The 57459-nt window shown below is 61.8% G+C and carries 47 protein-coding genes (1 of these 47 only partly in view); 32 read left to right on the forward strand and 15 right to left on the reverse strand.

Annotated features, from left to right (window positions below; all coding sequences use genetic code 11):
* The coding region (locus tag ABX75_RS10455) for a phosphopantetheine-binding protein (RefSeq protein ID WP_047881886.1) at positions 1-671 on the forward strand (671 nt) is incomplete at its 5' end.
* Entirely contained in the window at positions 671-4768 is a 4098-nt protein-coding gene (locus ABX75_RS10460) for an amino acid adenylation domain-containing protein (RefSeq protein ID WP_053060080.1), read from the forward strand. The genes ABX75_RS10455 and ABX75_RS10460, both read left to right, overlap by 1 nt.
* A gap of 64 nt (positions 4769-4832) precedes the next feature.
* On the opposite strand, the gene ABX75_RS10465 is transcribed toward ABX75_RS10460, so the two are convergent.
* The gene (locus ABX75_RS10465; RefSeq protein ID WP_034096973.1) at positions 4833-7250 is read right to left on the reverse strand and encodes a TonB-dependent siderophore receptor; all 2418 of its coding nucleotides are present in this window, start codon (positions 7248-7250) and stop codon (positions 4833-4835) included.
* Positions 7251-7354: 104 nt separating this feature from the next.
* Positions 7355-9007 carry a cyclic peptide export ABC transporter gene (locus ABX75_RS10470; protein WP_034096974.1) on the reverse strand — a complete coding sequence of 551 codons (1653 nt, stop codon included), beginning with the start codon at positions 9005-9007 and terminating at the stop codon, positions 7355-7357.
* 200 nt (positions 9008-9207) lie between these two features.
* On the opposite strand from ABX75_RS10470, the gene ABX75_RS10475 reads away from it, so the two are divergent.
* Complete coding sequence (locus tag ABX75_RS10475) at positions 9208-10041, forward strand: N(5)-hydroxyornithine transformylase PvdF (protein ID WP_034096975.1); 834 nt, start codon at positions 9208-9210, stop codon at positions 10039-10041.
* Positions 10042-11121: 1080 nt separating this feature from the next.
* Here the strand turns inward: ABX75_RS10475 and ABX75_RS10485 are convergent.
* The 3 genes from ABX75_RS10485 to pvdM are packed head-to-tail and all read right to left on the reverse strand — an operon-like array spanning position 11122 to position 14669.
* Positions 11122-11994, reverse strand: coding sequence for a formylglycine-generating enzyme family protein (locus ABX75_RS10485; RefSeq protein WP_047881889.1), 873 nt, complete (start codon positions 11992-11994; stop codon positions 11122-11124).
* Positions 11995-12028: 34 nt separating this feature from the next.
* Complete coding sequence (locus ABX75_RS10490; protein ID WP_047881890.1) at positions 12029-13300, reverse strand: aminotransferase class V-fold PLP-dependent enzyme; 1272 nt, start codon at positions 13298-13300, stop codon at positions 12029-12031.
* 19 nt (positions 13301-13319) lie between these two features.
* Positions 13320-14669 (reverse strand): pyoverdine-tailoring dipeptidase-like protein PvdM, encoded by a 1350-nt coding sequence (pvdM, locus tag ABX75_RS10495; RefSeq protein WP_047881891.1) that lies wholly within the window; start codon positions 14667-14669, stop codon positions 13320-13322.
* Between the two features lie 141 nt (positions 14670-14810).
* Here pvdM and ABX75_RS10500 point away from each other — a divergent pair, with 141 nt between their 5' ends.
* Both ABX75_RS10500 and ABX75_RS10505 read left to right on the forward strand, forming a co-directional pair.
* Positions 14811-16442, forward strand: a complete 1632-nt coding sequence (locus ABX75_RS10500; RefSeq protein ID WP_047881892.1) for a hypothetical protein — start codon at positions 14811-14813, stop codon at positions 16440-16442.
* A 110-nt stretch (positions 16443-16552) separates the two neighbouring features.
* Positions 16553-16990 (forward strand): carboxymuconolactone decarboxylase family protein, encoded by a 438-nt coding sequence (locus ABX75_RS10505; protein ID WP_034096981.1) that lies wholly within the window; start codon positions 16553-16555, stop codon positions 16988-16990.
* Positions 16991-16994: 4 nt separating this feature from the next.
* On the opposite strand, the gene ABX75_RS10510 is transcribed toward ABX75_RS10505, so the two are convergent.
* Positions 16995-19145: a TonB-dependent siderophore receptor gene (locus ABX75_RS10510; RefSeq protein WP_047881893.1), complete on the reverse strand. Its 2151-nt coding sequence runs from the start codon at positions 19143-19145 to the stop codon at positions 16995-16997.
* 169 nt (positions 19146-19314) lie between these two features.
* Between ABX75_RS10510 and ABX75_RS10515 the strand changes: the two genes are divergently transcribed.
* Positions 19315-20094, forward strand: coding sequence for an acetoin reductase (locus ABX75_RS10515; protein ID WP_047881894.1), 780 nt, complete (start codon positions 19315-19317; stop codon positions 20092-20094).
* 183 nt (positions 20095-20277) lie between these two features.
* On the opposite strand, the gene ABX75_RS10520 is transcribed toward ABX75_RS10515, so the two are convergent.
* On the reverse strand, positions 20278-22149 hold the full coding sequence (locus tag ABX75_RS10520) for a sigma-54-dependent Fis family transcriptional regulator (RefSeq protein WP_034096984.1): 1872 nt from the start codon (positions 22147-22149) through the stop codon (positions 20278-20280).
* Positions 22150-22458: 309 nt separating this feature from the next.
* Between ABX75_RS10520 and ABX75_RS10525 the strand changes: the two genes are divergently transcribed.
* The 4 genes from ABX75_RS10525 to ABX75_RS10540 all read left to right on the forward strand — a co-directional run bounded on the left by ABX75_RS10525 (position 22459) and on the right by ABX75_RS10540 (position 26189).
* Entirely contained in the window at positions 22459-23436 is a 978-nt protein-coding gene (locus ABX75_RS10525) for a thiamine pyrophosphate-dependent dehydrogenase E1 component subunit alpha (protein WP_047881895.1), read from the forward strand.
* 26 nt (positions 23437-23462) lie between these two features.
* Positions 23463-24482: an alpha-ketoacid dehydrogenase subunit beta gene (locus ABX75_RS10530; protein WP_034096986.1), complete on the forward strand. Its 1020-nt coding sequence runs from the start codon at positions 23463-23465 to the stop codon at positions 24480-24482.
* A complete protein-coding gene (locus ABX75_RS10535; protein ID WP_047881896.1) occupies positions 24479-25579 on the forward strand; it encodes an acetoin dehydrogenase dihydrolipoyllysine-residue acetyltransferase subunit in 1101 nt (366 codons plus the stop codon). Before ABX75_RS10530 ends, ABX75_RS10535 begins: the two co-directional genes overlap by 4 nt.
* A gap of 193 nt (positions 25580-25772) precedes the next feature.
* Positions 25773-26189, forward strand: coding sequence for an SRPBCC family protein (locus ABX75_RS10540; RefSeq protein WP_034096988.1), 417 nt, complete (start codon positions 25773-25775; stop codon positions 26187-26189).
* A gap of 54 nt (positions 26190-26243) precedes the next feature.
* On the opposite strand, the gene ABX75_RS10545 is transcribed toward ABX75_RS10540, so the two are convergent.
* Together ABX75_RS10545 and ABX75_RS10550 are read right to left on the reverse strand one after the other, a co-directional pair.
* Complete coding sequence (locus ABX75_RS10545) at positions 26244-27635, reverse strand: HAMP domain-containing sensor histidine kinase (protein ID WP_034096989.1); 1392 nt, start codon at positions 27633-27635, stop codon at positions 26244-26246.
* The gene (locus tag ABX75_RS10550) at positions 27613-28296 is read right to left on the reverse strand and encodes a response regulator transcription factor (RefSeq protein WP_034096990.1); all 684 of its coding nucleotides are present in this window, start codon (positions 28294-28296) and stop codon (positions 27613-27615) included. Before ABX75_RS10550 ends, ABX75_RS10545 begins: the two co-directional genes overlap by 23 nt.
* Positions 28297-28585: 289 nt before the next feature.
* Between ABX75_RS10550 and ABX75_RS10555 the strand changes: the two genes are divergently transcribed.
* Positions 28586-29479 (forward strand): hypothetical protein, encoded by an 894-nt coding sequence (locus ABX75_RS10555; RefSeq protein WP_034096991.1) that lies wholly within the window; start codon positions 28586-28588, stop codon positions 29477-29479.
* Between the two features lie 86 nt (positions 29480-29565).
* Here the strand turns inward: ABX75_RS10555 and ABX75_RS10560 are convergent, their stop codons facing one another.
* Positions 29566-30801: a multidrug effflux MFS transporter gene (locus tag ABX75_RS10560; RefSeq protein ID WP_034113115.1), complete on the reverse strand. Its 1236-nt coding sequence runs from the start codon at positions 30799-30801 to the stop codon at positions 29566-29568.
* Positions 30802-30893: 92 nt separating this feature from the next.
* Here ABX75_RS10560 and ABX75_RS10565 point away from each other — a divergent pair, with 92 nt between their 5' ends.
* The gene (locus tag ABX75_RS10565; protein ID WP_047881897.1) at positions 30894-32309 is read left to right on the forward strand and encodes a PLP-dependent aminotransferase family protein; all 1416 of its coding nucleotides are present in this window, start codon (positions 30894-30896) and stop codon (positions 32307-32309) included.
* A 19-nt stretch (positions 32310-32328) separates the two neighbouring features.
* Here ABX75_RS10565 and ABX75_RS10570 read toward each other — a convergent pair whose 3' ends face one another.
* Entirely contained in the window at positions 32329-33237 is a 909-nt protein-coding gene (locus tag ABX75_RS10570) for a MurR/RpiR family transcriptional regulator (protein ID WP_034096994.1), read from the reverse strand.
* A 284-nt stretch (positions 33238-33521) separates the two neighbouring features.
* Between ABX75_RS10570 and iolC the strand changes: the two genes are divergently transcribed.
* The 13 genes from iolC (at position 33522) to ABX75_RS10630 (ending at position 48684) form a co-directional block, all read left to right on the forward strand.
* Positions 33522-35459, forward strand: coding sequence for a 5-dehydro-2-deoxygluconokinase (gene iolC, locus ABX75_RS10575; protein ID WP_047881898.1), 1938 nt, complete (start codon positions 33522-33524; stop codon positions 35457-35459).
* Between the two features lie 103 nt (positions 35460-35562).
* Positions 35563-36450 carry a myo-inosose-2 dehydratase gene (iolE, locus tag ABX75_RS10580; RefSeq protein WP_034137880.1) on the forward strand — a complete coding sequence of 296 codons (888 nt, stop codon included), beginning with the start codon at positions 35563-35565 and terminating at the stop codon, positions 36448-36450.
* A 3-nt stretch (positions 36451-36453) separates the two neighbouring features.
* Positions 36454-37242, forward strand: coding sequence for a 5-deoxy-glucuronate isomerase (gene iolB / locus ABX75_RS10585; RefSeq protein ID WP_047881899.1), 789 nt, complete (start codon positions 36454-36456; stop codon positions 37240-37242).
* A 29-nt stretch (positions 37243-37271) separates the two neighbouring features.
* A complete protein-coding gene (locus tag ABX75_RS10590) occupies positions 37272-38087 on the forward strand; it encodes a TIM barrel protein (protein WP_034096998.1) in 816 nt (271 codons plus the stop codon).
* 10 nt (positions 38088-38097) lie between these two features.
* The gene (gene iolD / locus ABX75_RS10595; RefSeq protein ID WP_034113123.1) at positions 38098-40029 is read left to right on the forward strand and encodes a 3D-(3,5/4)-trihydroxycyclohexane-1,2-dione acylhydrolase (decyclizing); all 1932 of its coding nucleotides are present in this window, start codon (positions 38098-38100) and stop codon (positions 40027-40029) included.
* A gap of 19 nt (positions 40030-40048) precedes the next feature.
* Positions 40049-41059, forward strand: a complete 1011-nt coding sequence (locus ABX75_RS10600; protein WP_047881900.1) for a Gfo/Idh/MocA family protein — start codon at positions 40049-40051, stop codon at positions 41057-41059.
* Positions 41060-41133: 74 nt separating this feature from the next.
* Positions 41134-42162 carry a Gfo/Idh/MocA family oxidoreductase gene (locus ABX75_RS10605; protein WP_047881901.1) on the forward strand — a complete coding sequence of 343 codons (1029 nt, stop codon included), beginning with the start codon at positions 41134-41136 and terminating at the stop codon, positions 42160-42162.
* A 128-nt stretch (positions 42163-42290) separates the two neighbouring features.
* The gene (locus ABX75_RS29360; RefSeq protein ID WP_177329679.1) at positions 42291-42467 is read left to right on the forward strand and encodes a hypothetical protein; all 177 of its coding nucleotides are present in this window, start codon (positions 42291-42293) and stop codon (positions 42465-42467) included.
* Positions 42468-42516: 49 nt separating this feature from the next.
* Positions 42517-43452 carry a sugar ABC transporter substrate-binding protein gene (locus tag ABX75_RS10610; RefSeq protein WP_034097002.1) on the forward strand — a complete coding sequence of 312 codons (936 nt, stop codon included), beginning with the start codon at positions 42517-42519 and terminating at the stop codon, positions 43450-43452.
* A gap of 65 nt (positions 43453-43517) precedes the next feature.
* A complete protein-coding gene (locus tag ABX75_RS10615) occupies positions 43518-45071 on the forward strand; it encodes a sugar ABC transporter ATP-binding protein (RefSeq protein ID WP_034097003.1) in 1554 nt (517 codons plus the stop codon).
* Between the two features lie 59 nt (positions 45072-45130).
* Positions 45131-46153, forward strand: a complete 1023-nt coding sequence (locus ABX75_RS10620) for an ABC transporter permease (RefSeq protein ID WP_034097004.1) — start codon at positions 45131-45133, stop codon at positions 46151-46153.
* Positions 46154-46506: 353 nt separating this feature from the next.
* On the forward strand, positions 46507-46911 hold the full coding sequence (locus ABX75_RS10625; RefSeq protein WP_003191666.1) for a TraR/DksA C4-type zinc finger protein: 405 nt from the start codon (positions 46507-46509) through the stop codon (positions 46909-46911).
* 546 nt (positions 46912-47457) lie between these two features.
* On the forward strand, positions 47458-48684 hold the full coding sequence (locus ABX75_RS10630; protein WP_371263987.1) for a methyl-accepting chemotaxis protein: 1227 nt from the start codon (positions 47458-47460) through the stop codon (positions 48682-48684).
* 20 nt (positions 48685-48704) lie between these two features.
* On the opposite strand, the gene ABX75_RS10635 is transcribed toward ABX75_RS10630, so the two are convergent.
* Entirely contained in the window at positions 48705-48947 is a 243-nt protein-coding gene (locus ABX75_RS10635; RefSeq protein ID WP_034097006.1) for a DUF2789 domain-containing protein, read from the reverse strand.
* Between the two features lie 72 nt (positions 48948-49019).
* Complete coding sequence (locus tag ABX75_RS10640) at positions 49020-49250, reverse strand: hypothetical protein (RefSeq protein ID WP_034097007.1); 231 nt, start codon at positions 49248-49250, stop codon at positions 49020-49022.
* A gap of 788 nt (positions 49251-50038) precedes the next feature.
* Between ABX75_RS10640 and ABX75_RS10645 the strand changes: the two genes are divergently transcribed.
* The 6 genes from ABX75_RS10645 (at position 50039) to ABX75_RS10670 (ending at position 55620) form a co-directional block, all read left to right on the forward strand.
* The gene (locus tag ABX75_RS10645) at positions 50039-50488 is read left to right on the forward strand and encodes a hypothetical protein (protein ID WP_034113139.1); all 450 of its coding nucleotides are present in this window, start codon (positions 50039-50041) and stop codon (positions 50486-50488) included.
* Between the two features lie 128 nt (positions 50489-50616).
* The gene (locus ABX75_RS10650; RefSeq protein WP_047881903.1) at positions 50617-51633 is read left to right on the forward strand and encodes an ABC transporter substrate-binding protein; all 1017 of its coding nucleotides are present in this window, start codon (positions 50617-50619) and stop codon (positions 51631-51633) included.
* A gap of 84 nt (positions 51634-51717) precedes the next feature.
* Complete coding sequence (locus ABX75_RS10655) at positions 51718-52155, forward strand: DUF3995 domain-containing protein (protein ID WP_047881904.1); 438 nt, start codon at positions 51718-51720, stop codon at positions 52153-52155.
* A 147-nt stretch (positions 52156-52302) separates the two neighbouring features.
* Positions 52303-54792, forward strand: coding sequence for a TonB-dependent siderophore receptor (locus ABX75_RS10660; protein ID WP_047881905.1), 2490 nt, complete (start codon positions 52303-52305; stop codon positions 54790-54792).
* Between the two features lie 141 nt (positions 54793-54933).
* Positions 54934-55263 carry a hypothetical protein gene (locus ABX75_RS10665; protein ID WP_034097359.1) on the forward strand — a complete coding sequence of 110 codons (330 nt, stop codon included), beginning with the start codon at positions 54934-54936 and terminating at the stop codon, positions 55261-55263.
* A 96-nt stretch (positions 55264-55359) separates the two neighbouring features.
* Positions 55360-55620: a hypothetical protein gene (locus tag ABX75_RS10670; RefSeq protein WP_034097012.1), complete on the forward strand. Its 261-nt coding sequence runs from the start codon at positions 55360-55362 to the stop codon at positions 55618-55620.
* Between the two features lie 260 nt (positions 55621-55880).
* Here the strand turns inward: ABX75_RS10670 and ABX75_RS10675 are convergent, their stop codons facing one another.
* Positions 55881-56819, reverse strand: coding sequence for a sensor domain-containing diguanylate cyclase (locus ABX75_RS10675; RefSeq protein WP_034097013.1), 939 nt, complete (start codon positions 56817-56819; stop codon positions 55881-55883).
* Between the two features lie 227 nt (positions 56820-57046).
* On the opposite strand from ABX75_RS10675, the gene ABX75_RS29365 reads away from it, so the two are divergent.
* Entirely contained in the window at positions 57047-57223 is a 177-nt protein-coding gene (locus ABX75_RS29365) for a hypothetical protein (protein ID WP_158231154.1), read from the forward strand.
* 69 nt (positions 57224-57292) lie between these two features.
* On the opposite strand, the gene ABX75_RS10685 is transcribed toward ABX75_RS29365, so the two are convergent.
* Positions 57293-57459 carry the end of an NUDIX hydrolase gene (locus ABX75_RS10685; RefSeq protein WP_034097015.1) on the reverse strand. It continues 196 nt past the right edge of the window, so only the last 167 of its 363 coding nucleotides appear in the window; its start codon lies off the right edge, out of view; the stop codon is at positions 57293-57295.

The raw sequence follows: 57459 nt of genomic DNA on the forward strand, positions 1-57459 counted from the left end.
ACCGCACCGGCGACCTGGCGCGCTACCGCGAAGACGGAGTGATCGAATACGCCGGGCGTATCGACCATCAGGTCAAGCTGCGCGGCCTGCGCATCGAGCTGGGCGAGATCGAAGCGCGGTTGCTGGAACACGAGCAGGTCCGTGAAGCGGCGGTGCTGGCGGTGGACGGCAAGTACTTGGTGGGTTACCTGGTGCTGCACCATGCCAGAGACGACTGGCGCGAGGTGCTCGGTGCGCACCTGGCCGAACACCTGCCGGATTACATGGTGCCGGCGCAGTGGGTACTGCTGGAGCAGATGCCGTTGAGTCCCAACGGCAAGTTGGATCGCAAGGCGCTGCCCAAGGCCGATGCGGGCCAGCCGTCCAGTGTTTATGAAGCGCCGCAAAGCGAGCTGGAGCAGCAGATTGCGGCGATCTGGGCGCAGGTGCTGGAAGTCGAGCGCGTGGGCCTTAATGACAACTTCTTTGAACTGGGCGGGCATTCCTTGCTGGTGATCAACGTTATTTCGCGTATGCAGCTTGAACTGGGCCTGCGACCTTCACCGCAGGATATTTTCCAGCACCCGGATGTACGGCGCCTGGCGGCGCACCTTGAAGGGCAGGGCGGTGCGGTGACGCAAGACAAACTCAGCCGTCTCGATGCGCTGTTTGATGATATGGAGCCGTTTTGATGGACACTCAGGTTGCACAACGCATCGTCAAACGGTTTATCGGCTTGCCGCTGGAACAGCGTCGGGTCTACCTGCAAAAGATGCTCGCCGAGGATGTCTCGCCCGCCAACTTACCGATTCCAGTGACCCGCGATGAGGCGCCGCAGTTGCTGCTGTCCTACGCTCAGGAGCGGCAGTGGTTTATCTGGCAGTTGGAGCCCGACAGCGCCGCTTATCACCTGCCCACGGCGCTGCGCTTGCGTGGGCCATTGGACGTCGCGGCATTGCAGCGCAGCTTCGATAGCCTGGTTGCCCGCCACGAAACCCTGCGTACCTGCCTGCGCCAGGACGGCGAGCGTCGGGTGCAGGTGGTCGACCCACGGGCCACAGTGCGGATTCAATCGATGGAGATTGACCAGGCCCAGGTGACCGACCGGTTGGACGCGCTGATCGCCCAGCCCTTCGATTTGCAGAACGGTCCGTTGCTGCGCGTCGCCTTGATGCGTCTTGACGCGCAAGAGCATGTGCTGGTGTTGGTTCAGCACCATGTCGTGTCGGATGGGCACTCGATGCAGATCATGGTCGAGGAACTGGTGCAGTTATATGCCGCGTACGCCCAGGGGTATGAGGCGCAATTACCCGCCTTACCGATCCAGTATGCCGATTACGCCTTGTGGCAGCGGGCGTGGATGGAGGCCGGCGAACAGGATCGCCAACTGGATTACTGGCGCGGTCGCCTGGGGGGCGAGCAGCCGGTATTGGCGCTGCCGTTCGATCATGCCCGCCCGCTGCTGCAAAGTCACCGTGGCGCGAGCCTGGACATTGCGTTGCCGGCGGGCCTGGTGGCGGCGCTGCGCGACCTGGCGCAGCGCGAAGGCGTGACGATATTCATGCTGTTGCTGGCCTCGTTCCAAGTGCTGATGTATCGCTACAGCGGCCAGCCGGATATCCGCATCGGGGTGCCGACGGCCAACCGCAATCGTGTCGAAACCGAACGCTTGATCGGCTTTTTTGTGAACACCCAAGTGATCAGGGCGGATATCGACGGGCAGATGTCAGTGTCCACGTTATTGCAGCAAGTGCGGGCCCGTGCGCTGGAGGCTCAGGCGCATCAGGACCTGCCTTTCGAACAATTGGTGCTGGCCTTGCAGCCGGAGCGCAACCTCAGCCATAACCCCTTGTTCCAAGTGATGTTCAACCACCAGGCCGATACTCGCAAAGCCGGCAGCGCCCAGTCGCCGGGGCTGCTGCAGGTCGAAAGCCTGGAGTGGCAGAGCCGCACCGCGCAGTTCGACCTGAGTCTGGACACCCGCGAGTCCGCCGACGGTATCTGGGCCGCGCTGACCTACGCCACGGACCTGTTCGACGGGCCAACCGTGCAGCGCATGGCCATGCACTGGCAGCATCTATTGCAGGGCATGGCCCAAGATGCACGGCAACCGATTGGTGAATTGGAGATGCTCGACCGCGATGAGCGACACCGCATCGTCCACGGTTGGAACGCCACCGCCCAGGCTTACCCTCTGCACCGCTGCGTGCATCACTTGATCGAGACGCAGGTCGAGCGCACCCCCGAAGCGCCGGCGCTGTATTTTGCCGAGCAATCCTTGAGCTACGCCGAGCTTAATCGGCGTGCCAACCGCCTGGCACATCGCTTGATAGCGTTGGGAGTTGGCCCGGATGTGCTGGTGGGGCTGGCGGTAGAGCGCTGCGTCGAGATGGTGGTGGGACTGCTGGCCGTGCTCAAGGCCGGGGGCGCCTATGTGCCGCTGGACCCGGAGTACCCGCGCGAACGCCTGGCCTACATGCTGCACGACAGTGCGGTGAAGTTGCTGTTGACCCAGACGCAGGTGCTGCAAGCACTGCCGATACCCGCAGGTCTTGAGGTGCTGCTGCTGGATGAGGAAAGGCTCGATGTGCTCAGTGATGCCAATCCTAATGTCGCTTTGGACGGCGAGCACCTGGCCTATGTGATCTATACGTCCGGCTCTACCGGCAAACCCAAGGGGGCCGGCAACCGTCATGGCGCGCTGACCAATCGCTTGTGCTGGATGCAGGATACCTACTGCCTGGACGCCCGCGATGCGGTGTTGCAGAAGACGCCGTTCAGCTTCGACGTATCGGTGTGGGAGTTCTTCTGGCCATTGATGACCGGCGCACAGCTGGTGGTTGCCGCGCCAGGCGATCACCGCGATCCCGAGCGCTTGATCGGCCTGATCGATCGCCATCAGGTCACCACATTGCATTTTGTGCCGTCGATGCTGCAGGCGTTTGTACAAGACCCAGGCGTCATCCGCTGCCAGAGTCTGCGCCGCATCGTGTGCAGTGGCGAGGCGTTACCGGTGGATGTGCAGCAGCAGGTCTTCGCTAAACTGCCCTGGGCCGGGCTGTATAACCTGTATGGCCCGACCGAAGCGGCCATCGACGTGACCCACTGGACCTGTGTCGCCGAAGACTGCGACAGCGTGCCCATCGGCCGGCCGATAGCCAACCTGGCCACGTATGTGCTCGATGCGCAATTGATGCCGGTGCCGGCGGGCGTGTCGGGTGAGTTGTACCTGGGCGGCGTCGGACTGGCGCGCAGCTACCATCAACGACCGGCACTGACTGCCGAACGGTTTGTGCCGTGCCCGTTTCATGCCGGTGCGCGGCTGTACCGCAGTGGTGATCGGGTACGCCAGCGCTCTGACGGGGTGATTGAATACCTGGGGCGCCTGGATCACCAGGTCAAGCTGCGTGGCTTGCGCATCGAACTGGGCGAAATCGAGGCGCGTGTGCTGGAGCACCAATGGGTGCGTGCGGCGAGTGTGCAAGTCTTGGAAGGTAAGCACCTGGTGGCCTACGTGGTGCTGCACGACGCGGTCGAGGGCTGGCGCGATGCGCTCAGTGCGCATCTGGCGCGGCATCTGCCGGACTTCATGGTGCCTGGGCAATGGGTGGTGCTCGACCGCATGCCGTTAAGCCCCAATGGCAAGTTGGACCGCAAGGCCCTGCCCACGCCCGATGCCCCACAACAGGCCGCCTACTTGGCGCCGCAGAGCGTGCACGAGCAACAACTGGCGGCTATCTGGTCCGATCTCTTGGGCGTGCCACGGGTGGGCCTGCGCGATAATTTCTTCGAACTGGGCGGTCACTCCCTGCTGGTGTTGTTGCTCAAGGAGCGCATCCGTGCCGCAACCGGGGTCAGCGTATCGGTGGCCCAGTTGATGCTCAACCCCACGGTGCAGGGGCAAGTCGACAGCCTGCACGGCAGCACCCGCAGCGATTTGCTCGTGCCACTTAACAGCGGCGCGCCGGGCACGCCATTGTTTGTGTTCCACCCCAGTTACGGTTCGGTGCATTGCTACAAAGCGATTGCCCTGGCACTGCGTGACCAGCGACCGGTGATCGGGGTGATCTGCCGCGCGCTGGCGCAAGAGGGCGGCGAAGTCCCGTCCTGGACAAGCATGGTTGAGGATTACACCGCTCAACTGTTGGGGGCACAACCTCAGGGCGCTTTCCGTCTGGCAGGTTGGTCGCTGGGGGGGAATCTGGCGATGGAGGTGGCTTATCGTCTGGAACAGGCCGGTCGTGAAGTGGCTTGCGTGGGTTGGATCGATGCGCCGCCGCCGTACCGCGTCGCCGGGTTCTGGGATGCACAAACCGCCGCCGAAGAGCGCGTGGTGTCCGTCAGCGAGCAACGCGCCGAGATGCTCGGTGTGCTATTTCCGCACCATGCCGAACAGCTCCACGCCGTGTGGCTGGGCAGCAGAGACGAGGGTGACGATACGCAGCGGTGGGCGAGGGTGGATAGCTGGGCGCAACGCACCTTGGGCACTGCCTACGAAAGCTTGCGGCATGAGTTGCTGGAGGGCAGTGAAGCGCAGGTGTCCTGGGAGGTGAAACGCTTGCTGGACCTCAGGTTGCAGGACGCCGACTATGCGCCGATCAAAGCCCCCATCGCTTGCTGGTGGGCATCGCGCAGCAAGGGCGGGCAGCATCGTGAGCTGATTGAGTCCAGTATGCGGGCCGTCATCGGCGCGGCGGGGATCACCCAGTCGACGCTGATCGACACGACTCACGACCGGATTGTCGATAACCCTCAGTTTGTCGGCAGTTTTGCATCAGTCATGGGCTAATGCCCCAGGCAAACAAAAGCCCCTGGCCACATAAATGGCCAGGGGCTTTTTTATTACGGCCGAGTTAGAAGCTCCAGCGCGTGGTCAGCATGACGTTGCGTGGGTCACCGTAGTACGAGGAGTTATAGAAGCCGATGTTGGTGTAGTACTTCTTATCGAACAGGTTGTTGACGTTGAGGGTGGCGGACACATTGTCGGTCACTTGGTAGCGTGCCATTACGTCCACCAGCCAGTACGGGTCCTGCGAGAATTTGTCGGTGGTCCTTTTCGGGCGGTTGTTCAGGTACTGCCAACCCTCACCCTGCCAGCGCGCGCCACCGCCCAGGGTGAGTTTGTCCCAGGGGCCGGTAAGCTTGTAGGTGGTGTAGAAGTTGACCTGATCTTCCGGTTCCCACGTGGACACCTTCGTACCGCTCTGGTCGCGAATGATCTTATGGGTGTATCCGGCCTGCAATTGCCAGCCAGGTGCAAGTTCGCCGGAGATTTCCGCTTCATAGCCTTTGGTCTTGGCGGTGATGCCCTTGTAGGGGTTGTCGACCAGGGACTTATCGGCGGTGCTGTCGAATTCCGCGCGGTTTTCCTCATGCACTTCGAAGTAAGCCAGGCTGGCGTTCAGGCGGCCCTCGTAGAACTCGCCCTTGAGACCGATCTCGTAGTTGGTGCCTTCATCCGGCTCCAGCATTTTGTTGCTCGCGTCCCGATACGCCGTTTGCGGCAGGTAGATCTCGGTGTAGCTGGCGTAGAGGGAGTAGTTGTCGTCCAGATCATAGGTCAGGCCGGCATAGGGAATGACTTTGCCGGTGTCCTTGGTATCGCTGGTACCCGTGACCTGATAGTTGGCGATACGCGTGCCGAGCAACAGGTGCAAGTCATCGGTCAGGCTGAAACGGCCGGTCATGTACACGCCGGATTGGCGGGTGGTTTCGTCGTTTTTGAAACCGACATCGCCCCAGTTCGGCTCAATGCTGTCGCCATTCCAGTTGTAGAAGTCAATGACGTTATTGGTGTATGTCGCACTGTAGTAGTCCTTGCCAACCCAATGGGACGACGAGATGGACGAGCCGATCACCAGCTCGTGTTCGCGCCCGAGCATGCTGAATGGGCCGGTCAGGTACATATCACCGCTGTCGCTGACGGTTTCACCGGTGTACTTTTGGCCATAGACCGAAGACAGCCCGGTGGTCGGATTCGGTGAGGCCAGGGAGCCCAGGGGAGCGTTGTAGCCGTTGATCTGGTGGTTGTACTGCCCTTTGGCGACCCAGCCGTTGCTGAAGGTGTGTTCCAGCGTGGCGAACGCGGTGCGCGAGTATTGCTCCCACTTGCTCCATTTCGCGCCATTGTTGAAGGAGCGCGGCAAGGTGATCGGGTTGCCTGCCGAGTCATACACAGGACTGCTGCCGGACCAGCTGGAGCCTTGGGGGTCGTTGTCCTGGTAATCGGCGCCTACCGTGAGCAGGGTGTCTTCATCCAGGTCGACTTCAAGAATGCCGTAGAACACGCTGGTTTTACGCTGATAGTGGTCCATGAACGAGTGCTCGTCCTGGTACGCAGCCACGGCGCGACCTCGCACGTTACCGGTCTCGGTCAAGGGGCCGCTGACGTCGATTTCCGAGCGGTATTTGTCCCACGATCCCGCGCCCAGCTCCACATGCCCCTGGAACTGCGCAGTAGGTTTTTTGCGCACCAGGTTGATGGTGCCGCCGGGGCCGCCAGCGCCGGTGAGCAGGCCGGTTGCGCCTTTGAGCACTTCGACCCGGTCGTAGATGGACATATCGGTCAGGGTCTGCCCGGCCGAGTAGGGCGCGTTACGGGTCATTGGAATGCCATCGTACTGGAAGTTCTGGATGGCAAAACCGCGCGAATAATAGTTGGTGCGTTCACTGTCGTAAGTCGAGACGGTGATGCCCGGTGTATGGCGCATCACGTTGTCGATGCCGGTCAGCCCGAAGTCATCCATGGCCTGGCGGGTAACCACCGAGATCGATTGCGGCGTTTGTCGGGGGGTGAGGACCATGCGCGTGGCGGTCGCAATGGTGCCTGGGGTGTAGGAACCGGTGCCTTCGGTGACCGTACCCAACTGGTTCGCGTTGACCTGGGTCGCACCCAGCTCCAGGGTACTGGAGCTGCTGTTGGCGCTGATGGTTATGGCGTTGCCCTGCAAGCTGTAGTTTATCCCCGAACCTTTGAGCAGCGCGGCGATGGCCTGTTCCGGTGCGAGCTTACCCTTGACTGTGGCGCTGCTTTTGTTCTGGACGTCCGTCGGGCTGTACAACACTTGCATATTGGTCTGGCGACCAAATTCCTGCAGCGCCGTCCCCAACGGTTGTGCAGGAATATTGATCTCAAGCGCCTGGGCTTGAACATAACCGGCAAGAGGCAGCGACACCGCAAGCGCGAGCGCGCTGGGCTTGAGGTTGACATGCAGGGCCCTTCGCATGGATAGCGCTTTACTCAAGGGGCTCAGACCGAGTCGTGCAGACATGGGGCGTTCTCTTCTATGTTTTAGGTGGGCAGTTTGATTTTATTGAGGTTAGTTCTCATTAACAGTAGTGAGACGTTCCTACCTGCAGAAACCGGAAAAAAAATTCACGCCAGCTCCCGTTCATGCACCACCTGGCCCGCGCGCAGTCGCACCAACTGGTCGGCGATGTCGAAATAGCGGTCGTCATGGCTGATCACGACGATGGTTTTGCCCAGGCGTTTGAGGTCCGGCAGCAGCTCGGTATAGAAGATGCGACGGAAGGCCGGGTCCTGGTCGGCGGCCCATTCGTCGAACACCAGCACTGGGCGTTCTTCCAGCCATGCGTTGACCAGTGCCAGGCGCTTGCGTTGGCCGGTGGAGAGGTCGGTGGTACTGAACGCACCGTCTTTGATCGTGACCTTATGCGCGATTTCCAGGCGCTCCAGGTATTGGGCTGCGCTATCCAGCGAGGTTTTCCCTCCGCCCTGAACGAGATCATCGAACAGGTAATAGTCCGCGAACACCGTGGTGAACAGTTGGCGGTAATCATCACGGCTCGTGGCGCTAACGGGTTGGCCATTGAGGTGGATTTCGCCGGATTGCGGGGTGTACAGCCCCAGCAGCAATTTGATCAGCGTGGTCTTGCCGCAGCCGTTTTCGCCGACAATAAATACGATATCGCCTTGCTTGATGCTCAGGTCGATCGGGCCCAGATGGAACGGTTCGCTGCCGTCCACCGGCGGCGGGCTGTAGCTCACCCCACGCAGTTCCAGGCTGTGCACCACCGGTTTTGGCGCCTCGCTGTCTTCGAGCAGCAGATGGGGCTCAGGGGATGAGAACCGCTCGGACAGTTCAGCGATACGCGAGAACGCGATCTGCGCACGGCTGACGATCGGTAGTGCGGTCACTACGTGTTCCAGCGGGCCTTTCATGTACAGCAAAACCAGGACGAAACCGGTGATCACGGCCGGGTCAGGGCTGGGGTAATAGGCTTGGAACGCCAGCGCCAGACCGATGACCACGAAGAACAGCATCGAGCCGAACGTTTTGGCGACGATGAAGATGTTCACCGAGCGGATCTGGATATCACCGATGCGGTCGGCGGTCGCCTGGATGCGATGGGTATTCATCCGGTAGCGACGGGGGCGGTGGATGCGCAACTCCTTGGCGCCCGAAGCGATGGCGGTGTAATAACGCTGCAACTCGTCTTCCTGGTCACGGGCCGCTTCAAAACCCTGGATGCCCGCAGAACGCGCCGCGTACTGCACGGCGGTGCCGATCACAATCGCCACGACCATGATCAGGAACATGGGCACCGACAGGTACGCCAGGTAGCCCAGGCATCCGAGGGTCACCGTAGTAGCGATGGCCAGGGGCGTGAAAGAAAAGGAAAAATCGCTGATGGTATCGACGTCGTGAGTCAGCACCGGGATCAGCTTATGGGTGCGGTAGCGCTCGATTTGTTCGATAGGCGCCGACAGCACTTTCTCGCCCAACTCCTTGCGCAGCGCCGCAATAATGCGTTGACCGACAAAGTTGGTGCCGATATCCGACACGATCGAACTGACCAACGCCAACACGCATAACGCAGCAAAAGTCAGGATCACCCCCTGGGTCATGCCTTGGGGCGAGTGCAGAGCGTTGTTGATCGTCGCCAGCAGCAACGTGATGGCCAGGCCGCCAGCCATGCCCAGGGCCACGGAGACCGTGACGATGGTGCGAAAGGGCCTGAGCAATGCGAGCAGACCGTTGAAGGCGCCGCGCTTGGGGTCGGTCATAAGTACTTCCCGGAAAGTGAAAAGAGGGGGCTGGGCACACAGACCCTTACCCATGACAAACGAAGCATCGCCGTGACGATTTAGCCTGGTGCGCCTGGCGGTGAAGGCGGCGGATAAATTGCCCGGGAGCTGGTTCGTTCTTGTTGTGTAGGCGCACGCGTAGCCGCGCGGTGCGTGATCCCTTCAGCGAGAGCGAAACAATGACGAAGAAGAATCTGGTGTACGTGTGGTCCCTGAGAAACGCCGCCGCCGATAAGGCCGGGCAGCCGGTGGCCTACAAGGATCACCAGCGCTATATGAAGTCGGTGCTGGAGTTTCTGGTGGGGTCGCTCAACGACACGCCATTGGGCGAGGCTTATCACCTGGTAGGCGTGGTGTATGACGACGATGAGCAGAACCCTCGGGATCAGCAACTGGTGGCCGATTATGGCTTTGCCTACCAGCCGGGTCGCCAGTGGCTGTACCCGGCTGACCTGCGGGTGCAGGGCACGCTGGTCAACGATTTGCTGCTGAGCGTGCCGTCCACCTACCGCCGCCTGCCACGGGGCAGTGCCGAACACATCGCCGGCAAGCAGGACTTCGAGCGTCGTTTGCATGACACGCTGGTGGAATTGAAGGCGGATATCGTGGTGCTCGACGGCCTGCTGGTGATCCTCGATGAACTGGTACGGCCGGGTGCGCCGTTTGCCCGTCGGATCATGAACATTCACCCTGGGATCACTCGCATCGACTCGCCCTACGAGCGCCGTGGCGCCTACGCCACCTGGAACGCGCTGTACGGCGCCCGTGGCCAAGCGGTGGTGGATTGGACGACCAAGGCAACCCAGCCATGCGAGCCGCTGTACCGCACCGGCGCTTCGTTCCACTACGTGGACAATGGCATCGACTCCGGCGAAGTGTTCCATGACGTGCTCAACACCGACATCGCAGCGGACGACACCATCCTCGAACTGCGCTGGAACAACTTCAACAACAGCCTGTTCCCGGCCTTGCATGAAGGGCTGGAGCGCCTGGCCAAACAAAGCCAACCCTAAAATTTGAGGCTTCTGTAGTGAGCGGGCTTGCCCCGCGCCTGGGCGCGAAGCGTCCCCCTGCCGACACTGCGGTGGGTCAGGCAAAAACAGTCGCCTGGTTTTAGGGCCGCTTCGCAGCCCAGCGCAGGACAAGCCTGCTCACCACAACGGGTCGTGGGCATGTACCGTCGTGGCTAAGCTTGCGAGAGTGCGGTTGTGGTGAGCGGGCTTGCCCCGCGCTGGGGCGCGAAGCGGCCCCAAACCCAGGCACCTCGGTTTACCAGATAAATCACATTGTCTGGAGCGAGGCCGCTTCGCAGCCCAGCGCAGGACAAGCCTGCTCACTACAACGGATCGGGGGCATGTACCGTCGTGGCTAAGCTTGCGAGTGTGTGGTTGTGGTGAGCGGGCTTGCCCCGCGCTGGGGCGCAAAGCGGCCCCAAAACCAGGCACCTCGGTTTACCAGATAAATCACATTGTCTGGAGCGAGGCCGCTTCGCAGCCCAGCGCAGGACAAGCCTGCTCACTACAACGGGTCGTGGGCATGTACCGTCGTGGCTAAGCTTGCGAGAGTGTGGTTGTGGTGAGCGGGCTTGCCCCGCGCCGGGGCGCGAAGCGGCCCCAAACCCAGGCACCTCGGTTTACCAGATAAATCACATTGTCTGGAGCGGGGCCGCTTCGCAGCCCAGCGCAGGACAAGCCTGCTCACTACAACGGGTCGTGGGCATGTACTGTCGTGGCTAAGCTTGCGAGTGTGTGGTTGTGGTGAGCGGGCTTGCCCCGCGCCGGGGCGCGAAGCGGCCCCAAACCCAGGCGCCTCGGTTTACCAGATAAATCACATTGTCTGGAGCGGGGCCGCTTCGCAGCCCAGCGCAGGACAAGCCTGCTCACTACAACGGATCGGGGGCATGCGCCGTCGTGGCTAAGCTTGCGAGAGTGCGGTTGTGGTGAGCGGGCTTGTCCTGCGCTGGGGCGCGAAGCGGCCCCAAACCCAGGCACCTCGGTTTACCAGATAAACCATATTGTCTGGAGCGGGACCGCTTCGCAGCCCAGCGCAGGACAAGCCCGCTCACCACCGCAAGTCCTTTCACCACAACCCAATCAGAGGTCGCGCACGACCCTGAACCCAATCCAATCCCCGCGTGTCTGCGGGTAGATATTGTTGCGGTTGCCCGAGCGTGAGAACACCGGTGCTTCGCCCCAGTCATTGCCACGGATCTGGTAAGACTCGCAGTTCGGTTCAACCCAGGCGCTGCCGTCGGTAGGTGCGCCGATGTAGTTGGGGTGTTCGCAATCGGCCACGCGTTCGTAGACATTGCCGTGCATGTCGTACAGGCCAAACGCATTCGGTGGGTAGCTGCCCACAGGCGAGGAATAGCTGTAGCCGTCCGCCGGGCCGTAGGTATTGGCGTGTTCGGCGATGCTGTAGTCCTTGCCCGCATCGAACGGGAAGGGGAATGGCCCGGTGGAGCCGGCGCGGGCGGCGTACTCGCGCTGGGCCTCGCTGACCATGTGGTACTGCTGGCCGGTCTTCTTCGACAGCCAGGCCACGTAGTTTTTTATATCGTCCATGTCCATGCACACCGCCGGCTGGCGTGGGCCCTGGGGATAGCGCGGCTTGCTGGCGATACATTCGCGGCCGGGGCGAGTGTCGCCGTCGGCGATCTTTACGCCGGTCTGGCGCACGTAGCTGTCCCATTCGCCGGCAGTGATCTGGAAGCGGCTCATGGCGAACGGCTTGGCAAAGGTCACTTCGTGCATCGGGCCTTCGTCCGGCTCGCGGCCGACTTCATCTGCCGGCGTGCCCATGGTGAAGGTGCCGGCGGGCAGCACCACCATTTCCGGGCAGTCCTTGCAGTCCTTGAACACTTTGCCGGCGGCTGGCGCGGCGGCGTGGGCCAGGCTCGGCAGGCAGGCGCCGCACACGGCGGTCAGGGCCAGGGCGGTCAAAGGTTTGAATCGGGATGCGCGCATAGGGGGCCTCGGGTTCAAAAGGTGAAAATAGGCATCACGCCCGTGCGCTGAGCAGGGTCATGAAGCGTTGGATCTCTTCGCTGGAATTGAGCAGGCCAGGGGCGGTGCGGATCACTGGGCCGACGTCGCGGTCCACCGCATCGATCACCACGCGCTGGCGCACCATGTGCGCCGCCACGGCCTCGCAGTCCTGGCCCTTGACCCGGAAAAACGTAAAGCCGGCCGACAGCTCGCTACTGTGCGGCGTAACCAGTTCGATGCGCGGATGGGCTTGCAACTGTTCCTTGAATTCACGGTTGAGCGCGTGGATGCGCGCCTGCACCGGCGCCTTGCCCAGTTGCAAGTGCAGCTTGAATGCCTCGTCCGCCGCCCACCGATGTTCGAAGGCATGGAAGCCACCCGGGGTCATGATGGTGGCGAAGTCCTTGTCTTCGGAAAACGTCGGCACCATGGGCGTGACGTATTTGTTTTCGGGGTCGCGGGCGCAGACCAGACCGGTGCCGCGCGGGCCGAACATCCACTTATGGGTGCCGGCGATGAAAAAGTCGCAGTGCATGTCCGGGAAATCGAGGTTCTCTACGCCCAAACCGTGCACGCCATCCACCACATACAGAATGCGATCACGTTCGTCGCGCTGGCGGTTGTGGTCGGCCACCAGCGTGCCGATTTCGCCAATGGGCAGCTTCACACCGCTGCCGGACTGCACCCAGGTCATGCCCAGCACCCGGGTGTTGGGGCGGATGGCGCGCTGGATATTACCCAGCACTTCATCGACCGATACTCGGCTGGGGTTTTCGAACAGGCTGATCCGCCGCACTTGGGTGCCTTGTTGTCGCGCCCGAAAATCCAGCACGTTCTGGGTCGCGTAATGCTCGTGAACGGTGGTGAGAATCTCCTGGTCGGCGCGCACCTGGAGGCCGCCGTAAATCATGGCCAAGCCTTCGGAGGTGCTGCCGGTGAGGGCGATCTGCGGCGGCGTGGCCTTGAGGTAACGCCCGGCCCATTCGCGCACCTGGCCTTCGCGCTTCCAGGTTTCCTGCAAGTCCCAGTCCATGGCCAGGCCGGGGTTGCGATCGATCTGCACGCGGTAGCGTTCGATGGCCTCGCGCACGGGCCTGGGGTGCGACGCCACCAGGAAGTTGGAAAAGTGCAGGTAGTCCGGGTCTTGGTTGAACAATTGCTTGAAACCCGTCCATGGGTTGTCCGTTGGGGCGGCGGCTGCGACCTGGGGTAGAAGGGCGGCGCCCAGAGGCAGGCTGGCGGCCAACACCCCAGCGTGCTTGAGAAATGTACGACGGTCGGTCATGGACTTACTTCATGGTTGATTAGCGTTGCGCCACAGGCTTGGCGGCGTGTTGAACCTGCTCCCACACGCGCAGGAAATTGCCGCCCCACAGCTTGGCGATATCCGCCTCGGAGTAGCCGCGCTGGATCAGTTCGGCGGTGACGTTGCGAATCTCGCCAACGTTGTTCCAGCCGTCGATACCGCCGCCGTCGTTGAAGTCCGACGACAGGCCCACATGGTCGATGCCGATCTTACGCACGGTGTAATCGATGGCATCCCCCAGGTCCTTGAGGCTGGCCTTGGGTTCTTCGTCGAGGATGGCGTACAGCGCGCTGGCGTACTCGCCGAACTTCTGCTCCGGCCAGGCGGCGATAATCGCGTCGCCCGGCATCAGCGCCATGGCCAGGTTGGGCAGCGGCGGCAGGTCGAAGCGCGCGCGCAGTTGGTTGAGCTTGTCCTGGGTCGGTTGGCTGAGCGGGCGCAGGTAGGCCGAGAAGCCGACGATTTGCACCACGCCGCCACTCTGCTTGATCAGTTGCAGCTCTTTGTCGCTGAGGTTGCGCGGAATATCCACCGCCGCCCGCGGTGCCGAGTGCGACGCCACCATCGGCGTACGGCTCAGCTGCGCCACTTGCTCCAAGGCCTTGGTCGACATCTGCGACACATCGATGATCACCCCCAGGTCATTGAGGCGCTGCACGGCTTGCTTGCCGATGTCCGAAAGCCCATCCAGCGCATCCACCGAATCATTGAAAAACGGCAGCGGGCGCGACGAGTCGGACCAGGCGTTATTGCCCACGTAGCTGAAACCGAACATGCGCATGCCGCGCGCAGCCCACAGGTCAAGCTGGTTCAGGTCGTTGCCCAAGGGGTAGGCGTTGAGCATGCTGATGAAAATCGCAAACTTGCCTTCCCCGTGCAGGCGCCGAAAGTCATCCGGGGTGTAGGCGATGGCGACCTGGTTGGGGAAGTCGCGCACCATGGCGCTGATGATCTTGTAGCGCACCTCCTGCTCGTGGCGCGCCGCTTCGATGAAGCCTTCGGTCGGCTTGTGCGGAGCATTGGGGCCGTTCCAGATTTCCGGCCAGCCGAAGATCGTCAGCGCCGCGCCGGACAAGCGTCCGCGCGCGGCCTTGACCAGGTCGAACTGGCCTTCACCGTCCTTGTCCGCCTCGTTGCCGGCGGTGCCGAAATCGATGGGCACGGTGATATGGCTGTCGAACGACAGCACGCGATTCTGCAGCTCATTGGCCTGCTTGATCACCGCCAGCGGGTAACCGGCATTGCCTTTGAACCAGTGATCCCAGACCAGCCAGCCAGCCCCGGCACCGATGGCCAGCGCCAGCGGCAAGCCGATAAACAGCGCCTTGTTCGAACGTGGTTTTGTCATTGCCATCTCAGTCAGTTGAGGCCATCGCTATCAGGGAAGAACGAGCCATGGGCGGCGAAATTTAGGCGCTGGCGGCGCGCGGTAAATTTCCCCGGGCTGCGTACGTTCTAGCTCTGATAAAGGCGTTTCCTAAGGTAGACAATGACCCTCTCTCGACGTGGCTTCATCGCCGGCCTGGCGCTCACAGGTGCCGCGGTGCCGGCGGCTTTCTATGCCCATCGCGAGTTGACGCGCGAAGAAGCGTTGCCCACCACTCCCGGCGAAGCCACGGTGGACCTGGCCGACAGCGCCGGGCAGCACCTGGCCAACACCTTGCGTGGGGTGTGGAGCCTGCGTCTGGAAGGTCGCGATGCCGGCCTCAAGGGCCTGCCGTTGGAGGGCCTGCAATTGCTGCTGGACATCGCCCCCCGTGGCCGCGGCCTGCGCGGCTACCTGGACACCGCCGCCAATCTGCGTGCCGAGGGCGAGCCGCGCTACCGCGTGCTCGGCGATCTGGTAACGGGCGAGGGCGCTTTGCTCTACTGGCGCCTGATCGACCGCAACGCCACCAACGGCGTGCCGGCCTACGAATTCAAAATGACCCTCGACGAAGTCTGGGCCGATTTCGCCAACGCCGGCAGCAGCACCCTCAGCGGGCAGATCCTCGACCTCGATCGCCCCCTGGCCATGACCGAGCGCGATAACCGTTTTATTGCCCACAAGCACAGTTTCCCCGAAGCCCGCCAACGCATTGGCCTGGACCCGACCCTGCTGGCCTGGTTGATCGCCCCCGAACATCGCCTGTTCCATCAGCTGTGGCACGCCACCCGCGATCAATGGCACAAGCTCCCCGACGACAAGCGCGATGCCTTGCGCGGTATCGGTTGGCAGCCTGGTCCGCGCGGCCAGGAGCGCGACGCGCGCGGTGACCGCAAGGACCGCAACGGCTCGGGTATCGACTTTTTTTTTATGCACCGACATATGCTCGGCAAGGCCCGCGCTATGCAGGACTTGCCTTCCTGGCCGCAATTCCCCGCGCCGCAACCGCCCCTGGAACGCGATCGCCTGGGCTTTCTGCGCTATTTCGATAACCATGACGGCTTCGCGCTGCCGCCCACCTGGTCGGCCCCGGACGACAGCGATTACACCCAATGGGTCAGCGATATCAAGGCCGCCGAGACCTACCACAGCAACTTCCAAGTGTGGGAATCCCAGTACCGCGACCCGCGCTACCTGGCCAAACTGACCCTGGGGCAACTGGGTTCTGAAATGGAATTGGGCCTGCACGACTGGCTGCACATGCGCTGGGCCTCGGTGCCGCGCGACCCTTCCAACGGCGCCCCGGTGCCATTTGCCCGCGACCCGGCGGACTTCGCGCCACGCTGGTATACGGCCGAGAACGACTTCCTCGGCGACCCGTTTTCCTCCCACGTCAACCCGGTGTTCTGGCACTTCCACGGCTGGATCGACGACCGCGTCGAAGACTGGTTTCGCGCCCACGAGCGCTTCCACCCCGGCGAGGTCAGCCGCCTGGAGGTCAACGGCGTGCCTTGGTTCGCCCAGGGGCGCTGGGTCGAAGTGGGCGACCCGTGGCTCGGTCCGGACACCCATGGGTGCAGCACCACCCCAGGGCTGCAGATGGGCAAGTCGATGGAAATGGACCCGGAGACCATGAAACTCGCGCTGCGGATCACCTTTGGCGCCGATGAGCAGGCATTGCAGGGCTTGTTCAAACGCGTGCCGCAACGGCCCTGGTATGCGCGGCATTTGAAGGTCAAGACGCGGGAGCAGTAAGGGGATAACAGGGCAACATTGGTCACCCATTCTTCGCCGTAATTGGCTATTTCTCCCGCACGGGCCGGTGGCTAACCTAGCCACCACTTCCCACCGTTCTGGAGTTCCCCATGCAAAGCCGTATCGATTTCTACAACGCTTCCCCGGACGCCATGAAAGCCATGCTCGCCCTCGAAGCCGCCGTGGGTAAATTGTCCATCGAACTGCCGCTGCTCGAACTGATCCGCCTGCGCGTGTCGCAGATCAACGGCTGTGCATTCTGCCTCGATATGCACACCGCCGACGCCCGCAAGGGCGGTGAGACCGAACGGCGGCTGTACACGCTGTCGGCGTGGCGCGAGACGCCGTTTTTCACCCCACGCGAACGTGCCGCGCTGGCCTGGGCCGAAAGCCTGACCCTGATCAGCCAGACCCACGCGCCGGACGCTGACTACACGGCATTGGCTGCCGAATTCAGCGCCCAGGAACAGGTCGATCTGAGCCTGGCCATCGCCACCATCAACAGCTGGAACCGCCTCGCCGTGGGCTTTCGCAAGATGCCCAAGTAACGTCTTAGAAATTCACCGTGGCACTCAGGCGCGCCGTCAGCGGTGCGCCCTGGAACAGGTAGTCGTCGCCCAGGTATTCGCCCGCGTCGCGCCAATAGCGCTTGTCGAACAGGTTGTCGACGCTCAGGCGCAACACGGTTTCGTAACCGTCGACGTGGGTGGTGTAGCGGCTGCCGACGTTGACCACCGCGTAATCGCCCACCTCCACATTACCGCTGCGGTTGGCGTACTTCTTGGCGCTGTATTGCACGCCACCCAGCAGCGCCAGGCCATTGACCCACGGCAGCGCATAGTCGGCGTAGAGGCTGGCGCGCAGTTTGGGCACGTTGATCGCCTGGTGCCCTTCATAGGCTGCTGTACCGCTGCCGCTCACCCGTGCACGAATCGCCGCCACGCTGGTGGCGATCTGCAAACGCTCGGTGGCCCAGCCATTGGCCGACACTTCCAACCCGGTGTTTTTCTGCTCGCCCTGTTGCACATAGGTAAAGCTGCCGGCGCCGTCGGGCCTGGCGTACTGGTAGGCCTGGCGGGTCTGGAACAGCGCCGCCGCGAAGCTGATGCGGCGCCAATCGTATTTGACTCCGGCTTCGATCTGCCGCGAGGTGGTCGGTGCCAGGGTCTCACTGGCATTGGTCGCGAACCACGGCGCGGCGCCTCCCAGAGACAAGCCTTTGCTGTAGCTGGTGTAGAGCGACACGCTGTCCACCGGCTTATAGATCAACGCCGCCTGGGGCAGGAACACATACTGCTGCGTGTGGCGGGACGGGCTGCCGTTGCTGTCGAATGCCTGTTCATCGAGACGCACTTCACGCCCACCGAGCACCGTTTGCCACTGCTCGTTAAAACGGATGCGGTCGGTGACGAATAGGCCGTACTGGCGGCTGTCGAGGCTGCGGTGGCTGTCGTTGAGGGGCACGTCGGTGGGGGCGAAGGTCGCGGCGTCCTGGTGGATATTGCCGCTGCCGATCCGTTCGTTGACCGCTGTGCGCTGGTCGATGACCCGGCGGAACGCGCTGGTGCCGAAGGTCAATTCGTGGCCCAGGCCTGCGGTGTCGAACAGGCCGGTCATGGCGGCCTGCACTTCATCGTCGCGCCGGGTGTCGTCGGGGCTGCGATAGTCGTAGATGTCGTAGTCGCCTTCGGGGCTGAAGGTGTTGGCATTGCAGCTGCCGATGTAATAACAACCCCAGGCGAACGAGCTGTAGTCATCGATCACCACTTTGCTGCGCGCGGCGCTGAGCTGGCCGGTCCAATGATCGCTGAAGCGGTATTCGAACTTGCCGTTAAGGTTCAGCGAGTCGATGTCCACCGGTTTGGCGCCGCTCTGGTGCCCCAGCAGTTTTTTCGGTGAGGCTCCGTGGGGTACTTCGCTGCCGCCGAGCAGTTGGTAGCCCGGCACCGAGCGCTGTTGTTTGTTCTGGTATTCGGCGTCCAGTTGCAGCACGGCGTCGGGGCTGATGTTCCAGTCAAAAGCCAGGGACACAAAATCGCGCTGGCCATTGGCGTGTTCCACGTAGGAATGCAGGTCTTCGTGGGCGACGTTGGCGCGCAGGCCGAATTGCTGCTCGCTGCCGAACCAGCCGCCGACGTCGGTGGCCAGGTAGCCGCTGCCGCGATCGTCGGTGGAGACGGTCACCGAGCGCACGTCTTCCGGGCGCTTGGTCACATAGTTGATCACGCCGCTGGGCTCGGCAACGCCGCTCTGCACGCCCGACAGGCCCTTGAGCACTTCCACTTGCTGCTTGTTTTCCAGGGCGACGTTCTGCTCGCCGGTGATGGTGCGCCCGTTGATCTTGTAGCTGCTGGCCGCATTCAGCGAGAAACCGCGCACTACGAAGTTTTCGTAATAACCGATGGGCGCATAGCTCTCGCCCACCGACGCATCGTTGCGCAGCACCTCGCTGAGCAGGCGCGCCTGCTGGTCCTTGAGCAGCGCGGCGTTGAACACGCTGACCGACGCCGGAGTGTCCAGCAGCGGCGCTTCATTGAAGCCGCCGACCGAGGCCGTCTCGGCGCGATAGCCGGACGTTTCCTGGCCCTGGACCTGCACCGCCGGCAGTTCGAGCTCGGCCGCCAGGCTATGGCCGATGCCGCCGCTGAGCAGCAGACCGAGGGCAACACGAGAAGAGGCGACAGGGCGGAAACGCAAAACCATGGGCAGGGCCTTAGAGCGCGGGGCAGGGGGCGCATAAGCTAGGCATTACGGCTCGGTTTTACAAGTGAGACGTCCCGTCTCAGCCCACTCGCCGCAGCCTTATGGCCTCGACAGCCGCCTGGTGTAGCTGCGATAGACAAGGCTTCTCTCATTCGTACAGGAGATCGTCATGGGTATCGCTGGAAAAGTTGCGCTGGTCACCGGCGCCGGGCAGGGCATCGGCCGGGCCATTGCCTTGCGCTTGGCTCAGGAGGGCGCCGATATCGCCCTGGTGGACATCAATGGCGCCAAACTCGCCGCCGTGGCCAGCGAAATCACGGCCATCGGGCGCAAGGCATCGGTGTTTATCGCCGATGTGTCCAAGCGCGAACAGGTGGTGGCGGCGGTGGAGCATGCGCACCAGACCCTGGGCGGCTTCGACATCATCGTCAACAACGCCGGGGTGGCGCAGATCGATGCACTGCTGGAGGTGACCCCGGAACAGGTCGAACGCACCTTGGGTATCAACGTGCAGGGCGTGTTGTGGGGCATCCAGGCCGCCGGCAAGAAATTCAAGGCGCTGGGGTGCAAGGGCAAGATCATCAACGCCTGCTCCATCGCCGGTCACGAAGGGTTTGCGCTGCTGGGCGTGTACTCGGCCACCAAGTTCGCCGTGCGTGCGCTGACCCAGGCGGCGGCCAAGGAACTGGCCAGCGCGGGGATCACCGTCAATGCCTACTGCCCGGGCGTCGTGGGCACCGATATGTGGGTGGAGATCGACAAGCGTATGGCCGAGATCACCGGGGCCGAGGTGGGCGCGACCTTCAATCAATACGTGGACGGCATCGCCCTGGGCCGCGCAGAAACCCCGGAGGATGTGGCGGGGCTGGTGGCGTTCCTGGCGGGGCCGGATGCGGACTACATGACGGGGCAGTCGCCCTTGATCGACGGTGGGCTGGTCTACCGCTGATCGCTCAACGCCTGCGCTGATGGTGGTTCAATTAGTATTTTTTTCGCTGACCCACCGCCATCGGGGGCAAGCCCCCTCCCACATTGACCTGCGACAGCGAGATCCCACTGTGGGAGGGGGCTTGCCCCCGATAGCTTTCGCTCAGGCAACAGGTGTGTCACTGACACGCCGCTATGAGCGTCCTCACTGTGTCAGGGAAGCCTTGCCGGGCATGTCGATACCCAGTTGGTTGACTCGGCGGTACAGGGTGGCTCGGGAAATGCCCAGCGCCTGGGCGGTCGGTGTTGGTTTCCAGCGATGCCGGATCAGTGCATCCAGTACCACTTGCCGTTCCGGGCTGGCGCTTTGTTCTGCCGGCGCCGCGACCTGTTCGCCGCGCACTTCCACCGGCAGGTCCGCCAATTGCAGGGTATCGCCGTCGCACACCGCGCAGGCGTACGCCAATACATGCCGCAGCTGGCGCACATTGCCCGGCCAGCCATAGCTCAACAGCACCTCAAGCGCCGCCTGGCTGATGCCCAGCGAGACCGCGCCGCCATGGGATTCCTGGGCCAGCAGACGGTGGATCAGGGCCAGTTTGTCGGTGCGATCGCGCAAGGGCGGCAGGCTCACACGGGCACAGCCGAGACGAAAGTACAGGTCTTCGCGAAAACGCCCCTCGCTCACCAGTGCCGCCAAGTCGCGGTGACTGGCGCAGATCATCTGGATATCCACCGTACGGGTTTTGGCCGCCCCCAGGGGCGCCACTTCCCCCTCGGCCATCACCCGCAGCAAGCGGGTCTGCAATGCCAGCGGCATATCGCCGATCTCATCGAGAAACAACGTGCCGCCATCGGCCTGCACCAAAAGGCCTGGCATGCCCTTGCTGGAGGCGCCGGTAAACGCCCCGGCCACATAGCCGAACAGCTCGCTTTCAATCAGGTTTTCCGGAATCGCCGCGCAGTTCACCGCCACGAACGGGCCTTGGCGTCGCGCGCTGCGCTCATGCAGCTGGCGGGCGAAGACTTCCTTGCCGGCGCCGGTCTCGCCTTGCACCAGCACCGGCAGGTTGCGGTCCTTGACCCGCACGGCCAGGCGCAGATGCTCCTCCACCCGAGGGTCGAGCTGGGTGCTGGGGGCCGTGCGCGGGCGAGGGCGCTGGGGGGTGTTGACCCGCACATGCAGCGCGCCGGGTTCGCCTAGCCAGTTCAACTGCTGGGTGCGCTGGTCGGTCACCGCCCGCAAGGCATCCAAGTCGAATACCTCGCCGATATGCGCCGGCACCTGGCCGAAGCGCCGCCGCAACGCTTGGCGTGCCTTGCTGTTGAGGGCCAGCAGGCGCCCGTCCTGGTCCCAGGCCAGCAACAGGTCGGGCTGGCTGTCCACATAACCGGGGGTGCTGTGGGCTTGCAGCACCCAGTGCTGACGGGCGCTGTGCATGAAGAATGCATTCTCGATGGCCTGGGCGCTCTGGGCCACCATCTGGCGCACCAGGTGCTGACTGCGGCGGTCGTCCGGCGACTGGAGCGCCGAAGCATCCATCACCCCCAGCAGGTTGCCCTGGGGGTCGAAGATCGGCGCGGCGGAGCAGGTCAGGTCGATAAAGGCCGCGCGGAAGTGATCGCGTTTGTGCACGGTCACCGCTGCCTTGCTGGTCAATACCGTGGCTACGCCGCAGGTGCCTTCTTCGGCTTCCGACCAGCAGGTGCCCAGATACAGGCCGGCTTTGCGGCAATCGTTGCGAATGCGGCTGTCGACGCGATGGTCGAGGGTCTGGCCTTGGGCGTCGGTGAGCATCACGCAGTAGTCGGCATGGCGCACGCGGTGGTGCAGTTGCCCGACCTCTTCACTGGCGATGCGCATAAACAGCTCGGCGCGCTCGCGACATTCCTTGAGCAAGGGTTCGCTGAGGATGCGTGGCCCTTGCAGCGAGCCGGGGTCGAGGTGGTGTTGTTCCATGGAGCGGCGCCAGGAATCGAAAATCAGCGACGGCACCGGTGCCTGGGGCAGGCGATCGGCATTGCGGACCACGCGACTGACGCAGTCGACGTGCTCTCTGGAGTTCGCGGCGAGCATAAGGCCTCCGGTTCTCACGCGTTGTTGTTATGCCTGCCATTAAGCGCCTGCGCGCGCGGGCGGACAAGGCCGACCTGACCGATTGCCGGCGCTGAGACGCAGCGTCTCATTTGCCCTGAGACAGCGGCGGCGGGCTGCGCTGCAGCGTCTCATTCTGGGTGGGCAGGCCACCCACGTTCAAGGTCGCCGCACTGCTCTGGATCAAGGCTTTGCCAGGTTTTTGCCGGTTCTGGCACAGGCTGTGCTGAGTGGCCTGTAGCTGGCCGACGCCAGCCTTTCGTGTGTCGAGACAACCTGGAGAACAACAAGATGTCCACCCACCTGTCCACCGATCAATTGCTGCATGCCTACACCGTGATGCGCACCATCCGTGATTTCGAAGAGCGCCTGCATGTGGAATTCGCCACCGGCGAGATCCCCGGCTTCGTGCATTTGTATGCCGGCCAGGAAGCCAGTGCCGCTGGGGTCATGGCCCATCTCAACGATGACGACTGCATTGCTTCCAACCACCGTGGCCACGGCCATTGCATCGCCAAGGGCGTGGATGTGTTCGGCATGATGGCCGAGATCTACGGCAAAAAAACCGGCGTGTGCGGCGGCAAGGGCGGCTCCATGCACATCGCCGATCAGGAGAAAGGCATGCTCGGCGCCAATGGCATCGTCGGCGCCGGCGCGCCGTTGGCCGCGGGGGCGGCGCTGGCCTCCAAGCTCAAGGGCAGCCAGGGCGTGGCCGTGGCGTTTTTTGGTGATGGCGGCTCCAACGAGGGCGCGGTGTTCGAAGCGATGAACCTGGCCTCGATCATGAAACTGCCCTGCCTGTTCGTTGCTGAAAACAACGGCTACGCCGAAGCCACCGGTTCCGGCTGGTCGGTAGCGTGCAAAGACATCGCCGAGCGCGCCGTGGGGTTCGGCATGCCGGGGGTGATCGTCGATGGCAATGATTTCTTCGCCGTTCATGCCGCACTGGGCATTGCCGTCGAGCGCGCGCGCCGGGGCGAGGGACCGACCCTGGTGGAGGTCAAGTTGAGCCGTTTCTACGGCCACTTCGAAGGCGATGCCCAGACCTATCGCGGCCCGGATGAAGTGAAAAACCTGCGCGAGACCCAGGATTGCCTGGCGCTGTTCCGCCAGCGTTGCCAGGTCGAAGGCTGGCTGGACGCGGCGCAGTTCGAGCGCATCGATGGCGAAGTCGCGCAGTTGATCGAAGACGCCGTGCGCCTGGCCAAGTCCGATCCCAAGCCCCAGGCGGCCGATCTGCTCAGCGATGTCTACGTCGCCTACCGCTAATAACAACAAGACCCGGAGAGAATTTCATGGCTCGCAAAATCAGCTATCAGCAGGCAATCAACGAAGCCCTGGCCCAGGAAATGCGCCGCGACCAGAGCGTGTTTATCATCGGCCAGGACGTGTCCGGCGGCACCGGTTCGCCCGGCGAGCAGGACGCCTGGGGCGGCGTGCTCGGCGTCACGAAGGGCCTGTACCCAGAGTTTCCCGAGCGCGTGCTGGATGCGCCACTGTCCGAGGTCGGCTACGTGGGCATGGCCGTAGGCGCCGCCACCCGGGGCATGCGCCCGGTGTGCGAATTGATGTTCGTCGACTTTATCGGCTGCTGCCTCGATCAATTGCTCAACCAGGCGGCCAAGTTCCGCTATATGTTCGGCGGCAAGACCACCACGCCCCTGGTGATCCGCGCCATGTACGGCGCCGGCCTGCGCGCCGCCGCCCAGCATTCGCAGATGCTCACCTCGATGTGGACCCACATTCCCGGCCTGAAAGTGGTGTGCCCGGCCACCCCTTATGACGCCAAGGGCATGCTGATCCAGGCGATCCGCGATAACGACCCGGTGATCTTCCTCGAACACAAAATGCTCTACAGCCTGCAAGGCGAAGTACCCGAAGAGCTGTACACCGTGCCGTTCGGCGAGGCCAACTTTGTGCGCGAAGGCCGCGACGTGACCCTGGTGACCTACGGGCGCATGGTGCATATCGCCCTGGAAGCCGCCGCCAACCTGGCGCGCCAAGGCATCGATTGCGAAGTGCTGGACCTGCGCACCACCAGCCCTCTGGACGAAGACAGCATTCTGGAAAGCGTGGAGAAAACCGGGCGCCTGGTGGTGATCGACGAGTCCAACCCGCGTTGCTCGATTGCCACCGACATCAGCGCCCTGGTGGCGCAGCGGGCCTTCGCTGCGCTGCGCGCGCCCATCGAAATGGTCACCGCGCCGCACACGCCTGTGCCGTTTTCCGATGCGCTGGAAGACCTGTACATCCCCGACGCCGCCAAGATCGAAGCCGCCGTGCTGAAAATCGCCGACAAGAGGAACGCCGCATGATCCATACCTTGACCATGCCCAAGTGGGGGCTGTCGATGACCGAAGGGCGTATCGATATCTGGCTCAAGCAACCCGGCGACCGAGTGGAGAAGGGCGAGGCCGTGTTGGATGTGGAGACCGACAAGATTTCCAGCAGTGTGGAAGCGCCGTTCAGCGGTGTGTTGCGTCGGGTCTTGGCGCTGAGCGATGAGACCTTGCCGGTGGGTGCCTTGCTCGGTGTGGTGGTGGAAGGCGAGGCCAGCGACGCCGAGATCGATGCGGTGATCGAAGGCTTCCAGGCCGGGTTCGTGTCCAATGCCGCCGAGGCCGAAACGGCCGGGCCGAGCGCGCAAAAAGTCGAGGTGGGCGGGCGCTTGCTGCGTTATCTGGACCTCGGCGAAGGCGGCACGCCGCTGGTGCTGGTGCATGGCTTTGGCGGCGACCTGAACAACTGGCTGTTCAACCAACCGGCCCTGGCCGCCGAGCGCCGGGTGATCGCCCTGGACCTGCCGGGGCATGGCGAGTCGGGCAAGACCCTGCGCAGCGGCGAGGCGGCTGAATTAAGCGAGGCGGTGCTGGGCTTGCTCGATCATCTACAGCTGGACCGCGTGCATCTGGCCGGCCATTCCATGGGCGGGCTGGTGGCCCTGACCGTTGCCGAGCAGGCACCCGCGCGCGTGGTCTCGCTGACCCTGATCGCCAGCGCCGGCCTGGGTGCCGACATCAATGGCGATTATCTGCAAGGGTTCGCCGACGCTAACAATCGCAACGCCCTCAAGCCGCAACTGGTGCAACTCTTCAGCGACCCGGCGCTGGTGACGCGGCAGATGCTGGAGGACATGCTCAAGTTCAAACGGTTGGAGGGCGTGGATCAGGCGCTGCGCCAGCTCAATGGGGCGCTGTTCGACGGCGGGCGGCAGAAGGTGGATGTGCGCCACGTTGTCGGTCGACAGCCGAGCCTGGTGATCTGGGGCAGCGACGACGCCATTATCCCGGCCAACCATGCCCAAGGCTTGGAGGCCCAGGTGGAAATCCTGCCGGGGCAGGGGCATATGGTGCAGTTGGAGGCGGCGGAGCAGGTTAACCAGTTGATGCTGGCGTTCCTCAAGCGCCATTGAGCTGAAACCTGTGGGCCCTGACCCACTGCAATCGGGGGCAAGCCCCCTCCCACACAGTCAATGCTGTGGGAGGGGGCTTGCCCCCGATTGCGATGCGTCAGCCACACCCTTATCCGAGCATTCAGAATGGATGCAATGACGCGCCAGGCGTGGCAGTCTGGGCGACGTTTTCCATGACTTCTGGAGATTGACCGTGCCAACCGCATCCGCAGTAATTGAAATCCCTGTATCGGCCGATCAGGTCTGGCAATTGGTGGGCGGCTTCAACAGCCTGCCGGATTGGTTGCCGCTGATCGCCAAGAGCGAACCTGGCGAAGGTGGCCGCTTGCGCCATCTGACAACTGCCGACGGTGGCGTCATCGTCGAGCGTTTGCAGACCTTCGACAATGTGGCGCGCACTTACAGCTACACCATCGAGCAGTCGCCGTTTCCGGTGAGTGCGTACCTGGCGACTTTGCAGATCGAAGCCTTGACTGACACGTCGTCGAAGGTGACCTGGTCAGGGGTGTTCACCCCGTCGGCGGGCACCACGGACGAGGCGGTGGAGGAGCTGTTCGCCGGTGTCTACAAGGGTGGCGTTGAAGCGCTGCGCGCCAACTTCAAGGCCTGATTCGACTGGCAGGGTGGGGGAGGACGGCTCGCCCCCACCTCGGAGCTTACTGACTTATTCGGGCATCAGTTGCTGGCGACATTCCAGGATCAGCCGCGCGCCGCCACGGGCGCTGCTGCCCACTTCCAGCTTGAAGCCATGCAGGTTGATGATCGCCGCGACAATCGACAACCCCAGCCCGAACCCACCGGGCTGGTCGCTTTCCTCCACGCGATAAAAGCGCTGGAACACCGCCGCGCGTTCCGCCGCCGGGATGCCCGGCCCCGAATCGTGCACTTCAATGCGGGTGCTGCCCGCGTCGTTGAGCCCGCGCAAAATCACTTCGCCGCCCGGCGGGGTGAACTTGATCGAATTGCTCAACAAGTTCGCCACGGCTTCAAACAGCAGCGCGCGGTCGCCGGTGATCCACGGCAGGGATGCTGGGGCGTCCAGCACCAGTTGCAGTTCGCCTTCTTCGGCCAGCGGCAGATAGAAATCGTGCAATTCCCGCAGCAGCGGCAACGGGTCCAGCACCAGAAAGCCTGAGCGGCGCTGGTGGTCTTCCAGCTCTGAAATACGCAACAGCCCGCGAAAACGCGCCATCAGGGTGTCGGTTTCGGCAATCGCGTCATCCAGCTTGACCGCGTAGCCCGAGTCTTGCTCGGCCTCCTGCCGGATGCGATAAAGCTGCGCGCGCAGGCGCGTCAGCGGCGTACGCAGGTCGTGGGCAATGTTGTCGCACACGCCCTTGACCTCGTTCATCAACTTCTCGATACGGTCGAGCATTGCGTTGACGATGGCCGCGAGCATGTCCAATTCGTCGCGTCGATTGGACAGCGGCAGGCGGTGGGTGAGGTCACCGGCGACGATGGCTTCGGCGCTGGCCTGGATCCCGCGAATGCGTCGCAGCGGGCGGCGGCGCAGCAAGTGCCAGCCGGCGGCACCGGGGATGATGGTCAGCGACAGCGCCCACAGCAGTGCGTGCCAGATGATTCGCGTCACGCCGAACAGCGAACCGTTGGCGCGCACCAGCACCAGCCAGCGGCCGTCTGCGGTGTGGGTGGCCACGGCATCGCAGCTGTCCTTGGGCAATTTCGGGTCGTCGGAATCGACGCAATTGGCCAGGGCGTAGATCTTGCCGTCCAGGGGCAGGTCGGACGGAATCGCGCGGATCGGTCCATTCAGGGGGCGGAACTGCTCGTCGAACAGGCCATAGGCATCCACGCCTTTCATGTCGAAGGTCATGCTGGTGGTCAACGCCTCCACCAGTTCCTCGCCGTCGAAGCGCTGGAACAGGTGCTGGCGCTGCAGCAGGGAATGGCGCGACAGGTCGCTCAGGTAACCCGATACTTCGTAATACAGCACCCCCATCAGGATGCAGCTCCAGGCCACGAACAGCGAGCTGTACAGCGCCAGCAGGCGGCTGCTGGATGAGCGCCAGCCCTTAGAGGGGTTCAGCAATGACATAACCGGAACCTCGTACCGTGCGGATCAGCGGCGTGAGGCCCGGTGGGTCGATTTTCTTGCGCAGGCGTCCGATGTGCACATCGATCAGGTTGGTGCCGGGGTCGAAGTGATAGCCCCAGACTTCCTCGAAGATCATCATCCGCGACAGGATCTGCCCGGTGTTGCGCATCAGGAATTCCAGCAGTTTGTATTCGGTAGGCAGCAGGGTCAGCGGCTGATCGGCGCGACTGGCTTCGCGGCTGATCAGGTTCAACTCCAGGTCGGCCACGCGCAAGGCGGTCTCGAATTCCTTGACCGTGCTTTTGCGGCGCAGCAGTACTTCGACGCGGGCGGCCATTTCATCGGAAGCGAACGGCTTGGTCAGGTAGTCATCGCCCCCGGCGCGCAGGCCGCGCACGCGTTCATCGACGTCGGAGAGGGCGCTGATCATCAGGATCGGCGTCGATACTCCAATGGTGCGCAGGGTGGTGACGATGGCCAGGCCATCCAGTTCCGGCAGCATACGGTCCAGGGTGATCAGGTCGTAATCACCACTCACGGCGCGGACCAGGCCTTCGCGGCCGTTGTCCACCCAATCAACCTCCAGTCCATGGCTACTCAGCTCGGCGACAATCTCGCGGGCCGTTACGGCGTCATCCTCGATGGTCAAAATGCGGGTCATAGGCATACCTGGCGAGCGATTCACACTAGAAGTGAGGCATTTTGCCAAGAATTGGCTGAATGCTTCCTAAATAAAACTTCATGTAGGCAAACCGAGATCCCTCCGATGACGGAATGCAATACGCCCGCCCTGATTGAGCATTTCTTGCAAGTTGCATGGTCTTAGGAAGTTCAACTTATCTAACTTATTGAAAATGCTAAGTTTTTATTTTTAATGCGACTGGCACGGGGCCTGCACTGTCCCTTTTGAGACTTGTAACACTATTTTTCCTGCCGGGAGCAAAACAACAATGATCACACCTTCAACCACGCTGCAAGAATCGAGCGCGCGCTCCGGGGTTTCCTGGGGGGCGATTTTTGCCGGCGCCGCTGCGGCGGCTGCACTCTCATTGATTCTGGTGTTGCTGGGCTTTGGCCTGGGCTTCTCGGCCGTTTCGCCGTGGGCCAATAGCGGCGTCAGCGCCAAGGGGCTGGGCATTTCCACAATTGTCTGGCTGGCGTTTACCCAGATCGTCGCGGCAGGGTTGGGCGGTTATATCGCCGGCCGTCTGCGGGTGAAGTGGGCCAATATGCATGGCGATGAGGTGTACTTTCGCGACACCGCCCATGGCTTCCTGGCGTGGGCCGTGGCCACGTTGATCACCGCGACCCTGGTGGTCAGTTCGGTCAGCAGTGTGGTCGGTGGCGGCGTGCAAGCCAGCGCCAGTGTGGCCTCGGGTGCGGTGCAAGCCGCCGGCAGCGCAGCGCAGGGCGTCAAGGGTGATGACTTCGGTTATTACGTCGACAGCCTGTTCCGCGATGACCGCCCGGCCGCCGTCAGTGATGACGCCGCCCATGCCGTTGTAGCGCGCATTTTTGCCCGCACCCTGAGCAATGACGGCCAACTCGCCGCCGAAGACCGTGCCTATCTGGCCCAGTTGATCAGCCAGCGCACCAACCTCAGCCAGGCCGACGCCGAAGCGCGTATCGACAAGGTTTACGGCGACGCCCGTAAAGCCGTCGAAGACGCCAAGCTCAAAGCCAAGCAAGCCGCTGACACCGCCGCCAAAGTCGCTGCCTGGACTGCACTGTGGATGTTCGTCGCGCTGCTGATCGGGGCCTTCTTCGCCAGCTTCGCCGCGACCTTCGGCGGCCGCCGCCGCGATGCCGTGGTGTATGTCGAAACCGAACATTACGTCCGTTAATTCAAGGAGAAAACAATGCGCTCATTACTGCTGTGGTTCCTCGGCGTGCCTATCCCGGTCATCATCCTGATCGCGATCTTCATGCACTAAACCCGAGTTCGGCTCGGAACCTCGTGGGAGGGCGCTTGCGCCCTCCCACTTTGTTTTGGGTGGAGCGTCATCCAGGTCGCCACCAGCAAAATACTGGCGACGCCTGTCATGATCAGCAAGGGCTGCGAGGTGCCGTCCGATAACCAACCGGTGATCCCACTGCTTATGGCGGTGAGGAACATCTGGATGAAGAAGAATAGTCCCGAGGCGGTGCCGGCAATCGCGCCATAGGGCTGCAACACCGACAGTTGGCACGCCGGAATCACCAATCCCACCGACACCATGATCACCACCATCGGCAGTACAATCGCCAGCCATTGCTGCGCCCATGCGCTTGTGGTGACGGCGAGCAGAACGCTGCCTGCCACGTTCAATGCGATGGCTGCGCTGATCAATCGGTCCGCTTCAAAGCGCAGCACCAGTCGACGAAACAGATTCGCCCCCAGCATATAGCCGCTGATCGTTGCCGCGAACACCAGCGCATAGGCCGTGGCGGATAAGCCAAAGCCCCGTTGCAGCAGCGCAGATGACTCACTGATAAAGGGAAAATACGTGCTGTACACGCAGCCGATGGCCAGCGCGTAACGCAGGAAATAGCGGTCGCGCAGCAACTGCCCATACAGACCCAGCAGATTGCCCGGTGGCGTAGCGGCTACGTGCGCCGGGCGGGTTTCCGGCAGGCGGCGATACACCGCCCCATACAACAGCGCACCGATCGCGCCCAACAGCAGAAACAAGCCACGCCACCCAAACCACGGCAGCAACAGGCTGCCCACTACCGGCGCGGCCATCGGCGACACCGCCATCGCCATGGAGATCAGCCCCAGCAGGCGTGCCTGTTCGCTGCGGTCGAAGTGATCGCGCACGATCACGCGGCCAATCACCGTGGTGCAGCAGCCGCCCAGCGCCTGAAACAACCGCGCGATTATCAGCACGACCAGACTGTCGGCCAAGGCGCAGGCCAAGGTGGCCAGCCCATACAGCGCCAGTCCCGCCAGTAACACCGGGCGACGGCCGAAGCGGTCAGTCAGCGGGCCGCTGACCAGCAGGGAAATGGCCGAACCGAGGGTGTACAGCGTGAGGGTCAATTGCAGCTGACTGTCGCTGGCCTGGAAGTAATCAGCCATGGCTGGCAGTGCTGGCAGGTGCATGTCCAGGGTGATGCGCGGCAGGCCGATCAATACGGTCAGCAGCACCAGCCAGGAACCCAGGGAAAGAGCACGTTGAGTCATGGGCAAGCTCGTGGGAGTAAGTGGAGCCAGAACTCTATCGGCTTTGTGGTTTAATCCTGTGGGCCACTTATGCCAAAAAAGAATGGACCACTATGAGCCGAGGTAAAGCTGCATCCGCCCTTGATCTGCCACGCCCCGACGCGCTGGACGCGGGCAAACAGCAGGGCGCGTACGAGGCATTGCGCGCAGCGATCCTTAACCGGCAATTGCCGGCGGGCAGTCGTTTGCCGTCCACGCGCAGCCTGGCCGAGCGGTGGCGGGTGTCCCGCGGCACGTTGGAAACTGCGTATGAACGTTTGCAGGAGGAAGGGTATGTGCAGCGCATCGCGGGGTCCGGCACGCGCGTGTGTGCGGTGATCCCCGAACACTTTATCGCGGCGCCGAGGCCACACCACATGCCGCGTCGCCCGGTACAGCCGGACCGCCCGTACGCGGGCGTGCAAAGTCATGTGCCTTTCGTCGCAAGGCGTCCGGATGCCGGCCTGTTCGACATGAAAGCCTGGGCCCGCTGCCTGTCTCGTGGGTTGTTGGCGGCGGGGCCAGGCGCGCTGGAGGCGTCCCATCCAGCGGGCGTGCCGGAGCTGCGTACCCAGATCGCCGACTACCTGCGCCGGCATCGCGGGCTGCACTGCGAGGCTGATGAAGTGATTGTCACCACCGGTATTCGACATGCCCTCGATTTGATTGCGCGCACACTGCTCAACCCCGGCGACACGGCGTGTGTCGAAGACCCTGGCTACCCACCGGCACGACGCTTGTTTGAGCTGGCCGGCGCTGGCGTACAGGCGGTGCCGGTCAGCGCTGATGGCCTCGACACCACCCAGCTGCCCGACGTTGCGCGCCTGGTCTACGTGACACCGGCCCACCAGGCGCCGCTGGGCATGACCCTGTCGGTATCACGCCGTCTGGCCTTGCTGGACTGGGCCGCACGTGCGCAGGCATGGGTGGTCGAGGACGATTACGACAGCGAATACAATTACCAGAGCGCGCCGCTGGCCGCACTCAAAGCCCTGGATTCCGGCGACCGGGTGATCTACTGCGGTAGCTTCAACAAAAATCTGTTCCCTGGCTTGCGGGTGGGCTTCATGGTAGTGCCCAAGGCGCTGCGCCGGCCGCTGCTACGCACCCTGCACCTCACCGGGCATTCGGTCGGCGCCAGTGATCAGTTGGGCTTGGTGGAGCTACTTGGCAGTGGGGCGTTTGTGCGTCATCTGCGGGCTTCACGCCAGGCTTATCTGGCCCGTCGCGATACGCTGCTCGAATGCCTCGGCGGCCACGGCAGCGTCACTGGCCAGCAGGCTGGGCTGCACTTTGTGTTGTGGCTGCCGACAGGAGCTGAAGAAGCGGACTTCTGTGCCCGGGCGGCATCTGTCGGACTCACGCTGCAACCGCTGGGCGCGTTCTGTCATGAGGCGAGGTTGCCGCCGGCGGTGATCATTGGCTACACCGCGCTGACCTTGGCGCAGATTCGCTATCACGGCCGAGCATTGGCGGCGTTGTGCCTATGAGCAGGGGCGGGCCGCGAGTTCAGTCTTCGAACCCGACCTGCTCGTGAATCTCGTCCACTTTCAATTCCAGGCGGTACGCCACCGCAATGAACAGCGCCTGGCACAGGCACAGCGTGGCGCTCAGTGAGCGGAATGCGAACGAAGAACCCTCGTTTACCAGCAGCACCGCGTTGGCCCGCTTGGCTAGGGGCGAGAGGTTGCTGTCGGTGATGATCAGGGTCTTGGCCTGGTGGTGCTGGGCGATACGCAGGCAGTGCTGGGTTTCTTTGCCGTAGGGCGTGAAGCTGATGGCGATCACCAGGTCATTGGCGCGCACACTGCGCATCTGCTCGCGGTAGCTGCCGCCCAGGCCGGAGATCAGGTGGATGCGCTTGTTGGTGTGCTGCAGGTTGTAGACCAGGTAGTCGGCCACCGCGAAGGAGCGGCGCACGCCGACCACGTAGATGTTGTCGGCATTGACCACCAGGTCCACGGCTTTTTCGAACATTGCGTCGTCCAGCTCCAGCCCCAGACGCTCGATGCCGGACAGGGTGGCATTCACGCACTCGCGCGCCAGGTCGCCGCCGCTGGCCTTCTGCGACTTGTTGGCGATCATGCTGCGGATGCGCTGCTGGTAATTCTGCACCGGGGTGGTCTTGTGGGTGTAAGCCTCGCGGAACAGCGCCTGCATCTCACTGAACCCGCTGAACCCGAAACGCTGGGAAAAACGCACGATGGCCGAGGGGTGCACTTCGCATTCGCGGGCAATGTCGCTGATACGGTCGACCATGATGCGGTCGCTTTGCTGGCTCATGTAGCTGGCGATGCGTTTGAGCTGGCGCGGCAGGCTTTCGTATTCGTCGGTAATCAGCTGCAACAGGCGTTCGGCATTGATCGGAGGGCTGGCGATGGTGTCTTCCAGGGTGGTCTCGGGATCGGTGCGGGACATGGGCAATCCTTCTGGCGTGTTCGTCTGTTGCGCTGATGGGTGGCGTCAGTCTACAGGGTAGGCGCAAAAAAATACCCCGACATCACGGCCGGTGTGGCGTGCTGAAACGATGCACGCCGGCTAGGGGGACCATTATGCCGGGTTATTGGAAAAAATATTCCACTAAAAATAAATATGGAATAAATATTGATTGGTGCCGCTGAACGTTCTAGTCTGCTCCACCAAGAGCGTTTGCCGTCGCCACGGCGGCACAACGCAGGCTGATAAAAATAACAGGAGCCAGCATGGGCCAGACTCGTTTTGCCAGTGGGCGTCAATTGGATCTGATTTGCCTCGGGCGCCTGGGCGTCGACCTCTATGCACAGCAAGTCGGTGCACGGCTTGAGGACGTGTCCAGTTTCGCCAAGTACCTCGGCGGTTCCTCCGCCAATATCGCTTTCGGCACCGCGCGGCTGGGGCTCAAGTCGGCGATGCTCAGCCGCGTGGGCGACGACCATATGGGGCGTTTCCTGGTGGAGTCCCTGGCCCGCGAAGGGTGCGATGTCAGCGGCATCAAGGTCGACCCGGAACGCCTCACCGCTTTGGTGTTGCTGGGCCTCAAGGACCGCGAAACCTTCCCCCTGGTGTTCTACCGCGAAAACTGCGCCGACATGGCCCTGCGCGCTGAAGACATCAATGAAGCCTTTATCGCTTCCAGCAAGGCGCTGTTGATCACCGGCACGCATTTCTCCACCGACGGCGTGTACAAGGCCAGCATCCAGGCCCTGGACTACGCGGCCAAACATAACGTCAAACGTGTGCTCGATATCGACTACCGCCCGGTGCTGTGGGGGCTGGCGGGCAAGGCCGACGGCGAAACCCGCTTTGTTGCCGACCGCAATGTCAGCCAGCATGTGCAGAACATCCTGCCGCGCTTCGATCTGATCGTCGGCACCGAAGAAGAGTTTTTGATCGCGGGCGGTAGCGAGGATTTGCTCACTGCCTTGCGCACGGTGCGTGAGCTGACCCCGGCGACGCTGGTGGTCAAGCTCGGCCCGCAAGGGTGCACGGTGATCCATGGCGCGATCCCGGCGCGCTTGGAAGACGGTGCGATCTACCCCGGCGTGCGGGTGGAAGTGCTTAATGTATTGGGGGCCGGCGATGCCTTTATGTCGGGCTTTCTCAGCGGGTGGTTGAATGACGCCAGCGACGAGCGTTGCAGCCAGTTGGCCAATGCCTGCGGCGGTCTGGTGGTGTCGCGCCATGCCTGCGCGCCGGCCATGCCCACGCCGGCGGAGTTGGATTACTTGTTCAGCAGCCCCGTGCCGATCACCCGGCCCGATCAGGACCAGACCCTGCAACGCCTGCACCGGGTGACGGTGCCGCGCAAACAGTGGAAGCAGCTGTTTATCTTCGCCTTCGACCATCGCTGGCAATTGGTGGACCTGGCCCAACGCGGTGGCCAGGACCCAGCGCGCATCAGCGACATCAAGCAGTTGTTTATCCAGGCCGTCGAACGGGTGGGGCGCAAGCTCGCCGAGCAGGGCGTGGAGGCCGATGTGGGCCTGCTCGCCGACCAGCGCTTCGGCCAGGACGCACTCAATGCGGCCAGCGGGCGCGGCTGGTGGATCGCGCGGCCGGTGGAAGTGCAGAACTCGCGGCCGCTGGCCTTCGAGCATGGCCGGTCCATCGGCAGCAACCTGATCGCCTGGCCCCAGGAGCAGATCATCAAGTGCCTGGTGCAGTTTCATCCCGACGATGAACCCTTGCTGCGCCTGGAGCAGGAAGCGCAACTCAAGGCGGTGTACGACGCCTCCCTGGTCAGCGGCCATGAGCTGTTGCTGGAAGTCATCCCACCCAAGGATCACCCATCCACGTACCCGGATGTGCTCTACCGTAGCCTCAAGCGCCTGTACAACCTGGGTATCTACCCGGCGTGGTGGAAGATCGAGGCGCAGTCGGCCGAAGACTGGAAAAAACTCGATGAGCTGATCCAGGAGCGCGACCCGTACTGCCGTGGTGTGGTGCTGCTGGGCTTGAATGCCTCGGCGGACTGTTTGGCGACCGGGTTCCAGCAGGCCGGTCAGAGCACGACGTGCCGAGGGTTTGCGGTGGGCCGCACGATCTTTCAGGAACCCAGCCGTTTGTGGATGGCGGGGGAGATCGATGATGAGACATTGATCCAGCAGGTCCAGGCGACCTTCGAACAGCTGATCAACGCCTGGCGCAGCGCGCGAACCTGACCACAGCTTTGAATGTGCGCTGCAATTCCAATGTGGGAGGGCGCCAGCTCTCTCCCACAAAAAGCAGAACTCAGTGATATCTGAAAATAATAAAGGTGCAGCCATGCCCGCAATCCGAATTGGCATCAACCCGATCTCTTGGAGCAACGACGACCTTCCGGCCCTGGGCGGTGAAACGCCGCTCAGCACCGCGCTGAGCGAAGGCAAGGACATCGGCTACGAAGGTTTCGAACTCAACGGCAAGTTCCCCAAGGACGCCAAAGGCGTCGGCGATGTGCTGCGGCCCTATGACCTGGCGCTGGTGTCGGGGTGGTATTCCAGTCGCCTGGCCCGGCGTTCGGTGGCCGAGGAGATCGAAGCCATCGCCGGCCATGTCGAGTTGCTCAAGCAGAACGGCGCCCATGTGCTGGTGTACGGCGAGGTGGCGGATTCGATCCAGGGCTCGCGCATTCGCCTGATCGAACGCCCGCGTTTCCACAGCGAACAGGCTTGGCAGGACTACGCCGACAAACTCACCGAACTGGCGCGCTTCACCCTGTCCCAAGGCGTGCGCTTGGCGTACCACCACCATATGGGCGCCTACGTTGAGTCTCCTGAAGACATCGATCAACTGATGCAGCGCACCGGCCCGGAGGTCGGCCTGCTGTTCGATTCCGGCCATTGCTATATGGGCGGCGGCGAACCCATCGAAGTGCTGCGCAAACACATCGGGCGCATTTGCCATGTGCATTTCAAGGACGTGCGCAAGCCGGTGGTGCAGTTGGCGCGCAACCAGATGTGGAGCTTCCCCGACTGCATCGTCAACGGCACGTTCACCGTGCCCGGCGATGGCGATATCGACTTTGCCGAACTGCTGGATGCATTGATGGCCGCGAAATATGAGGGCTGGCTGGTGGTGGAGGCCGAGCAGGACCCGGCCGTGGCGCCCAGCTATATCTATGCGAAAAAGGGCTACGACACCTTGCGTGCGCTTCTCAACGAGAGGACTTGAGTGATGAGCTTGTTGGTCAAAAGCAGCAAACGCGGGCAAACCATGGTTGCCTTGGAAGCTGGGCGGCTGGAGTACGTCGGCTTCTCGGCCTACCGCCTGAGCCTGGGCGAAACCCTGCCGGTCAGCGCCGGTGATAAAGAGCTGTGCCTGGTGCTGCTCAGTGGCCGGGTGAATATTGAAGGCGAAGGCTTCAACTGGCAGAACCTCGGTGATCGCCAGTCGGTGTTCGAGGACAAGTCGCCGTTCGCCGCTTACCTTCCTCCGGGCACCGACGCTCAGGTCACGGCCTTGAGCGATGTGCAGATTGCCGTGTGCGCCGCTCCCGGCGCGCCGGGTTACGAACCACGCCTGATCCGTCCCGAGGACTGCAAGCGCAGCGTGCGCGGCAAAGGCGCCAACACCCGCTATGTGTGCGACATCCTGCCCGACAGCGCGCCGGCCCAATCGCTGCTGGTGGTGGAAGTACGCACGCCGTCGGGGCATTCGTCGAGCTACCCGCCGCACAAACACGACACCGACGACCTGCCGCACCAGAGCTTTCTGGAAGAGACCTACTACCACCAGATCAACCCGCCCCAAGGCTTTGTGTTCCAGCGGGTGTACACCGACGACCGCAGCATCGACCAGGCCATGGCCGTGGAAAACAGCGACCTGGTGGTGGTGCCCAAGGGCTATCACCCGGTCAGCGTGCCGTACGGCTACGAGTCCTATTACCTGAACGTGATGGCCGGCCCCAAGCGTGCCTGGCATTTCCATAACGACCCGCAGCACAGTTGGCTGCTGGACCTTTGATCGAGCGGTTTGGACGGAGAACAATAACAATGTATTCGCCTTTACGTTTTGCCCTTAACCGCATGGTCGCTCCGCACCTGTCACTGGACGCGTTCATCCAGCTGGCGGCTTCGCTCAAGTGCGATGCCATTGAGATCCGTAACGATCTCGAAGGTCGCCAGATCGAATACGGCACCCCGGCCAGCCATGTACGTGAAGCGTGCGCGGCCCAGGGCATCACGGTGCTGTCGATCAACGCGCTGTACCCGTTCGATGTATGGAACGACGAACGTCGCGCCCAGGCCATCGCCATGGCCGACTATGCTCGTGAATGCGGCGCCCAGGGCCTGGTGATGTGCCCGTTCAACGAGCCCGGTGATACGCGCAACGAGGCCCAGCGTGCCGCCGGTTTGCGCACGGCTTTGAGCGAGTTGGCGCCGATCCTGCGCGAGTACGGCATCCTCGGCTTTATCGAGCCTCTGGGTTTTGAAGCGTGTGCAATGCGCCGCAAGCGCGTGGCGGTGGATGCGATCCAGGCCATCGGCGGCCTGGATGTGTTCCGTCTGGTGCATGACACCTTCCACCACTATTTGGCCGGCGAGCAGGAATTCTTCCCGCAATTGACCGGGCTGGTGCATATCTCCGGCGTGGAAGAGACCGACGCGCCACTCAACTCGATCCGCGACCGCCACCGCGTGCTGGTGGGCGAGGGCGACATCCTCGGCAATACCGCACAAATCGACACCCTGCTCAGCAGCGGCTACGGCGGTTACCTGTCGTTCGAACCGTTCGCCGCCAGCGTGCATGAAATGACGGATATCCAGCAGGCGCTAGGGGCAAGCATCGCCCATCTGCAGAAACGATAAGGGGCGCAACATGACCACCACCCGACTGACCATGGCCCAGGCCCTGGTGAAGTTTTTGGACAACCAGTACATCGAAGTCGATGGCGTGCAGAGCAAGTTCGTCGCCGGCGTGTTCACGATTTTCGGCCACGGCAATGTGCTCGGCCTGGGCCAGGCCCTGGAGCAGGACAGCGGTGACCTGGTGGTGCACCAGGGCCGTAACGAGCAGGGCATGGCCCACGCGGCCATCGGTTTTGCCAAGCAGCACCTGCGGCGCAAAGTGTATGCATGCACTGCTTCGGTCGGGCCGGGTGCGGCGAACATGCTCACTGCGGCGGCCACCGCCACGGCCAACCGCATTCCGTTGTTGCTGTTGCCCGGCGATGTGTACGCCAGCCGCCAGCCCGACCCGGTGTTGCAACAGATCGAGCAGTTCCACGACCTGAGCATCAGCACCAACGATGCGTTTCGGTCCGTGAGCAAGTACTGGGACCGCATCAACCGTCCCGAACAACTGATGAGCGCCGCGATCCACGCCATGCGCGTGCTCACCGACCCGGCGGAAACCGGCGCCGTGACCCTGGCCTTGCCCCAGGATGTGCAGGCCGAAGCCTGGGACTATCCGGATTACTTCTTGCAAAAACGCGTGCACCGTATCGAGCGTCGCCCAGCCACCGCCGCGATGCTTGGCGATGCGCTGGCGGCCATCCGAGGCAAACGTAAACCGCTGATCATCTGCGGTGGCGGGGTCAAGTACTCCGGTGCGAATGCGGCGTTGCAAGCGTTCGCAGAGCGCTTCGAAATTCCCTTCGCCGAGACGCAAGCGGGCAAGAGCGCGGTGGTGTCCAGCCATCCGCTCAACGTCGGCGGCATCGGCGAAACCGGGTGCCTGGCGGCCAACCTGCTGGCGCCCGAGGCCGATCTGATCATTGGCGTCGGCACGCGCTACACCGACTTCACCACCTCGTCCAAATCCCTGTTCAAGCACCCGGATGTGACATTTCTCAACCTCAATATCAGCCCCGCCGATGCGTTGAAACTCGATGGCGTGCAGGTGCTGGCCGATGCGCAGGTAGCCCTTCAAGCATTGACCGATGCCCTCGGTGACTACCGCGCAGGTTGGGGCGAGCAGATTGCCGACGCCAAGGCGCAACTGGACGCCGAAGTCGACCGCGTGCATCAAGTGGAGTACCACGGCGATGACTTTGTGCCGGAAGTGGATGACCACCTGGACCGCGCAGTACTGCGGGAATTTATCGAGCTGACCGGCTCGTGCCTGACCCAGAGCCGGGTCCTGGGTGTGCTCAATGAGACGGTGGCCGACGATGCAATTATCGTCGCCGCCGCTGGCAGCCTGCCTGGCGATTTGCAGCGCGCCTGGCGGAGCAAGGGCGTCAACACCTACCACGTCGAATACGGCTACTCGTGCATGGGCTACGAGATCAACGCCGCCCTCGGCGTGAAGCTCGCCGAGCCGAGCAAGGAGGTCTATGCCCTGGTCGGCGACGGCTCCTACATGATGCTGCATTCCGAGCTGGCTACCTCGATTCAGGAGCGGCGCAAGATCAACGTGGTGCTGCTGGACAACATGGCCTTCGGTTGCATCAACAACCTGCAGATCGGCAACGGCATGGACAGCTTCGGCACCGAATTCCGCTACCGCAACCCCGAAACCGGCCAGCTCGACGGCGGCCTGGTGCCGGTGGACTTCGCCATGAGTGCGGCGGCCTATGGCTGCAAGACCTACAAAGTCAGCAGCGTGGAGCAATTACAGGCCGCGCTGGCCGATGCGCGCACGCAAACCGTCTCAACCCTGATCGACATTAAAGTGCTGCCCAAAACCATGGTTCACGGCTACCTGTCCTGGTGGCGGGTGGGGGTGGCGCAGGTCTCCACCAGCGAACGCACGAACGCGGCGGCGAAGAAACTCAACGAGCACCTGGCCAAGGCCCGGCAGTACTAATAACAAGAGGAGTGTGTGTATGTCTTTGAAGCTAGGTGTTATCGGGACCGGCGCCATCGGCCGCGACCATATCCGTCGTTGCAGCCAGACCTTGCTCAATAGCCAGGTGGTGGCGGTGACCGACATCAATCTGGAACAGGCCGCCAAGGTAGTTGCCGACTTGCAGCTGGCCGCCGAGGTGTACCCAGACGGCCATGCGCTGATCAACTCGGCCGAGGTTGAAGCGGTTCTGGTGACCTCCTGGGGGCCGAGTCACGAAGAATTCGTGCTCGCCGCGATTGCCGCCGGCAAGCCGGTGTTCTGCGAAAAGCCGCTGGCGGTGACCGCCGAAGGCTGCCGCAAGATCGTCGACGCCGAAGTGGCCCATGGTAAGCGCCTGGTGCAGGTGGGCTTTATGCGCCCGTACGACGAGGGATATCGCGCCCTTAAAGCCGTGATCGACAGCGGCCAGATCGGCGAGCCCTTGATGCTGCACTGCGCACACCGCAACCCGAGGGTGGGCGAAAACTACAAGACCGACATGGCAATCACCGACACCCTGATCCACGAACTGGATGTGCTGCGCTGGCTGCTCGACGACGACTACGTGTCGGTGCAAGTGGTGTTCCCACGCAAGACCAGCAAGGCCTTGGCCCATTTGCGCGATCCGCAGATCGTGCTGCTGGAAACCGCCAAGGGCACGCGCATCGACGTGGAAGTGTTCGTGAACTGCCAATACGGCTACGACATCCAGTGCGAAGTGGTGGGAGAGAGCGGCATCGCCAAATTGCCGGAACCGTCCCAGGTGCAACTGCGTAGCGAGGCGAAGCTGTCCAACGCGATCCTGATGGATTGGAAGGACCGCTTTATCGGTGCCTATGACGTGGAGTTGCAAGCCTTTATTGATAGCGTACGCGCCGGCAAGGTGGGCGGGCCGTCTGCGTGGGACGGCTATGCGGCGGCGGTGGCGGCGGATGCGTGTATCGAGGCGCAGGGCAGTGGGCAGATCGTCAAGGTCAGCTTGCCGGAGCGCCCACGCTTCTACGGCTGACACTCGGTCAAGGTGGGGAGGGCTGGTTCCTTCCCCCTTTGGATTGGGTTTGTACTTCAATCAAGGAGTCAATCATGCGAATTGGACTAGTTGGCTATGGCCATGGAGGGCGCTTCTTTCATGCGCCGCTGATTGCGACCTTGCCCGGTGCCACGTTTGTCGGCGTGGTCACCCGTTCCCCCGAGCGGCGCCAGCAATTGAATGCCGACCACCCGGGTGTCCAGGCATTCAACAGCATCGGCCAGATCGTCGAAGCCGGTGTGGATGCCTTGGTGATTTCCACCACGCTTAAAGGTCGCCCGGCACTGGTACTCGAAGCTATCGAACACGGCGTGACGGTAGTCAGCGACAAACCCTTTGCCGCCAACGCCGAGCAAGCCCAGGCGCTGATTACCGCGGCTGAGCGCCAGGGTACGCTGCTCAGTGTTTATCAGAACCGCCGCTGGGACTCGGATTACCTGACCCTGCGCAAGCTCATCGATGCCGGCGCCCTGGGCACCATCAGCCGCTTTGAATCGCGGGTGGAACGCTACAGCCCGCAGGCGGTGGGCAACGCCAGCGGTGGCGGTTGGCTGCGGGATTTAGGCAGCCACCTGGTGGACCAGGCGTTGCAACTGTTCGGCCCGGTGGACAGGGTATTCGCGCAATTGCACTACAGCGCCGAACATCCCCATGTCGACCACGGTTTTTTTGTGTCTCTGACCCATGCCAATGGGGTGATTTCCCACCTGTGGGGCAATGCCTTGCAAAACAGCCAGGCGCCGCGCTTTCGCGTCAGTGGTAGCGCCGGCTGTTACACCGTCGAGGGCCTGGACGGCCAGGAAGAAGCACTGATGGCCGGCAAATCGCCGAAAACCGAGGGCGAGCACTGGGGCGCCGAAGAACACCGACGCTGGGGCTGGTTCGAGCAGGGTCCGGAACGTGAACGCGTGCCGTCGGAGAAGGGCTGCTGGACCCAGTTCTATCGTCAGTTGCAAGCCGCCGTGCAAGGCCAGGGAGCGCTGCCGGTCAACGCCTATGACGCGTTGGAAACCACCCGTATATTGGACGCCGCACGCCTGAGCGCCGAGCGCCAGCAGGTGGTTTCGACAAAAATAGAATAAAATTCTAAAACAGGTTGATATGGAAATTATTTTCTAATAAAGTCTTTTCCAGGTTGCAAAAAGTACGTCGCGGGCTCGATCCGCACGGCTCAACAAAAACAAGATCAAAAACAACCAGGTACCGTCAGATGAAAATCTTCAACGCTGTACTGCGAGTTTTACGCCCCATCTCCGCGCCGCGCGGTCTGCCCAGCACCCGCCCGTTCTACTTCTCCTTCCTTAATGTGCTGTGTGTCGAAAATAACGACGCGCTGGTGTACTGCATTCCCGGTGCGCCAGTCGTACGACTGCCCACCTCGCTCTGAACAACGCAACGTCCAACAAAACCAACAAGAAAGTGGAGACAGACCGTTCATGAAGACCCCGATCCGTTTTACCGCGCTGGCCTTGTCCATGCTGCTGGCTAGTGGGTTTGCCAGCGCCGCCGATATCAAAGTGGGCGTGAGCATGTCCGCATTCGATGACACCTTTCTGACCTACCTGCGTGAAGACATGGACAAGCAAGCCAAGTCGTACCCCAAGGGTGATGGCGTGCAGCTGCAGTTCGAAGACGCCCGCGCCGATGTGGTCAAGCAACTGAGCCAGGTCGAGAACTTTATCAGCCAGAAAGTCGACGCCATCATCGTTAACCCAGTGGACACCGCATCGACCGCCAACATCATCAAGGCCGCCACCGCCGCGAAAATCCCACTGGTGTTCGTCAACCGCCGGCCAGATCAGAAGGACCTGCCCAAGGATGTCGTGGCCGTGACCTCCGACGACGTCGAAGCCGGCAAGCTGCAAATGCAGTACATCGCCGAAAAACTCGGCGGTAAGGGCAAGATCGTGATCCTGCTGGGTGACCTGGCGAACAACTCCACCACCAACCGCACCAAGGGCGTGAAAGAGGTGCTGGCCAAGTATCCGGACATTAAGATCGAGCAGGAACAAACCGGGATCTGGCTACGCGACAAGGGCATGACGCTGGTCAACGACTGGTTGACCCAGGGCCGCGAATTCGACGCGGTGCTGGCCAACAACGATGAGATGGCTATCGGTGCGTCCATGGCCTTGAAATCAGCCGGCAAGGAAAAGGGCAGTGTGTTGATCGCCGGTGTCGACGGCACACCGGACGGTTTGAACGCGATCGCCAAGGGGGACATGGCTGCGTCGGCATTCCAGGACGCCAAGGGCCAGGCCGTCGGCTCGGTGGAAGCGGCGCGCAAGATGGCAAAAAACGAGGCGACGGAGCAGAACGTGGTGATCCCGTTCAAGCTGATCACTCCGGACAACGTCAAAGACTTCAAGTAGCCCCGACCTCACAATAATAAGCCGGCAGGGCGGTCGTGCCCGCCCTGTCGATGGAGTACCTGTCTATGCTCGCTCAAGCCACAGCCTCGCAGCCTGCGGGTATCCAGCCCCGTGCGCTGGACGAACCCTACCTGCTGGAAATCCTCAACATCAGCAAAGGCTTCCCCGGTGTCGTGGCCCTGGACGATGTGCAGCTGCGCGTGCGCCCCGGTTCCGTGCTGGCGCTGATGGGCGAGAACGGTGCGGGCAAATCGACGTTGATGAAGATCATCGCCGGCATCTACCAGCCCGACAGCGGCGAAATCCGCCTGCGAGGCGAGCCGATCGTATTTGAGACTCCGCTGGCCGCGCAGAAGGCCGGGATTGCGATGATCCATCAGGAACTCAACCTGATGCCGCACATGAGCATCGCCGAGAACATCTGGATCGGCCGCGAGCAGCTCAATGGCCTGCGCATGGTCAACCACCGCGAAATGCACCGCTGCACCGCCGACTTGCTGGCGCGCTTGCGCATCAACCTGGACCCCGAGGAACAGGTGGGCAACCTGAGCATCGCCGAGCGGCAGATGGTCGAGATTGCCAAAGCGGTGTCCTACGACTCCGACATCCTGATCATGGACGAACCGACATCGGCCATCACCGAGAAGGAAGTGGCCCATCTGTTTTCGATCATTGCCGACCTCAAGTCCCAGGGCAAAGGCATCGTCTATATCACACACAAGATGGACGAAGTGTTCGCCATCGCCGATGAAGTGGCGGTGTTCCGCGACGGTCAGTATATCGGCCTGCAACGGGCCGACAGCATGGACAGCGACAGCCTGATTTCGATGATGGTGGGCCGCGAGCTGAGCCAGTTGTTCCCGGTGCGCGAAACGCCCATCGGCGAGCGCTTGCTGTCGGTGCGCAACCTGCGCCTGGACGGGGTGTTCAAGGATGTGTCGTTCGACCTGCACGCCGGGGAGATTCTCGGAATTGCCGGGCTGATGGGCTCGGGCCGCACCAACGTGGCCGAAACCTTGTTCGGTATCACCCCCGCCGACGGCGGCCAGATCACCCTCGACGGCGAGCCGGTGCGCATCACCGACCCGCATATGGCCATCGACAAAGGCTTTGCACTGCTGACCGAGGACCGCAAGCTCAGTGGCCTGTTCCCCTGTCTGTCGGTGCTGGAAAACATGGAAATGGCCGTATTGCACCACTATTCGGGCAACGGCTTTATCCAACAGAAAGCCCTGCGCGCACTGTGCGAAGACATGTGCAAGAAACTGCGGGTGAAAACGCCGTCGCTGGAGCAGTGCATCGACACCTTGTCCGGCGGCAATCAGCAGAAGGCGCTACTGGCCCGCTGGCTGATGACCAACCCACGCCTGCTGATCCTCGACGAGCCGACCCGCGGCATCGACGTCGGCGCCAAGGCTGAGATCTATCGACTGATCTCGTTCCTCGCCAGCGAGGGCATGGCGGTGATCATGATTTCTTCGGAGTTGCCCGAGGTGCTGGGCATGAGCGATCGGGTGATGGTAATGCACGAAGGCGAACTGATGGGCACCCTGGACCGCAGCGAAGCGACCCAGGAAAAAGTCATGCATCTGGCCTCGGGTATGACCGCAGTCCACTGACGCACCGCCGCGCGGGCCGGCGGTTGGCCTGCGCTTCAGAATAAAAAAGGTGAATGGTTATGAACGCAATAACGGATAACAAGCCAGCCTCGGCGCCGGTCAAACATCGGCGTCGAATGCCCACCGAGCTGAGCATCTTCCTGGTGCTGATCGGCATCGGCCTGGTGTTTGAGGTGTTTGGCTGGATTGTGCGCGATCAGAGTTTCCTGATGAACTCCCAGCGCCTGGTACTGATGATCCTGCAAGTGTCGATCATTGGCCTGCTGGCCATCGGCGTGACCCAGGTGATCATTACCACGGGGATCGACTTGTCTTCGGGTTCGGTGCTGGCGCTGTCGGCGATGATCGCCGCCAGCCTGGCGCAGACGTCGGACTTCTCGCGGGCGGTGTTTCCCAGCCTGACCGACTTGCCGGTGTGGATTCCGGTCGCCATGGGCCTGGGAGTCGGGCTGCTGGCGGGAGCGATCAACGGCAGCATCATCGCCGTTACCGGGATCCCACCGTTTATCGCCACCCTGGGCATGATGGTCTCGGCCCGTGGCCTGGCCCGCTATTACACCGAAGGCCAGCCGGTGAGCATGCTGTCTGACTCCTACACCGCGATCGGCCACGGTGCGATGCCGGTGATCATCTTCCTGGTGGTGGCGGTGATCTTTCATATCGCCCTGCGTTACACCAAGTACGGCAAGTACACCTATGCCATCGGCGGCAATATGCAGGCGGCGCGGACGTCGGGTATCAACGTCAAGCGTCACCTGATCATCGTCTACAGCATCGCCGGTCTGTTGGCAGGGCTGGCGGGGGTGGTCGCCTCGGCGCGGGCCGCCACCGGTCAGGCGGGCATGGGCATGTCGTATGAGCTGGATGCGATTGCCGCCGCGGTGATCGGCGGGACCAGCCTGGCGGGCGGGGTAGGGCGCATCACCGGCACTGTGATCGGCGCGCTGATCCTGGGTGTGATGGCCAGCGGGTTTACCTTTGTAGGGGTGGATGCGTATATCCAAGACATCATCAAGGGCTTGATTATCGTGGTGGCGGTGGTGATCGACCAATATCGCAATAAGCGCAAGCTTAAACGCTGAGCTGTAAGGCACAAGGCACAAGGCACAAGCTGTAAGCTGCAAGTTGGAAGTCCGACGAGCTCTACAGCTTGTCGCTTGCAGCTTGCGGCTTATAGCTGCTCTACGAACTTTCCTGCTATAAACGCACTCCGATGACCATTCGCCAAGCCCGTCCTGGTGTCTTTGGGGGTTATATCGGAAAAAATGCCTGTCTTTTCAGTTGCTGCGCCCTCAAGTCGGCCTTAGACTGCCGCCCCTCGTAAATTGAGTGCCGGGTGGCGCTTGGAATGGATGGCGCCCTTCCGAGACCTGCACAGGTCGGCCGGAACGCTCCCTTATTCGCCTTAATGCACGTATTTTTTATAGAGAAATCAATGACAAAGGAAAAGTTGCTGGCCATGCCGGCGGATGACTACATGAATGCCGAACAGCACGCTTTTTTCGAGAAGTTGCTGCAAGACATGAAAGTGGAACACCACGAGCGCATTGAACAGAACCGTATCGCCATTGAAAGCCTGGACACCCCGGCTGACCCGGCCGACGCTGCTTCCGTGGAAGAAGAGCGCACCTGGCTGGTCAACGCCATCGACCGCGACCAGCGCATGCTGCCGCAGCTTGAGCGTGCACTGGAACGCATCAAGGAAGATTCCTTTGGCTGGTGCGACGACAGCGGCGAGCCTATCGGCCTCAAGCGCCTGCTGATCAGCCCGACCACCAAGTACTGCATCGAAGCGCAAGAGCGTCACGAGCAGATCGACAAGCATCAGCGCCAAGCCTGATGCGGTGAAGCCGGGGAGCCGTCCGTACGGTTTCCCGGAGGAATACCCGCCACACCCCGTCTACTATTGATCTACTGCACGGCACCCCACTAAAGGCCCATGGATAATGGCCGGATAGTGGCGTTTAATGCCGTGACAATAAAGACAATCAGTGGGGGTGACGAAATGGCTGGGGACGGATCTCTGATGGGCGCAGCAGTGCCGTCACACGCGGTGGCGCGCCGGTTGCCCGGCTGGCTGACGCCGCTGTTGCAGAGCACTGCTCTGGTGCTGATATTGTTAGGCCTGGCATTCGCCCAGCTGCCGATCTACCTGTGTCTGCCCATCGCCCTGTTGGTGATCTGGCTGCCTCGCTTGCGCAGCCGTCCGGTCGGCCCTGCGCCGGTAGCCGTCGATGCGATTGGCGAACTGACCCGGGATCTGTCCTACACCACCAGCCATAACGCACTGTCCGCTGCCGGCGTGGCCTATTCGGTCAAGCAATTGGCCGCGCGCCTGCAGTCGCAATTGACGGCGGCCAAACAGATTGTCAGCAATGCCGAAGTCATGATCAGCACCGAACAGGTCACTTCCCAGCTCAGCCGCCAGGCCTTGGGGGCCGCCAGCCAGGCCCATCAGCGCAGTACCGAAGGCCGGGAAGTGCTGGTGCACTCCATCACCCGCATGCGTCAGCTCAGCCAGCGCGCCAATGCCAGCCGCGAGCTGATCGAAGCCTTGAGCCAGCGCAGCGAGGAAATCCAGCGGGTCACCCTGGTGATCCAGTCCATCGCCAGCCAGACCAACCTGTTGGCGCTCAATGCCGCCATCGAGGCGGCACGGGCCGGTGAGCATGGGCGCGGGTTTGCGGTGGTGGCCGACGAAGTGCGCGGGCTGGCCGGGCGTACTGCCACGGCCACCGATGAAGTCGGGGTGATGGTGGCGGATATCCAGCAGCGCACGGCTCAGGTCGTGGAGCAGATTCGCCAGTTATCGGCGGATTTGCACACCGGCGTCGAGCAGGTGGAGCACGCCGGCGAACAGTTGGAAAGCATTGCCAGCCTCGCCGCCGATGTGGAAGGCCAAGTCAATGAAATCGCCCAGGGCACCGACACCAACCAGGCGCAGCTCGACAGCCTGTTCCATGCGGTGGAACAGATGCGCAGCGATTTGAGCATCAGCGACGAGCAAACCCGGCAGTTGGCCGACGCCGCGATCCAGATGGAAGGGCAGGCCGAAACCATCAGCGAGCGTCTGGCGGCGGTGGGGCTGGACGACTATCACCAACGGATCTACGACCTGGCCCGCGAGGGCGCCAGCCGCATCGCTGCGCAATTCGAAGCGGATATACAGCAAAACCGCATCAGCCTGGATGACCTGTTCGACCGTACTTATACCCCGATTCCCAACACCAGCCCGAGCAAGTACCACACCCGCTTCGACAGTTACACCGACAAGGTGCTACCGGCGATCCAAGAGGCGCTATTGCCGCGTCACGAAGGCTTGGTATTTGCCATCGCCTGCACGCCACAGGGCTACGTGCCGACCCACAATAATGCGTTTTCCCAGCCGTTGACCGGCGATGCCAAAGTGGATGCGGTGCAGAACCGCACCAAACGTAAGTTCGACGACCGCACAGGCATTCGCTGCGGCAGTCATCAGCAGGCGGTGTTACTGCAGACCTACACCCGCGATACCGGCGAGCTGATGCATGATCTGTCGGTACCGATCATGGTCAACGGCCGGCATTGGGGCGGGTTGCGCCTGGGTTATAAACCGGAAAGCGCCAAACGCTGAGGTCGGGCGTGGCGCTCGCGTTACGCCTTGGCGGGCTCATGCAACAGCGCGTTCAGGTCGTCCACCGCCGGCGCCCATTCGGCGTCGACGTGCAGTTGCTCTTTGAGAAAACTGGCCTGTTGCGCGCTCCAGAACGGGGCGTCGACCAATTTGACGTCGTCCGGCAGGCGGTGCTCGGCGGTGAACCGCTCAATACCTTCTTGGGATGAATCCAGGCCAAGTTGATCGAACAGGGTTTCCAGGGTAGGGGGGGTGGTGTCCATTGGTATCTCCATGCAAAGTGAGCAGCGTTATGCATGGGAGGGCCCTGACACGGCAGAGTTCGAATTTGTTCGTCAGCAGGTCAGTGCGCCGGCATCCACGGCCGTCTTGAGGGCCTGGGCCGACTCTTTGGCGGCGCTGGCAGCGGCCTCCACGGTCTTGAACCAACGGTCTTTTTCCACTTGGTGGGTGGTAGTAGTGGTCAGGGGCGGTTTGGCACGCATTACGATGACCGCTTGAAATTCACCGTCAACTTCCCTGGCTTCGCCACGGATAAAAAATTCGCCAATATCAAATTCCGTCACGTATCGCCTTCCCTTCGAGGTATTCAACTGCACTGATGAAACCTGACCCGCCGGCGGGGCAAACTTCAATGGACGGGTCAGTATGGCAGTTGTTGGAGGGCTGTGGCGCGGTAAAGTCAACCAGGTGACGAAACGATCCCATCGTGCAGACTGGCTTCCAGTTGTTTGGCCAGTTCACACGCCTTGATATGGTTGCTGCGGAAACCCCTGATTCGGCCACTGGTCACTTCCAGGATATGAAAGAAGTTCCTCCCGGCAGGTACCACTTGGTAAAGAACAGAATTGGAGTACCCTTCCAGGCCTGGCAAGCAGTAATATTGGCGCTCGTCTGGACATGATGAACGAGTGCCGGAAGACGTAGCCTGATAGTGACGTCGTTGCATGGTCAGCTCCTATCGATCTTGTGACTTACCGCAAACGGTTCGGGTGGTTTGAACCCTATCGCTGTTCTACCATTGTCGTCGCGGGTCGACACTCGGTTCCACGCCAAGTAATTTTTGTGTGAACTGTCGGAAACTACGTTTTTGATTGGGGTTATTCTCTGAAGCGGTGCGACCCGTATTCTCGGGTCGTTGAACCTGTGATTTCCTGTCAGTCCCGGTGACCTTGCATAAGGTCCATCGTGTGCGCCCGTACGAGGCGTGCAATACGACAGGAAGTTTCTTCAGTTTTTTCAATAAGTGCATCAGGTGATCGTGCCGTATTGGCCGTTTTAGTGTGCTGCCTGTTTCTGCAGGCCGTACTTTTTTCGATGTGGGGGCTTTTCCTTGGCAGTCAGTAATCTGGATATGCACGCATTGTTCGTGCTGGGTGATTTGCGCGCAAAGTTGGTCAAACAGTTCCAATCCCGTTTTGTTTACATCACTGAGCAGACGCCGGAAGGCATCTACGTCGCCGAAATCGACACCGAAACGGCGTTGGTGGTGGATGACAAACAGCGTCTTGAACTCAAAGTGGGCGACCATTTTCGCGCGGCGGTATTGCCCAGCCGCGAAGGCGGTAAGTTCGAATTGAAGTTCCGCGACATCAAGTTGACGGTATATGGCCTGGGTGATTACGCCTTTGTTTCTTCGGCCGAAGGCGAGGGCATCGTGTTCAAGGAAGGCCACAGTGTGATGCTGGTGTTCGCCGCCCATGAACAATTGCAGGAGGGTCTGACCAAAACCCTTAAAACCGTGACCGGCAAGGCCGCCAAGTGGCGCAAGGGCGAACTGGTGACTTTCAAGGCCAGCGAGTAACGCGTCCCTGACGTGCGCGTGTATCGTCTTGCGGAACCTCTACTACAGTTGAGTGGACTTAACTATTCAGAGGCTTCGCGCGTTCGCGGCAAAGCCATCCGCTATGGCTGCAGTACGCGAGGTAAGGCATGAAAGGTTTGAGAACCCTGTTGGTGGCGTCCCTGACGAGCCTGAGTCTATCGATGGCTTCGTTGCCCGCGGCGGCCGAGCAAACGCCGGTGCATTTTGCCGACCTGAATTGGGAAAGCGGCAGCCTGATCACCGAAGTGCTGCGGTTTATCGTCGAGAAGGGCTATGACTTGCCCACCGACACGTTGCCCGGTACCACTATCACCCTTGAAACTGCACTGGCGAAGAACGACATCCAGGTGATCGGCGAGGAGTGGGCTGGCCGTAGTCCCGTGTGGGTCAAGGCCGAGGCCGAAGGCAAAGTGGCCGGTCTGGGCGATACGGTCAAAGGCGCAACCGAGGGCTGGTGGGTGCCTGAATATGTGGTCAAGGGGGACCCCGCAAAGGGCATCAAACCGATGGCGCCGGACCTCAAGAGTGTAAAAGACCTGGCGCGCTACAAGGATGTATTCAAAGACCCGGAATCTCCCGACAAGGGGCGCTTTCTCAACAGCCCCATCGGCTGGACCTCGGAAGTGGTCAACCAGCAGAAGCTCAAAGCCTATGGCCTGGACGACAGCTACGTGAACTTCCGCAGCGGCTCGGGTGCGGCGCTGGATGCCGAAATCGCCTCCTCGATCCGGCGTGGCAAACCGGTGCTGTTCTACTACTGGTCGCCGACTCCTTTGATGGGGCGCTACAAACTGATCCAGCTCGAAGAGCCGCCATTCGATGCCGAGGCCTGGAAAACCCTGACCGACGCCGACAACCCCAATCCAAAGCCGACTCGTTCGCTGGCGTCCAAGTTGAGCATCGGGGTGTCTACGCCGTTTCAGAAGGCGCACCCACAGATCGCCGGGTTTTTCGAAAAAGTCGAGTTTCCCATTGAGCCGCTGAACAAAGCCTTGGCCACCATGAGTGAAAACCATACTCCGCCAAGGGAGGTGGCTCAGGCGTTTCTCAAGGCCCATCCCGAGGTCTGGAAGGCCTGGCTGACCGACGAGGTGGCGCAGAAGGTTGAGGCGAGCCTGAAGTAGCAGGCCGTTCGCTCCCCGACGAAATACCTGCAAAAAAACCTCGGACGACTATCCTTTCCCGGACCTTTTCAGGGAGAGCCCGTCATGAGTTTCGTGATCGCACGCTGGATCGTCGGCATATTCACCGGAATCAGTGTGGTCCACCTGTACTGGGCCGCCGGCGGCAAGCTCGGCAGCCTGGCGGCCATCCCGCAGTTGCCCGGCGAATTTGCCAGCGGCCCGCGCCCAGCGTTCAAACCGTCGGCCCTGGGCACCTTTTTGGTGGCGATGGGGCTGGTGGGGATTGCGCTATTGGTCTGCCTGCGCGCCGGCCTGTATTTCCCTGCGGTATCCCACCATGCGTTGCAATGGGGTATCAGCGCCATCGCCGTGCTGATGTTCGCCAGGGCCATCGGCGACTCAGAACTGGTGGGTTTTTTCAAAAAAGTCGGAGGGTCGCGGTTTGCGCGTTGGGATACGTATTGCTATTCACCGTTGTGCCTGGCCCTGGGGGTAGGGTTGTTGGTAGTGGCTTGGGCCTGAGCCGCGCCTGGAAAGACCCGTGTGCTTGTTGGCAAGCAACTGTCAGCCAGCGCTGATTGATTCTCAAATAAAAACCCCTCGCATCCTTACCCGATTTTCCAAGCTGGCCGTCATGGTAGATAGAACCTCAATTACGCAGGATTTATCATGTCGCGTCTTGCTCGTCCCTTGCATCCGCTGGCTTTGTCGGTGGCGATGGCTTTTGCCGCTGTGCCGTTGTTGACCGTCCAGTCCTCCTTCGCCGAAGAAAGCAGCGCCCAGCGCGGCTTCCAGGTGCCGGCCGGTGATTTGAGCCAGGCGCTCAATAACCTGGCCGAGCAGGCGGGGCTGGTGCTGGCGTTCGATGCAGAGCTGACCCGAGGCAAGCGCAGCCCGGGCGTGAGCGGGCAGTACGATATTGATGGGGCATTGAACCAATTGCTGGCCGGCACCGGTTTGCAGGCGCTGAAACTTTCCGGCGACCGTTATCGCTTGGAAGCGATCCCGGACAGCGGCGGGGCCATGCAACTGCAGGCCACCACCATCAACGCGGCTTACCAGCCCGAAAGCCCCACCGGTCCGGTGCCCGGTTATGTGGCCACGCGCAGCCTGTCGGCGACCAAGACCGATACCGCGCTGATCGAAACCCCGCAGTCGATCTCGGTGGTCACTAAAGACCAGATGCGTGCCCAGAACGCCGAAAGCCTCAATCAGATCCTGCGCTACAGCGCCGCCGTGGTGCCGGAAACCCGTGGCGCCACCGCGTCGCGCCTCGACCAGCTGACCATTCGCGGCTTCTCGCCCACCACTTACCTCGACGGCCTGCGCATGCCGTCCAGCCGCGATGCCTTGCCGCAGAAAGATGCGTTCGACCTGGAACGCGTCGAAGTGCTGCGTGGCCCCGCCTCGGTGCTATACGGCCAGGGTTCGCCCAGCGGTGTGATCAATATGGTTACCAAGCGGCCGCTTGATGTGCCGTTCCATGAAGTGGGCGTCGAATACGGCACCTTTGATAAAAAGCGCACCACCTTCGACCTCAGCGGCCCGCTTGATGATAAAGGGGTTTATTCCTACCGTGTCGCCGGTCTTTTCGACGATGCCGATGGCCAGGTCGAACACACCGAGACCCGTCGTCAGTCGCTGTCCAGCGCCTTTACCTGGCGCCCGGACGAGGACACATCGCTGACCTTGCTGGGGCACTTTCAGAAAGACCCCAAGGGCGCATCCTACGGCTCGGTACCGGCTTGGGGCTCGGTGCTGCACAGCCCCACCGGGCGCAAGATCGACGTGGACTACTACGACGGTGAAAAGAACTTCGAGAAAAGCGATCGTGAGTATTACTCCGTCGGCTACGCGTTCGAACACCATTTCAACGACGTGTGGACGCTGCGCCAGAATGCACGCTATCTGCGTGCCGAGGGCATCTATCGCAGCATCTACAACAGCTATCTGCAGGCCGATTACCGCACGTCTACTCGCTCGACCATTGCCACCGATGTGGACATGGATGCCTACAACCTCGACAACCAGGTGCAGGCCAAATTCGACACCGGGCCGTTGCAGCATACGCTGTTGATGGGCGCCGATTACCAGAACACCAGCACCGATACCAAGGCGGGTTATGGCTCGGGGCCTTCACTGGATATCTTCGATCCCGCATACGGCGCCCCGGTGACCACGCCGGCCTTCGCCACGGACGCCACTTCACGCAGCGAGCAAACCGGGGTTTACCTGCAAGAGCAGATGAAGTGGGACAACTGGGTGCTGCTGCTGGGCGGCCGGTATGACTGGGCCAGCACCGATGGCACTACCAAGACGCTGCGCACCGGTGCCAAGAGCAAGTCCTCCTTGGACAGTGAGGCGTTCACCGGGCGTGTAGGGCTGGTGTATCTGTTCGATAACGGCCTGGCGCCGTATGTGAGTTACGCGGAGTCGTTCAACCCGCAATCGGGGACCGGCTACGGCGGTTCGGTGTTCAAGCCGACCGAGGGCAAGCAATATGAACTGGGCATCAAGTATCAGCCGCCGGGCAGCAACAGTTTTATCACCGCGGCGATTTTCGACCTGCGCCAGAGCAACGTGCCGACCATGGACCCGGATCCGACCCACCTGTGTGGTAACGGTCGCTGCCAGATTCAGGATGGCGAACAGCAATCCCGCGGCTTTGAACTGGAGGGCAAGGCCAGCCTGAGCGATAACCTCGATATCACCGCTGCTTACGCTTACCTGGACAACCGCGCCTCCAAGTCAAACAGCACCGTGCGTTATGCGCCAATCAGCGATATTGGCGTCGGCCCGGCGGTCCCGGTGGAAGGCACCACCACCTACGGCGTGCCACGGCATACCGCTTCGGCATGGGCCGATTACACCTTCCGCGACGGCTACCTCAAAGGCTTCGGCGCGGGGGCGGGTGCCCGCTATGTCGGCTCTTCCTGGGGCGATACCGCCAACACGTTGAAAGTGCCCGGCTACACCTTGTTTGACGCTGCGGTGCATTACGACATCCCAAATATCGTCAACCTCAACGACAAGCTGCGCCTGGCATTGAACGCCACCAACCTGGCCAATAAAGAGTACGTCGCGTCGTGCTACTCGTATTCATGGTGCTGGTATGGCTCGCAGCGCACGGTACAGGCGAGTGCCACGTACCAGTGGTAAAGACGTGACGTGTGCCAAGCTCGCGCCCCACAGGGAAGTGGGCGGGCCGAGGAGCCTGCGATAAGGCATTTTAATGGCCCCTTTGTAACAAAATCCTCGCCAGAATCGCGTTTATTTTCAGGTGGTTAGGTGGGGATGCAAATGCGCAATGTTGGAATCATGCTGATCGCCTGCTCCCTGGCAGGCGGCGCGACGGCCGTGCAGGCACGTGAGTTGCGTGAGGGTGACAAGTACATGTGCAGTTGGGGCGCCGGCACCGCCGCCAGGGCCCAAGAGCTGAAACTGTCGGGTGTGTCGCTGTATGCCGCCCGTCAGAAAATCCAAACCCTTAAATTCAGCAAATCGTGGATGCGCATGATGGCCATGGGCATTACAGAGCAAACCTACGACAGCCGTTCGCGGCTCAAGCCTGAAGCCATTCGCCAGAGCTTTTATCAGGACTGCGTGCGTTACAAAGTGGCGCGTAAGTAAATACGCGCACCCGGATTACAAATCCACCACAAATCCAGTATGTCCGTTTGCATACAATTGCGTCGTGATTGCCACGAGAGCAGGGCGCAAACGGTCATGCAGCAGCCAGAACACTCCTCATCCAACAGCGTGCTCTACCTGGTCGCCGGCGTGGTCGGCGTGGCGCTGATGCTCGGCGCCTATTTCATGCAGATCAACGCCGAAGCGGACCGTCAGCGACAGAGCGCCGCCGAGCGTCTGACCCTGTGTCGGCAAGTGGCGCGGGTGGCTAGTGCGACGGCGTTCGGCGGGGCGGATGTGCGCGATACGTGCGAACAACTGAACGAAGAATCGAAGAAAGCGAGCGCGCCGTTATAAGTAATAACCCTTTTTTATAAGTGGACTAGTTGCACCAAAAGGTGGCACTTAATATCCGCTAAGACATAAAAAACATGTGGATATTGAAGCACTTACAGCGTTTTTAATCCGACGAAAGGACGTAAATAATGTTGTTACAGCTTTTTGCAATGGTTACCATAGCCGTGCGTTCACCTCCCACGGTTTATGCATTTTTAAATCCCAAGTTTCCATCAGCTACTTGGGATTTTTTTTGCCTGGGATTTGGCCGCAGGCCGGGTTCAATCGTCGGCAAACGCCGCACGCATGCGGCCATCATGCTTGGCCTGATACAGCAACTTGTCGACCTCCTCGACGAATTCCAGCGCTTCGCTACCCGCTGTGACCAGCCGCGTGCCGACACCCAGGCTCAACGTTAACAGGTGGGACACGGAGGAATGCGGATGTTCGATCTCCTGTTGGCAGATCAGGTGCAGGCAGCGTCGTGCCACTTGCCGGGCGGATGCAGCGTCGGTTTCCGGCAGCAACCACACGAACTCTTCGCCGCCGATCCGCGCGATAAAGTCCCTTGGCCGATTCGCGGCCAGTGCCAATGTGCGCGCTACTTGGCGTAGGCAGTCGTCGCCTTTGATGTGGCCGAAGTGGTCGTTGTACTGCTTGAAAAAATCGATATCCAAAATGATCAACGACAGCGGCAATTGGCTGCGCTGGGCGCTGGCCCATTCGCGTTCCAGCACGGTGTCGAACATGCGCCGGTTGGCGATGCCCGTCAGGCCATCCTGATAGGAGTATTCCTCAAGTTGCTTTTGCAGGCGGATCAAGTGCTCTTCGGTCTGCTTGCGCTCGCTGATATCGAACATAAAACCAATCAGTGCTTCGACTTCGCCGTCCTTGCGTATCACATGCACCACATCGCGAATCCACACGTAATCGCCATTCACCGTCAGGGCGCGGTAATCGGCCTCATGGTCGACGCCGGCACGGGACTGCGAGACGCAGAAGTTCACCACATACTCCCGGTCGTCCGGGTGCATGCGCTCGACCCAGTCGTCCACGCTGACCCAACTCTGCTGGCTCCAGCCCAGCACTGTTTCGATCTGCGGCCCGATGTAGCTGAAGGTCATGCTCTGCCACTCGATACGCCAAGGTATGGCTTTAGTGGACTCCAGCAGCGTTTTGTAGACATCACTGTCGGTTTGGCTCGAAGGAATATGGCTCATTACGGACTGCTCGAAATGATGGCTAAGTGCCAAGAGCCTCTTGTGATCCACGCCGGGAGTCAAGCGTTGCGCGAGGCAACGGACGGGAGGTCACGGGCGGTGCTGATCAGCGGTGGGCAGTGCGGAAGGAGAGATAGTGGTTTGGAACTGGATGTTTCGAAGGCGCCACGAAGACGGTACTCGAAGATGCCCGGCACCCCGTCGGTCAGAGTAGGAAGGAAAAAAATATGAACAGTGTTTCCCCAGTGGCCGCCTCGGCATACGACCAGGTTCAATCCAACTCGTTGGATGCGATTACCGATTTTGGCGGTGAGCAGGTGGACAGCCTCCCGGAGCACATCCGGGTAAAACGTGACGATCAAGCGTCAAGCGATACCGCGTCTGCACCTCAGATTACCTATTGAGACCTGCTGCACGGCTCATCTGACTGCTGCGGTGGGAGCTTCAGCCGGCGCCCACCGCAGCGCCCGTTACTAGAGGCGCCGCAGAAAGGATTTGACGATATGACGCGTGGCATCCGTAGTGTCCAGCTGGTCCATGGCGGTATAGGCATGCCACTGGCAATCGACGATCTCGTTGCATGGCCGCGCGTCTTCAATGTTCACCACCGAGGCTTCGAACACATGGTGCACGGTGTCGC

The sequence above is a fragment of the Pseudomonas sp. ARP3 genome (genome assembly GCF_001029595.1).
In the GTDB taxonomy this organism is placed as follows: domain Bacteria; phylum Pseudomonadota; class Gammaproteobacteria; order Pseudomonadales; family Pseudomonadaceae; genus Aquipseudomonas; species Aquipseudomonas rhodesiae.

Excerpts from the sequence above, each read along its gene's own strand:
- iolC (WP_047881898.1), top strand. The coding sequence starts at position 33,522 with ATGGGCCAGACTCGTTTTGCCAGTGGGCGTCAATTGGATCTGATTTGC.
- ABX75_RS10555 (WP_034096991.1), top strand. The coding sequence starts at position 28,586 with ATGATCACACCTTCAACCACGCTGCAAGAATCGAGCGCGCGCTCCGGG.
- ABX75_RS29365 (WP_158231154.1), top strand. The coding sequence starts at position 57,047 with ATGAACAGTGTTTCCCCAGTGGCCGCCTCGGCATACGACCAGGTTCAA.
- ABX75_RS10610 (WP_034097002.1), top strand. The coding sequence starts at position 42,517 with ATGAAGACCCCGATCCGTTTTACCGCGCTGGCCTTGTCCATGCTGCTG.
- ABX75_RS29360 (WP_177329679.1), top strand. The coding sequence starts at position 42,291 with ATGAAAATCTTCAACGCTGTACTGCGAGTTTTACGCCCCATCTCCGCG.
- ABX75_RS10485 (WP_047881889.1), bottom strand. The coding sequence starts at position 11,994 with ATGCGCGCATCCCGATTCAAACCTTTGACCGCCCTGGCCCTGACCGCC.
- ABX75_RS10505 (WP_034096981.1), top strand. The coding sequence starts at position 16,553 with ATGCAAAGCCGTATCGATTTCTACAACGCTTCCCCGGACGCCATGAAA.
- ABX75_RS10590 (WP_034096998.1), top strand. The coding sequence starts at position 37,272 with ATGTATTCGCCTTTACGTTTTGCCCTTAACCGCATGGTCGCTCCGCAC.
- ABX75_RS10465 (WP_034096973.1), bottom strand. The coding sequence starts at position 7,250 with ATGTCTGCACGACTCGGTCTGAGCCCCTTGAGTAAAGCGCTATCCATG.
- ABX75_RS10630 (WP_371263987.1), top strand. The coding sequence starts at position 47,458 with ATGATCAGCACCGAACAGGTCACTTCCCAGCTCAGCCGCCAGGCCTTG.
- ABX75_RS10475 (WP_034096975.1), top strand. The coding sequence starts at position 9,208 with ATGACGAAGAAGAATCTGGTGTACGTGTGGTCCCTGAGAAACGCCGCC.
- ABX75_RS10535 (WP_047881896.1), top strand. The coding sequence starts at position 24,479 with ATGATCCATACCTTGACCATGCCCAAGTGGGGGCTGTCGATGACCGAA.
- ABX75_RS10545 (WP_034096989.1), bottom strand. The coding sequence starts at position 27,635 with ATGTCATTGCTGAACCCCTCTAAGGGCTGGCGCTCATCCAGCAGCCGC.
- ABX75_RS10670 (WP_034097012.1), top strand. The coding sequence starts at position 55,360 with ATGCAGCAGCCAGAACACTCCTCATCCAACAGCGTGCTCTACCTGGTC.
- iolD (WP_034113123.1), top strand. The coding sequence starts at position 38,098 with ATGACCACCACCCGACTGACCATGGCCCAGGCCCTGGTGAAGTTTTTG.
- ABX75_RS10650 (WP_047881903.1), top strand. The coding sequence starts at position 50,617 with ATGAAAGGTTTGAGAACCCTGTTGGTGGCGTCCCTGACGAGCCTGAGT.
- ABX75_RS10520 (WP_034096984.1), bottom strand. The coding sequence starts at position 22,149 with ATGCTCGCCGCGAACTCCAGAGAGCACGTCGACTGCGTCAGTCGCGTG.
- ABX75_RS10510 (WP_047881893.1), bottom strand. The coding sequence starts at position 19,145 with ATGGTTTTGCGTTTCCGCCCTGTCGCCTCTTCTCGTGTTGCCCTCGGT.
- ABX75_RS10470 (WP_034096974.1), bottom strand. The coding sequence starts at position 9,007 with ATGACCGACCCCAAGCGCGGCGCCTTCAACGGTCTGCTCGCATTGCTC.
- ABX75_RS10500 (WP_047881892.1), top strand. The coding sequence starts at position 14,811 with ATGACCCTCTCTCGACGTGGCTTCATCGCCGGCCTGGCGCTCACAGGT.
- ABX75_RS10665 (WP_034097359.1), top strand. The coding sequence starts at position 54,934 with ATGCGCAATGTTGGAATCATGCTGATCGCCTGCTCCCTGGCAGGCGGC.
- ABX75_RS10550 (WP_034096990.1), bottom strand. The coding sequence starts at position 28,296 with ATGACCCGCATTTTGACCATCGAGGATGACGCCGTAACGGCCCGCGAG.
- ABX75_RS10600 (WP_047881900.1), top strand. The coding sequence starts at position 40,049 with ATGTCTTTGAAGCTAGGTGTTATCGGGACCGGCGCCATCGGCCGCGAC.
- ABX75_RS10490 (WP_047881890.1), bottom strand. The coding sequence starts at position 13,300 with ATGACCGACCGTCGTACATTTCTCAAGCACGCTGGGGTGTTGGCCGCC.
- ABX75_RS10560 (WP_034113115.1), bottom strand. The coding sequence starts at position 30,801 with ATGACTCAACGTGCTCTTTCCCTGGGTTCCTGGCTGGTGCTGCTGACC.
- iolE (WP_034137880.1), top strand. The coding sequence starts at position 35,563 with ATGCCCGCAATCCGAATTGGCATCAACCCGATCTCTTGGAGCAACGAC.
- ABX75_RS10515 (WP_047881894.1), top strand. The coding sequence starts at position 19,315 with ATGGGTATCGCTGGAAAAGTTGCGCTGGTCACCGGCGCCGGGCAGGGC.
- ABX75_RS10460 (WP_053060080.1), top strand. The coding sequence starts at position 671 with ATGGACACTCAGGTTGCACAACGCATCGTCAAACGGTTTATCGGCTTG.
- iolB (WP_047881899.1), top strand. The coding sequence starts at position 36,454 with ATGAGCTTGTTGGTCAAAAGCAGCAAACGCGGGCAAACCATGGTTGCC.
- ABX75_RS10655 (WP_047881904.1), top strand. The coding sequence starts at position 51,718 with ATGAGTTTCGTGATCGCACGCTGGATCGTCGGCATATTCACCGGAATC.
- ABX75_RS10645 (WP_034113139.1), top strand. The coding sequence starts at position 50,039 with ATGCACGCATTGTTCGTGCTGGGTGATTTGCGCGCAAAGTTGGTCAAA.
- ABX75_RS10620 (WP_034097004.1), top strand. The coding sequence starts at position 45,131 with ATGAACGCAATAACGGATAACAAGCCAGCCTCGGCGCCGGTCAAACAT.
- ABX75_RS10635 (WP_034097006.1), bottom strand. The coding sequence starts at position 48,947 with ATGGACACCACCCCCCCTACCCTGGAAACCCTGTTCGATCAACTTGGC.
- ABX75_RS10525 (WP_047881895.1), top strand. The coding sequence starts at position 22,459 with ATGTCCACCCACCTGTCCACCGATCAATTGCTGCATGCCTACACCGTG.
- ABX75_RS10615 (WP_034097003.1), top strand. The coding sequence starts at position 43,518 with ATGCTCGCTCAAGCCACAGCCTCGCAGCCTGCGGGTATCCAGCCCCGT.
- ABX75_RS10625 (WP_003191666.1), top strand. The coding sequence starts at position 46,507 with ATGACAAAGGAAAAGTTGCTGGCCATGCCGGCGGATGACTACATGAAT.
- ABX75_RS10605 (WP_047881901.1), top strand. The coding sequence starts at position 41,134 with ATGCGAATTGGACTAGTTGGCTATGGCCATGGAGGGCGCTTCTTTCAT.
- ABX75_RS10565 (WP_047881897.1), top strand. The coding sequence starts at position 30,894 with ATGAGCCGAGGTAAAGCTGCATCCGCCCTTGATCTGCCACGCCCCGAC.
- ABX75_RS10530 (WP_034096986.1), top strand. The coding sequence starts at position 23,463 with ATGGCTCGCAAAATCAGCTATCAGCAGGCAATCAACGAAGCCCTGGCC.
- ABX75_RS10660 (WP_047881905.1), top strand. The coding sequence starts at position 52,303 with ATGTCGCGTCTTGCTCGTCCCTTGCATCCGCTGGCTTTGTCGGTGGCG.
- ABX75_RS10570 (WP_034096994.1), bottom strand. The coding sequence starts at position 33,237 with ATGTCCCGCACCGATCCCGAGACCACCCTGGAAGACACCATCGCCAGC.
- ABX75_RS10675 (WP_034097013.1), bottom strand. The coding sequence starts at position 56,819 with ATGAGCCATATTCCTTCGAGCCAAACCGACAGTGATGTCTACAAAACG.
- pvdM (WP_047881891.1), bottom strand. The coding sequence starts at position 14,669 with ATGACAAAACCACGTTCGAACAAGGCGCTGTTTATCGGCTTGCCGCTG.